Below are 57,671 nucleotides of genomic sequence, written 5' to 3'. Positions count from 1 at the left end.
TGATGCCATTCAACAGGGAGAAATAGATATACAGCCTTATCGTAGTGGCTTGAAAACGGCCTGTGAATATTGTAGTTATCGTCCAGTTTGCCAATTCGATCCACTTATTGCTGGCAATTCATATAGACGTTTGGAAAAGCAGGCAGATCAGCTATTGTGGGAAGTATGGAAGGAGGAGCTATAGCATGAACGTACGACAAATCGGTGCTCCACCAGAACATTCAAAATGGACGCAAGATCAATGGACGGCAATTGAAGCGAGCGGAACGAATATATTGGTGGCAGCAGCGGCAGGATCGGGTAAAACAGCTGTATTGGTCGAACGTATTATTCGTAAAATTACATCCGATATAGATGTAGATCGGCTATTAGTGGCGACGTTTACGAAAGCAGCTGCTGCCGAGATGAAGGAAAGAATTACTATTGCGCTTGAAGATCAACTGGCAGCTCATCCGAGCTCACAACATTTGCAAAAACAACTAGTCCTTATTAATCGGGCATCGATCACAACATTGCATTCCTTTTGTTTGGATGTTATTCGTCGTTATTACCCGCTGATAGATCTAGACCCCGGGTTTAGAATTGCTAACGAAGCGGAGAGTGAGCTGCTTCGCTTAGAAGTGTTAGAGTTGTTGTTAGAATATTATTATGACAATGATGAATCGGCTCCTTTGTTTCTCCAGTTGGTTGATTATTTTGGCGGGGAGAAAAGCGACGATTTATTATCGCAGTTAATTTTGCGACTATATAACTTTGCACATAGTCATCCTTGGCCAGTAGAGTGGTTGCGAGAAGCGGCGGCAGCATATCAGCTTCACGATGAGCAACAGCTAGAACAATCGATGTGGGCAATTGAGCTACAAGCGGCTATTCAACTGCAACTAGAAGGTGCGATAGGACTATTGCAGCAAGCGATTAGTTTAACTAACGATACGGTAGGAGCTGAAGTTTACTTAGAAACGTTAACGGCTGAATGGGCGCAGATTAATCATATACATCAGTTACTACAAGAGCAAAGTTGGCTAAAAATGTCGTCACACTTTGATCAGCTTGTGTTTGATCGTTTAAAACCAGTCCGGGATAAAAATATAGATAAGCAGCAACAGGAGCGAATTAAAGAATTACGGGAAAGTGCCAAAAAGCAAGTACTTGCTATAAAAGATGAGTGGTTTAATCGCCCGTTGGAGCAGATGTATGCGGAAATTCAAAGTTTAGCTCCATTAATGGAGCAACTATCGGCTGTAGTTATTGCTTTTACTGAAAACTATGAATTAGCGAAACGCCAACGAGGGTTAGTTGACTTTGTAGATTTGGAACATTATTGTTTGCGAATACTACGTGATCCGGCATCGACTGCATCTAAGTCGCTACCTTCGACAGCAGCACTTGAATATCAAGCCCAGTTCGTAGAAATATTATTGGATGAATACCAAGATATTAATCTCGTGCAAGAATCGATCATTGATTTGATTGCTACTGTAGCACCTGGTAATCGGTTTATGGTTGGCGATGTCAAACAAAGCATTTATCGTTTTCGATTAGCGGAGCCCAATTTATTTTTACATAAATACAAAACATATGAGCCCGTAAATGAAGTGAGTGATGGTTTGCCTGGCATAAGAATTGATTTAGCACGTAATTTTCGAAGTAGAAAGCAAGTAGTCAATGGTGTTAATCAAGTGTTTCGGGCATTAATGAAAGAGCGAGTAGCTGAAATGGATTATTCACAGGAAGCGGAACTTATTTATGGTGCTAGTTATCCAGAAATGCAAAATAATTATGGAATTGAACTTGTTATACTCCAAAAGGAAAATAATCAGCCGTCAGCGCAAGCTGGGGAAAGCGAGCAAAATGATGGTGAGCATGGAGAGACTAGTAGTGCTGCACAAGCTGAAATGCAAACCGCGCAAATAGAAGCCTGTTATATTGCCAAACAAATGAAAGAACTGATGGAGAATCGGTTTCTAGTCTACGATGCCAGAAGGCAGGAACATCGTCCTTTGGAATGGCGAGATTGTGTTATTTTGCTACGTGCCACAGCGAATTGGGCGCCGCTTATGATGGAAGAATTACAAAATGCAGGTATTCCAGCTTATGCAGAACTTAATAGCGGTTATTTTTCAGCAGTAGAAGTAGAGACGATAATGTCGCTGTTGCGAATTATCGATAACCCGTATCAAGATATTCCGCTCGCTGCTGTATTAAGATCACCAATCTTTTCATTTCATGCCGAACAATTAGCGCAAATTCGTATATCGGTTAAGCAAGTACCTTACTATGATGCCTTGTTACATGCGGCAGGAGATATGCTAGTAGAAGAATCGCTGCGACTTAAAATCACTCGTTTTTTAGATCAATTAGATCAATGGCGAATAGCTGCACGTGATGGATCGCTATCCAAATTGCTATGGTCGATCTTTGAGCAGACTGGTTATTATGATTTTGTTGGTGGACTAATAGGAGGAGTGCAGCGGCAAGCTAACTTAAAATTGTTATATGATCGTGCGAGGCAATATGAAGCGACAGCAGTTCAAGGATTATATTCGTTTTTACGGTTTATTGATAAGATGCAAGCAACGGGTTCTGATTTAGGAGTAGCCAGTGCGCAAGGAGAAAGTGAAAATGTTGTAAAAATAATGTCGATTCATAAAAGTAAAGGGTTGGAATTTCCAGTTGTTTTTGTAGCGGGTCTAAATAAAATGTTTAACCAACAAGATATTCGCAGCCCATTTTTATTGCATAAACGACAAGGTCTCGGCCCTAAAGTAGTTGATATGGAACTCGCTGTCAGTTATCCATCTTTACCGTATATGTCGATTAAAGCGATCCAACAAAAAGAAGCATTGGCAGAAGAATTGAGAATTTTGTACGTTGCACTAACTAGACCAAAAGAAAAGTTGTTTTTAGTTGCTACTGTGTCGGGTGTAGAGAAGAAATTACAACAGTGGCAGGAGAAAATAACGACCAAAAAAGAGTTGTCTAATTTTTCAATCGCTGCTGCGCAACATTATATGGATTGGCTTGGTCCGCTTACTGCTGCTTTGTTTCCGCTAGAAGATGAACGAACGGAGGCACCCGAACAAGCGGAGTGGTCAGTAGAGGGAACGGCCGGGAAAGCACTCGTCTATGGCTGGCGTTGTCAGGTCATATCAGCACTCCAATTTACCGGAGAACATGATGAAAATAGCAAAACAGGAGTCGAAACAACAGAAAAGCAAGATAGGTTATTTATGTTAACGGAGCAAATACCTATTAATATGGCGGATCATGGAGAAGGACAGTTGCTAGCTCAGCGATTGGAATGGCAGTATCCTCATGTGGAGAGGACGAAAATTGCGGCTAAAGCTTCCGTGACAGAGTTGAAACGTGCAGGTGAACCGGAACTAACCGATACATTAAGTTACGAGCAATGGATGGGGAATGGAGAACGGACAAAAGCTGCGCTGGAAAATACGCTTGTTTTGCGCCGACCAGCGTTTATGGCTGAACAGAAGCTGTCACCAGCAGAAATTGGAACTGCCTATCATACCTTTATGCAGCACGTTGATTTTACACAAGGGGATGACCCAACACGATTAGAGCAGCAGTTACAATATATGATAACGAATAGATTATTAACGGCAAAACATGCCAGTCATATCGCACTAGCGACGATTGCTCAATTTATTAATAGCGACTTGGGGCAACGATTAAAAAGAGCGAACTGGTTACAGAGAGAAGTACCTTTTAGCTATATGCTACCAGCGAACCGAGCTTATCCCAAAGTTCCTTATGCAGATGATCGCGAAGAGCGGGTATTAGTTCAAGGTATTATTGACTGTCTCTTTGAAGATGATGGTCGCATTGTACTCATAGATTTCAAGACGGATCGGATCGCAAATAATCAATTGGAAGATGTGGTAGAACGCCATCGCTTTCAGATGGAGTTGTATGCCGAAGCTATTGCAGCGATTATGGGACAACCACTTGCAGAAATGCATCTTTTCTTTTTTGACGGAGCGCATAGTATAAGGTTAAAATAAGACGAGTTGTTGTAATGCTACGCAATATTTAAAGTGAATGGGGGGATGGAAATGGAGACAAATAAACGGAAACCGATTGCTATTCCCGTCTTGATTGTATTATTAGCAGTTAGTTTTACGATGAATGTGTTATTGTATACGAAAAACATTCAACACGGACGGGATCAGTTAGAGCAGACAGGTGGAGAGATTATCCAAACTGCTGAAATGAGCAAAAATCTTGTTGAACAGTTACTACAATTTATCGATGTGATACAGGATGAATCTACGAGTGAGACAGCTGGTAAACGAGCGACAGCCCATGCGGCGGCTGTTTATATGGCATCTCATGATGCACTGCTACGTCTACAGCAATTTGCTGAAGAAACACCACTGGAAGAGATGCGGGTCACCAATGCTACTAATAATATGGCAGAGTTTCAGAAAAATAGTATGGAACTACTCACAACTATTGGTGAAGGAAAAGGGAGCCTGGCAGATGAGGAGCAAGCGAAGCTAGCACAGCTAAAGCAGACATTACAACAAATTAATGAGCAGTGGACGGATTTCCCGTTTCAATATGCTGGTTACTATACATCATTGATTCGACTAGCTAATGGACAAGAGTGGCTGCCGATAGCAGCGAATATTGATGCTGCTGTTGCGGGAGATAAATAAAAATAAAGATTAGAAAATGTAGATGAAGGGTGAGTGAAAATAGAATGGATTGTCTTTTTTGTAAAATAATTAATGGTAGTATTCCATCCGATAAAGTATATGAAACAGATACTGTACTAGCATTTCGTGATATTCAACCTGCTGCGCCAGTACATATTCTTATTATTCCTAAAAAACATATTGCAACGATGAACGATGTGACGGAGCAGGATGGAGCAATTGTTGCTGATCTATTTACTGCAGCTAGACATATTGCCGCTGAACTGGGTATTGCAGATGCAGGATATCGACTCATTAATAACGTAAATAATGATGGTGGACAAGTCGTTTACCACTTGCATGTACACCTTTTGGCAGGAAAAAAACTCGGAGGACTACTTTCGGGCTAACATTAGTTGACACTGGGAATTAATTTATCATATAATAAGGGTTGATATACCGTGTTTATAGCTCTGGACGGTCTGTTTCGGAGGGAGGGAAAACTGGTGTCTGAAACTAAAGTTCGCAAAAACGAAACCATTGATGCTGCGCTCCGCCGCTTTAAACGTACCATCGCTAAAGACGGTGTCCTCGCGGAGGTTAAGAAGCGCAAGCATTATGAAAAACCAAGTGTAAAGCGCAAGAAAAAGTCCGAGGCTGCGCGTAAGAGAAAGTTTTAGGAGGATCCTTCCATATGAGCCTGAGCGAACGATTAAACGACGATATGAAACAAGCGATGAGAGATAAGGATAAGTTGAAGTTAGCAACTATTCGCATGATTCGCTCTTCTGTTAAATACCTAGAAATTGATTTCAAACGTCCATTGGAAGAATCAGAAGTATTGGATGTAATTAGTCGTGAGATCAAACAACGTAAAGATTCCCTCCAAGAATTTGAAAAAGCCGGCCGAGACGATCTAGTTACGGATCTTGCCACAGAAATTGAAATTATTAGTGCATATCTACCCGAGCAGCTTACTGAAGAAGAGATTCAAGAGATAGTAAGGCAGACCATCCACGAACTCGGTGCTTCTTCCAAAGCCGATATGGGTAAGGTGATGGGTGCTCTTTTGCCAAAAACAAAAGGTCGCGCCGAGAGCAAACTAGTAAATCAGTTCGTACAGCAATATCTGCAATAATGATACAACGGACTTGCAGAACACCCCTTAGGGGGTGTTTTTTTGCGTATAGAAATGAAAAAATCTGCTATAATGAAAATAAGCTGTTTATTTTCACAATACCGAAACGAATAAAGGTCATTCCTCGTATTATAACTAGCAAGTTGTAGATACTATGAATGGAAGGAGGGGGATAGATGAGGAATTTATTTATGCTACATGGTAAGAAAGCTTCGAACAACATCATAATCATATTAACAGCGATATTATCTTTCATGCTCATCGTTTCGTTATTTTCTAGTGAAACGGTTCGTGCTACGGAACAGTCTACTACAGACAAAGTGAATTCAGAACAAGTGGTGGACGACTATGGAGCAGCAGTATACGTCATTCCTGTCGAGCATACGATCGAGTCAGGGCTTACCGCTTTTTTGAAACGAGCCTTTAAGGAAGCGGAAGAAGCAAGTGCAGCGCATATTATATTGAAAATAAATACTTATGGTGGAGAAGTGACTAGTGCGGAAGCAATAGGGAAGTTACTTCGAGAAAGTTCGATTCCGATCACTGCCTTTGTAGAAGAAAGAGCGGTATCTGCCGGTACATATATTGCACTGAATGCAGATAAGATCGTTATGCAGAGCAGTAGTACGATTGGTGCAGCTGCTGTAGTCAATGGAAGCGGAGAGATGATTGAATCATCTAAAGTAATATCCTATTGGGTAGAGAGGATGATAGAAGCTGCCAAACATAGTGGGCGTGATCCTGCTATAGCTGTAGGGATGGTTGATCCTGGTTTCGAGCTGGAGTTGAGTGAAATTGGAAAACAAAAGCGAGCAGGGGAAATATTATCATTATCTCATGAAGAAGCGCTGACAGTAGGTTACTCCGATCAAACGTTAGAAAGTGTCGAAGCAGTTATTCAGTGGCTACAGCTTGATAAGCGAGCCGTAGTAGAAGTGAAGCTGAGCCCGGCAGAGAAAGTAGCGCGCTGGGTTGTTGATCCATATGTAAAAACGGTATTATTAATTCTTGGTATTGCCGGCATATTAATTGAACTGTTTGTTCCAGGGTTTGGCGTGCCAGGCATTATAGGTTTATTATCGTTTATTCTATATTTCTTTGGTCATTATGTAGCAGGCTTTGCTGGTATGGAAGCGATCGTGATGTTTGTTCTTGGGCTGGTCCTCATTGTCGCCGAATTATTTATTCCAAGTTTTGGTATACTCGGTATAACAGGAGGTGTGTCTGTGATCGCGGGAGTAGTGTTTGCCGCTGGAAATCCAATGTCAGCATTTATTTCGTTGTTAATTGCCTTTGTAGTTGCCATTATTATTGTAATAATTGTTGCTCGCACGAATAAAGGAAAACTAGTATGGAATAAATTTATACTACGTGAAAAATTGACAACAGAAGAAGGTTTTTTATCAGCAGAAGTGAAAACTTCATTGATAGGCAAAGAAGGTATTACGATAACAAAACTACGACCGGCTGGTACGATAGAGATTGATGGTGAACGATTTGACGTTGTTACAGCGGGCGAATTTGTCGATCATCACAAAACAGTCATTGTTACTAAAGCAGAAGGTACGTGGATCGTTGTACGAGAATTAGTGAAATAAAAATAGAAGTAGCGGAGGTTGTATTATGCCAGGTTTAGATCCGACATTAATGGTAGTAATTGTTGCCATATTAGTGTTTATAGTTTTAGCGGTGTTTTTAAGCTTTTTCCCAATTATGTTGTGGATATCAGCAATAGCATCAGGAGTTAGAGTAGGTATAATTACGCTAGTTGCTATGCGTTTAAGACGAGTAGTTCCTAGTCGAATAGTTAATCCGTTAATTAAAGCTACAAAAGCAGGACTCGGTTTAAATATAAATCAGTTAGAAAGTCACTTTTTAGCTGGTGGTAACGTCGATCGAGTTGTTAATGCGCTAATTGCTGCACAACGTGCTAACATTCCGTTGATCTTTGAACGGGCTGCTGCTATTGACCTTGCTGGTCGTGATGTATTACAAGCAGTACAGATGAGTGTTAACCCTCGTGTAATCGAGACGCCAACAGTAGCTGCAGTTGCAAAAGACGGTATCGAAGTAAAAGTTAAAGCACGTGTAACCGTTCGTGCGAATATCGATCGTTTGGTCGGTGGTGCTGGAGAAGAAACGATTATTGCTCGTGTTGGGGAAGGGATCGTTACTACAGTTGGTTCATCGTCTTCTCATAAAGATGTATTAGAAAATCCAGATATGATTTCTAGAACAGTACTTGGCAAAGGTTTGGATGCTGGTACAGCGTTCGAAATACTATCGATTGACGTTGCTGACGTAGATGTAGGTAAAAATATTGGAGCGCACTTACAAACGGAACAAGCGGAAGCAGATAAGAAAATTGCTCAAGCCAAAGCGGAAGAGCGTCGTGCAATGGCTGTTGCTCAAGAACAAGAAAACAAAGCTAAAGTTGTTGAGATGGAAGCGCGCGTTGTAGAGTCAGAATCACAAGTTCCGTTAGCGATGGCAGAAGCACTTCGGACAGGAAAATTAGGTGTTATGGATTATATGAACTTGAAAAATATTGAAGCAGATACGAAAATGCGAACTTCCATAAGTGATACTGATCTGCTTGATGATCCGAATAATGATCGAAAATAACTTGTGCAGATAATTTCTGGAGGTGAGATCGATTGGAAGAAATTATCTCGTTTATTATGGGTAATATTCATTTTGTAGTCATTGCTGGTTTCTTCTTATTTTCTTTACTTGGGAAGTCCAATAAAGATAATTCGAAACGACGGCCTAGCATGCCTGAATTTGGCGGTGGAGCCGATCCGGTGCATAGTTATCCGCCTGTTGCTTCGGAAGCTCCTAGAGAGCAAAGAGCGATGGTTGAATCGGATGAACGTTCTGTATCATCGGAACGATCGGGATCTACTTCGTGGTTCGGGGAAGAACAAGCACCAATGATATATTCTCATCCAACCGTTGCTCCAGTTGCTGTTCCAAAACAGAATAAGCAACGTCGAACAACTAACCAAGTACAACAGAGACATGTATCTGTTCAACCGTATGCTAGGCAGCACGCTTTAAATAAGCAACAGTTACGGAAAGCAGTTATTTGGTCGGAAGTATTGGCTCGTCCACGATCATTGCAAAACCGTCGTAAATAGTGAACCGCGATCTTCCATGGAATAGATTGTAAATAGGTTATTTGTATAAAAGTAGGCTACTCAGTATATAAACTGAGTGGTCTTTTTTTGCGTTGTTTTTCATATTAGCGAGATCTGGTGCATACGCTGGTATATATAATCGGTATTGGTTTACGTGAATTACGTCTACTTACCTTAACGCAATAGAGGAGGAACACCTATTGGCAACTCAACGCTGGAGAAAAAAATTAAGTAAAGCGACTGCTGAACTACTCGATATGCCGCAGGATGTTGTGTACGATTTACCGCGTGTAACGGTTATAGGTGATCGACAATTATATATTGAAAATCATCGAGGAGTTATTCATTTCTCTGATGAAGTATTACAAATAGCATTAAATAGCGGACAGTTAGAAATTAGTGGAGAAGCTCTTGTTATTCGAACCATTTGGACAGATGAAGTATTCGTTGAAGGCGTTATTCATAATATTCGCTTTATACCACCCGCATAACAGTAATAGTTTTGAAAGAATAATGGTAGAAGGATGGAGGAAAAAATGATGAAATGGATGAATCCAAGCTGGTTCCGCGGAAAAGTAACGATTAAAGTAACCGGACAAGCACCGGAATTATTTATTAACGAAGCATTAAAAGAAGCCATTCATTTGGAGGAAATACGCTGGTCAACGGATGGCCAGCTCGTATGTGAATTGTCGATTGCTGAATTTTTTCGGATTAAACCGATATTACGACGGACAGGCTGTAGAATGACGATTCATAAAAAGGAAGGTTTTCCGTTTTTTATGGTTAGGGCTAGAAGAAGAATCGGTTTTGCGATTGGGTTAGCGCTGTTTTTTATTATTTTATTTGTACTATCTTCGTTAATATGGAGTATTGAAATTGTCGGTAATGAACGTTTAACTGAATCTGAAATTGCTGAAGCAGCAAAAGCCGAAGGAATTAAATTATTTCAATGGTCGTACAAGCTGGACGATATGAAGAATATTTCTGGGCGAATGACGAGTCGGCTTGCTGGTACTAATTTTGTTGGGGTAGAAAAAAAAGGTACAAAAATTACGATCCAAGTGGTGGAACAAACGATACCGAAAGATCGGACATTACAGTCACCGCGTCATCTTGTTGCGAAGGCTGATGCTGTCGTTACACAAATTGTAGCAGAAACGGGAAAAGCTACTGTATCGAAGCATAGTCGTGTGAAAAAAGGACAAATGTTAATTTCAGGTTTAATTGGTGCGGAAGATAATAAAAAAGCAGTTGTAGCTAGTGGTGTGGTACGTGGTAAAGTGTGGTATGAATACAATTTAACTGTTCCGCTAATACATAAAATGAAAGTCTATACAGGGGAGCAACAAACAAGTTGGTTTCTAACATTTGGTTCGAGATTGTTAAAAGTATCGGGCTTCGGGCAAACACCATATGATACTCATGAAATTATCAATGACGAAGAACGTATAGCATGGCGTAATTGGACAGTGCCAATTGGTCGAATGAAGCAAACGATGTTGAAAACAGCTACTTTGGAACGAAAACTGTCGTTAGATGAAGCGAAAAGTGTCGCTATATTGCAAGCGAAAGCAAATATTTTGGAAAAGGCAGGAATAGATGCTATTATAGAAGATGAAATTGTTTTGCATGAAAAGACAGACAATGGTAAAGTTTATATGAAAGTTCTTTTTGATGTTGATCAATCTATTGTAGACGAATTACCACTAGTTTATATGCAGGGAGATTGAGAATTGTTGCTAATAGAATCCAAGACAGTAAAGATTGCACTAGAGAGTGCTGCAGAAGGGCTAGCGGTGTTTGGTCCTCAAGATAAGTATTTGCGAATGATTCAAGAGAAGACACCAGCATCTATTTCATCAAGAGATGCAGAAATTGTTATCGTTGGTGAACAGGCAGAAGTGGATACAATCGAACAATTGTATACCGTCTTATTGCAATTAGTGCGAGGTGGATATAGTCCTTCGGAGCGGGATATACAGTATGCTTTTGATCTTGCTCGCACAATGCAAGCGGACGAGCTACTGGATTTATTCAGTCAAACGATTACAACAACGTATAGAGGGAAACCAATACGGGTACGGACGATTGGGCAGCGCCACTATATTAAGATGATTCGCAAGCATGATATCGTGTTCGGTATCGGTCCGGCTGGTACAGGAAAAACTTACTTAGCTGTCGTTTATGCTGTATCGGCACTGAAGCAAGGGCTTATTAAAAAAATCGTATTAACACGACCTGCTGTGGAGGCTGGCGAAAACCTTGGTTTTTTACCAGGAGATTTGCAAGAAAAAGTAGATCCTTACTTACGTCCGCTATATGATGCATTACATGATGTGTTAGGTGCTGAGCAAACGGCAAAGGCGATGGAACGAGGGCTAATTGAAATTGCGCCTCTTGCATACATGCGGGGACGGACGCTTGACGATTCATTTATTATATTGGACGAAGCGCAAAACACAACGCCTGAACAAATGAAAATGTTTTTGACTCGTTTAGGTTTTGGATCGAAAATGGTAATTACCGGTGATGTTACGCAAATTGATTTGCCTCGTGGCAAAAATTCTGGTTTGATTGAAGTCAGACGCATTCTCCGTAATATTGAAGAAATAGGTATGGTTATTTTTACAGAGCAAGATGTTGTCAGACATACACTCGTCCAAAAAATAATATTAGCTTATAATGAAGATGCAGAAGAAAAAGAGTAGAAAGGGATTGTTGCTACATGAACGAAGAAACCAACAACTCGTCGGTTGAAAAGCGCTTCCGTTCAATAGGATGGCGGCAGAGTCCGGCTATCCGTTGGCTACTTATGGCACTGTTCGTGGCACTATTTTATTTTGCCCTTGCTCCACACATACTTCCAGAAACGTTTGATATTACAGAAAATACAAAAAGTGAAAAAGATATTCGAGCACCTTTTCAAATTAAAGATGAACGTGCAACTAGACTAGCGGAAGAAGAAGCTGCTAATCGAATCGAGATGCAGTATTCTATCGTTGCGTTACGCAATGAGTCGTTAGTTGAACAGATTTTGTATCGGATAGAACAGCTTAATCAAGATGATCAAGTAACGGTACAAAATAAAATTGATATTTTTCGCAGTGAAATACCCGGCAAATATGCAAAGCATATTGATGGCTTTGTAAATAACAACAAAGGAAAAGGAACATACAACGATACATTGTTGGAAGAGATGTCCTTTGTTGCTAAAGAGCAGGAATATACCATTCCAGAAGAAACATTTTACAAAATGCCCAAGCTATCGAGTGAACAACTATCTGAAATGCGAGTGGTTGCTCGTGATATTGTACGAAAACTAACGATTGAACCGCTCAGAGATGCTGAAATTGCTAGAACGCAAGTGGCAGAGCTTGTAAATGGAAGCTCCATTTCTGATAGAACGGCACGTGAAATAGTGCAAGAGCTGGCACGTTTTTCGATTATGCCTAACAAGTTTCTTGATCGAGAAGCGACAGAATTAGCGAAGGAAGCTGCTAAGCAAAGTACGTCGCCTGTTATATATAAAGATGGTGATATTATCGTGAAACGTGGCGATATGATTACACCAGAATTATATCAACTATTGCAAGAATCGAATTTGTTACAAGACACGAAGCATTATTGGCCACAGATTGGTCTGTTCTTATTGTCTCTGATGATGCTGTTATCACTGTATGTTTATTTGCATACGACAGGTAGTATTGGTGGGTTAAAGCCTAAATATAATAATGCACAGCTGTTAATGCTATGGTTAATCTTTTTGATTAATATTCTATTAATGCAGGTTGTGTCTTTCATTCAATCGGAAACAGTGCCGTACGTTGGATATTTGGCACCTGTTGCACTCGGAGTCATGTTAATTACACTATTACTAGATATGGGGCTTGCGATCATTAGCACCTTGTTATTCACGTTAGTAGGTAGTGTCATGTTAAATGTTATACCGAATCAGATGTTTGATTTCCGACTAGGATTTTTCGTTATGGTCATCTCGCTTGCAGCAATCTTCTCTATCCATAAGGCGGCTCAGCGATCAGCCATTTTGAAAGCAGGTATTATGGTTAGCTTGTTTGGAGCGCTAGCGGTGTTGTCGATGATGATGATGTCGGAACAAATGAATCAAATGCCGTTTATGTATTCTATCTCTTTCGCATTTGCTGGTGGCTTAATTACTTCGATTTTGGTTATCGGATTAATGCCGTTTTTCGAAATAACTTTCGGCATTTTATCTACGCTAAAATTGGTGGAATTATCAAGCCCTAACCATCCGTTACTTCGTAAGTTGCTGACGGAAACTCCGGGTACGTACCATCACAGTGTCATGGTTGGTAATCTATCGGAAGCGGCTGCTGAAGCTATTGGAGCAGATGGTTTATTATGTCGAGTAGGTTCTTTCTATCATGATATAGGCAAGACGAAACGACCCGATTATTTTATTGAAAATCAAACGAATATTGAAAATCCACACGATTCTATAGATCCAAAACTTAGCAAGTCTATCATTGTTGCTCACGCTAGAGATGGGGTAGAGATGTTAAAGGAATATAACATTCCGAAACCAATTCGTGATATTGCAGAGCAGCATCATGGGACAACTTCACTTAAGTTTTTTTACTTTAAAGCAAAAAAACAAGCAGAAGAGCAAGGATTGGCAGTCGATTTTACAGAGGACGATTATCGTTATCCAGGACCGAAGGCACAATCGAAAGAATCAGCGGTTGTCGGTTTGGCTGACTGCGTGGAGGCGGCAGTTCGCAGTTTGCGTAATCCAACGATGGAACAAATCGAAGCGATGATTAACAAAATAATAAAAAGTCGTTTGGACGATAATCAATATAATGAGTGCGACTTAACGTTGAAAGAGCTGGATATTATTGCACATTCACTGAAAGAAAGTGTCGTTGGAATTTTCCATTCCAGAATTGAATATCCTGATGATTCGAAACAAGAGCAGACAAAGGAGTCAGAGCAAGCATGACATTAACACTCGATTGGAATAATGAACAAGACAAAATGGTTATTACAGACGAGCATATTGCTCTTCTGGAGCAATTATTGCAATGTGCTGCTCAGATGGAAGCAATTGAGAGTGGAGAAGTGACATTGACTTTCGTGGATGATGAACAAATAAAGCAGTTGAATAACGAATATCGTGGAATCGATGCTGCTACTGATGTATTATCATTTGCAATGCAAGAAAGTAGTGAGGAAGAGTTAGCAATGTTAGCTGATCTTGAAGGTGAAAGTGCAGAGTGGCTAGGTAATATGCTTGGGGATATTATTATTTCGACTGAGCATGTTATCGAGCAAAGTCAGCAGTATGGTCACTCACTAGAGCGAGAATTAGGTTTCTTGTTTGTACATGGTTTTCTGCACTTGTTAGGCTACGACCATCAAGATGAACAGCAAGAAGCGGAGATGTTCGGTAAACAAGAACAAGTTTTACAACAAGTAGAGCTTGTGCGCTAATGAAGAAATTTTTGAAAAGTGTGCAATGGGCATTTTCTGGATTATGCTGGGCGATTCGTAAGGAGCGCCACTTGCGCATTCATTTGATAATGGCTGTAGCTGTTATGGCAGCAGCAGCTTGGTTCAATTTTAGCCGGATAGAGTGGCTTATATTACTTTTAATGATTGCTCTGGTCATAGGTGCCGAATTAATAAATACAGCAATAGAGAGAGTCGTTGATTTAATCGTTTTAAGTCAGCACCCTGTTGCCAAAGTTGCGAAGGATGTTGCTGCCGGTGCAGTACTATTCTTCGCCTTTGTGTCTATTGTTATAGGTATAATATTATTTTTACCATACTTGATAAGATGATAGCAAAGCGGTGTATGGAGGGTGTATGATGGAGATTAGTTCAAGTAACAAAGATGCAGAGCAACGTACATTTTCAAATGAACAGTTATTAGAAGCTGCTAAACAAGCAATGGAGCATGCGTATGTTCCCTATTCCAACTTTCGAGTGGGAGCAGCATTGCTCGCTGATGACGGAACACTTCATTTGGGATGTAATGTGGAAAATGCAGCCTATGGTCCAACAAATTGTGCGGAAAGAACCGCTTTATTTCGTGCTATAGCAGATGGGAAACGTCCGAAAACATTTCAAGCGATTGCTGTCATAGGGGCGACGGATCATCCGATTACACCGTGTGGCGTATGTAGACAAGTATTAATCGAATTATGTGCTGCAAATATGCCTGTTATTATGGGAAATGTAGCTGGTCAAATGAAAATAATGACAGTAGAACAATTGCTGCCTGGAGCATTTTCTAGTGCAGATTTACAAAAAGAAGGGTTTGTATAACGAATGAAGGAAGAAAATATGCAAAATACAACAGAAAAACAAGCGTTCCGTTCTGGCTTTGTAGCCATTATTGGTCGACCAAATGTTGGGAAATCAACATTGATGAACCATTTGATAGGGCAAAAAATTGCCATTATGTCGGACAAGCCACAGACGACTAGAAACAAAATACATGGTGTGTATACGACAAATGAGATGCAAATTGTATTTTTGGATACACCTGGTATTCATAAACCACAGTCTAGGCTTGGAAATTATATGAATAAAGCAGCGGAAAATGCACTACGTGAAGTAGAAGCCGCTTTATTTTTAGTCGATGTTGCCGAAGGATTAGGTGGCGGAGATCGCTATATTATCGAACAATTACAAAAAACAAATACACCAGTATTCCTTGTCATGAATAAGATTGATAAGGTGGAGCCAGAAGCATTGCTGCCCATAATTGTCCAATATAAAGATTTGTATCCTTTTGCAGAAATTATACCGGTTTCTGCACTTTATGGTAACAACGTTAATACATTAATGGAGCAGCTAGGCAAATATATACCAGCGGGACCTCAATACTATCCAGCAGATCAAATTACCGATCATCCAGAGCAGTTCGTATGTGCTGAATTAATTCGGGAAAAAATATTGCACTTAACGAGAGAAGAAATTCCTCATTCTGTAGCTGTAACTATAGAACAGATGTATAAGCAGGATAATGATGTAGTGTACATTGGCGCTGTCGTATTCGTCGAACGTGATTCGCAAAAGGGAATTGTTATCGGGAAAAAAGGACAGTTGTTGAAGCAAGTGGGGCAAGAAGCTAGACGAGATATTGAAGCGCTTCTTGGTTCAAAAGTATTTTTAGAAGTTTGGGTAAAAGTGAAAAAAGATTGGCGTAATCAAGAAAGAGTATTAAAGGACTTAGGTTTACGGCAAGATTAGCTTCATAAAACATATAAAACTGGAAACTAAATACAACAACTGTTTGTTTTTACTATGGATATAGAACTGCATTCTATCGCAAACTACAATTGTCACCAATCTAATAAATCAGCTCCAGTAAGAAAGGATGAATACGAATGCGAAATTTTTCGTGGATGTATTTTACGATGACAGGAGATGTAGAATCTTTTTTGCTGTATAAAGAGATCGATCATAATGAAACACCGGTACAGTTGCAGTCTGGAACGCAGTTAGAGCAAGAAATGGAATTTTTCACCGCTCATCCCTTAATGTAAAAAAAACGTGCTGGCACAATATTTATTCCAGTAAAATTATAGTTGGTGAATGTGACGAAGGGGAAACAGTAATGCTATATCGGGTTGAAGGAATTGTTATCCGAAGTATGGATTATGGCGAGAGTCACAAAATTGTTACCGTGTTAACAAAGACACATGGAAAAGTTGGCGTTTTAATACGTGGAGCAAAAAAAATACGCAGTAAATATGGCGCTTTGGCTCAACCATTTACATGCGGAGAGTTTCATTTTTTTCGTACCACTGGATTAGGTACTTTAAATCATGGTGAGATATTGATGTCTCACCATCGTTTGCGTGAAGAATTAGATTTATCAGCAAATGCCGCTTACATAGCTGAACTGACGGATCGAATATTGCAAGACCAAGAAGAAGGTAGCGGCTATGTCTTTGAGCAATTGAAAGCTTGCTTTGCTGCGCTGCAAGAAGATAAAGATATTGATATTGTTGTGCAATTATACGAAATGTCCATGTTGCGTTTTGCTGGCTATGAGCCGCAATTAACAAAGTGTATTCATTGCAGTGCGGAATTATTAGTTGACGACGTGCCTAAAAGTTTTAAACTGTCAGCCACTTACGGCGGGATACTTTGTCAACGGTGTGTTCATATTGATCGGTACGCTATTATAATATCAGAAACGGCATTTAAATTATTACGTTTATATACTAGAATGGATTTGCGACGGTTAGGCAACATTCAAGTGAGTGACAGTATGAAACAAGAGATGAAAACATGTATGCGCAAGTTAATTGATACCCACTTGTCTGTATCTTTGAAATCGCGTTTATTTTTGGATCAATTGGATAAATTGAAATAGAAGTCACTTTGAAAGAAGTTTGACAACATTTTCATTATTAGATAGAATAATTGAATAGTATATGAACGATGATGGAGAAAGTAATCGATTTTAGGTCATAGCAAGCGAGTCAGGAAGAGTGAGAGCCTGATTATGATCGGTTGATGAAGAGGCGCTCCTGAGTTCTGGGACATAAAAGTGGGTATTACGATAGCTAAATTAGTAATAGTAAGTATGAAGATAGTACTATTACTTAGCAATATGTAGTGCCAAGTAGGGTGGAACCGCGGGAGTTAGCTCTCGTCCCTACGCCTGCAATTGGCGTAGAGGCGAGAGTTTTTTGTGCGTTATATTAAGCAGGCGAAGCAATCGCATTTCATATAAAAAAGAGGAGTTGGCGAAATGAATTTTCAAGCAATGACTTTGGCACTGCAACAATTTTGGGCAGAGCAGAACTGTATTTTGGTCCAGCCGTATGACGTGGAGAAGGGGGCGGGTACGATGAATCCGATGACATTTCTCCGATCTATCGGCCCTGAGCCATGGAATGTTGCTTACGTAGAACCTTCACGTAGACCGGCTGATGGTAGATACGGAGAAAATCCGAATCGTTTATATCAACATCACCAATTTCAAGTCATCATGAAACCTTCTCCTGATAATATTCAAGAGCTATATTTAGATAGTTTGAAGAGACTAGGTATTAATCCATTAGAGCATGATATTCGTTTTGTGGAAGATAATTGGGAAGCTCCGACACTTGGTGCATGGGGGCTAGGTTGGGAAGTATGGCTGGATGGTATGGAAGTTACACAATTTACTTATTTTCAACAAGTAGGTGGGTTAGACGCTAATCCGGTTGCTGTTGAAATTACGTATGGAATGGAACGACTTGCTTCTTATATTCAACAAAAAGAAAATGTATACGATTTGGAATGGGTGGATGGCGTTACGTACGGCGATGTGTTTTTGCAGCCAGAGTACGAACATTCGAAATATACATTCGAACTATCGGACACAACGATGTTGTTTTCTCTATTTACGATGTACGAACAAGAGGCTAATAAAGCGATAGAAAATCATCTTGTATTTCCAGCATATGATTATGTACTAAAGTGCTCACATACGTTTAATTTGTTAGATGCGCGTGGTGCAATTAGTGTAACCGAACGTACTGGGTATATTATGCGAGTAAGGAACTTGGCGCGTGCTTGTGCCGCTGCTTATTTGGCAGAACGTGAAAAACTAGGCTTCCCGTTAATTAAGAAAGGGGCTGAGCAACTTGACTAAAGATCTACTATTGGAAATTGGGCTAGAAGAAGTACCTGCTCGATTTGTACGAGGAGCTATTGAGCAATTACAAGATAAAGTGGAAAAGTGGTTGCAAGATAATCGAATTGGTTATAGTAAAGCAAAAGCATATGCTACACCACGTCGATTAGCCGTTGTTATTGAGCAGGTGGCACAGAAGCAAACAGATGTTAATGAAGAGGTAAAAGGACCTTCCAAAAAAATAGCGTTAGATGAAGCAGGGGCGTGGAGTAAAGCAGCGCTTGGTTTTGCGCGGAGTCAACAAGTAGAGCCGTCCGATCTTTATTTTAAAGAAGTTGGTGGTGTGGAGTATATCTATGCCAATAAAACAAGCATTGGTGTGGAGACAGCACAACTATTGCCGACAGGTTTACCTCAGTTAATTACATCGATGAGCTTTCCTAAAAATATGCGTTGGGGAAGTTACGACTTGAAGTTTGTTCGACCAATACGTTGGTTAGTGGCGCTATTTGGGTCAGAAGTGATTCCGTTTACTATAACCGATGTTCCAACGGGAAAGCAAAGCTTTGGTCATCGTTTTTTGGGAGAAAAGGCAGTTGTAGAACAACCTTCACAATATGTGGAAACACTTCGGCAGCAAAGTGTTATTGTCGATATGGATGAACGAAAACAAATGATTATAGATCAATTAGAATTGTTAATGAAACAAAACAATTGGTCGATAACTATAGTAGATGATTTGTTAGAAGAAGTTCTGTTTTTGGTGGAGATGCCGAGCGCATTGCACGGCAGTTTTGATCCATCATTTTTATCCATTCCACAGGATGTACTAATTACATCCATGCGTGAACATCAACGTTATTTCCCTGTGTTTGATTTGCAAGGGGCTTTATTACCAAATTTTGTTACGGTTCGTAACGGTGATCAACGATCGATTGATGTTGTAGCACGTGGTAATGAAAAAGTGTTACGAGCGCGTTTGTCAGATGCTAAATTCTTTTATGAAGAAGACCACAAGTTAACGATCGATGCAGCACTGGCTAAGCTACAGACGATAGTATATCACGAGGAATTAGGAACTATAGCAGACAAAGTAGAGCGAGTGGCGAAAATTGCCGTGGCATTGGCTGATCGTTTAGCGCTGGATTCGTCAATGAAGCTGTTAGTAAATCGTGCTGCTCATATTTGTAAGTTTGATCTCGTAACACAGATGGTTAATGAGTTTCCAGAATTACAAGGGATTATGGGGGAAGATTACGCTAATAAGCTTGGGGAGCATTCTGACGTTGCCAAAGCTGTAAATGAGCATTATATGCCACGATTTGCTGGTGACACGTTACCATCGCAATTAGTTGGGGCAATCGTTAGTATTGCTGATAAGCTAGATACAGTAGTAGGATGTTTTTCCATTGGAATTATTCCTACCGGTTCACAAGATCCGTATGCATTACGAAGACAAACAGCTGGTATAGTCCAAGTGCTAATTGGATTTGCTATGCCAATCGAATTACATCAGTTGTTTCAGATTGCGCTCGATGTGCATGAAGCGCGTGGGATGAAACTAACGCGGAAGGAAGTAACGGATCAGTTATACTCTTTCTTTGCATTAAGAATTAAAAATTGGTTGTTAGAGCATCAGATGAGATACGATGTTATCGACGCAGTATTAGAAACAGGTGTCGAAAATTTACAACAAATTTCTAACCGAGCAGCAGCGATTCAAAGCAAGTTGGTTGCAGTAGAAAAGTTACATTTTAAACTTGTAGTAGAAGCATTTAATCGTGTAAATAATCTAGCTGCCAAAGCAACAGATGGTCAAGTAGATGTACAACTATTTGCAGAAGAAGCTGAACGTACGTTGTATGCGAAGTGGGAACAGATTCATTCCGTTTTCGTTACGTTATATGAGCAAGGGAAAATGTCAGAAGCGATAGAACAACTTGCCTCGTTGCAACCAGAAATAGCTAATTATTTTGATCATGTTATGGTTATGGCTGATGAAGAACAAGTGAGACATAATAGACTCGCTACATTACGTTTGATCAGCAACGATATTAGATCAATGGCAGATTTCTCAAAACTAGTGTGGTAAATATAATTATTTCACCAAAGGGGGAAAATCGTTGAGTAATGCTCAAGCAGAAGTAATCGTATATGTGGTGTCTGATGCTGCTGGTGATACGGGAGAACTTGTCGTAAGAGCAGCTATTGCCCAGTTTCATCCGATCCAAGCTGAGATTAGACGCTCCCCTTTTATTACAAGTGAAGATGATTTGAACCGAATTGTCACAGCAGCTAGCAGTTTGGGAGCAATTATTCTCTATACACTTGTCCGCCCTACGTTGCGGAATAGATTACGAGAGCTTGCCAAGCAAGCGGCTGTGGAAGCCATTGATTTGTTAGGTTCATTCATTGAAACATTGGAACAAAAAACAGGTCGTAAATCAAGGCAAGAGCCGGGACTAAACCATGTGCTGGATGAAGATTATTTTCGCAAAGTAGAAGCGGTGGAGTTTGCTGTAAAGTATGATGATGCACGTGATACGTCAGGGGTGTTGAAAGCAGATATTGTTCTAGTGGGAGTATCTCGTACTTCCAAAACGCCTCTATCGATGTATTTGGCACATCAAAAGTACAAAGTAGCTAATGTACCGCTCGTGCCAGAAATTAAGCTGCCGCAAGAACTGTTTGACATACCGCCAAAAAACATTATTGGATTAACAATTAATCTATCTTACTTGAATGAAATTCGTAAAGAACGATTAAAAGCGCTAGGACTTCCTAATACAGCTGCTTATGCACAAGCAGATCGTATTGCACTAGAACTTAATTATGCCAAACAAGTAATGGATAAATTAAATTGTATCGTAATAGATGTATCCCATCGTGCAGTGGAAGAAACAGCTAGCTTAGTGATGGAACATGTGCGAAAAATGTCGGTTTAAAACATGAATGGTAGAAGGGATGTTTGTTTGATGCAACAAAGCCCAGAAATTGTAGTCGATGCTGATGCTTGTCCCGTAAAACAAGAAATTGTTGAAGTGGCTGCCCTATATCGAGTAAATGTCTGTTTGGTCGCTTCTATCAATCATCAATTGTTTCAATATACACAGTATGACCATGTGACATTTATTCAAGTAGATGCCGCTAACCAGTCCGCAGACCTCTATATTGTGAACAGAGTACGGGCTCGTGATATTGTTGTTACAGCAGATTTGGGATTAGCGGCAATGGTATTAGGGAAAGGCGCTGTCGTTCTATCACCGCGTGGTGAACAGTATACGGAAAATAATATTGACTATTTACTGGAACGCAGGCATGAATTGGCAAAGATGAGGCAAAGTGGGCAAAAAACAAGCGGGCCAAAACGGTTAATGTTACAAGATCGGCAAAACTTTCAACAAAAGATGACAAATATTTTGCAGAACATGCAGGAGAACGAGTAGTTTTAGCGAATTATATCTACGTGTTAATTAAAGCAGAATGTGTTTATAGATGAAGGTGATAGACGATGTCGTTCGGGAGAATTCCAGAAGAAGTCATTGCTGCTGTTAGAGCGCATTATGACATAGTTGAAACGGTCGGGAAGTACGTTCATCTTACTAAGCATGGCAAATATTTAAAAGGATTGTGCCCATTTCATTCAGAAAACACTCCCTCGTTTACCGTAACGCCGGAGTTGCAAATATTTCATTGCTATGGGTGTGGTAAAACCGGAAATGTGATCCGTTTCATGGAAGAAATAGAAGGTTACTCTTTTCCTGAAGCAGTTCAAGTGATGGCGGAACAAGCTGATTTGCCCGTAGAGTGGAACTGGCGAGCAAAACAAGCAGTGGCTCAAGTTAATCCGATGCAAGTACAAGCTGTTGAAGCTTATGAGTTGTCGGCAAAATTTTATCATTATGTGCTTAATCATACGAAGCAAGGCAACGAAGCGAAGCAGTACTTAAAAGACAGAGGGATGAACGATCATTTGATCAATCAGTTTCAAATTGGTTTTGCTCCAGATGATTGGGATATATTGGCTCGTTTTTTGGACAAGCGTGGCTACGCAGCTAACTTTTTAGAGGAGTTTGGGCTGTTGATAGCGAAACAAGATGGTACTGGTTATATTGATCGTTTTCGAAATCGAGTCATATTCCCTATTCAAAACTTTGAAGGACAAACGATAGCTTTTGCAGGGAGAATCCTTGGAGCAGGGCAACCAAAATATTTGAACTCACCGGAATCTGATTTATTTACAAAAAGTCGTACACTTTATAATTGGAATCAAGCAAAAGGTAACATTCGTAAAACGAAGCAAGTTGTATTATTCGAAGGATACATGGATGTTATTAAAGCAACGCAAGCTGGACTTGAAAATGGTGTTGCTACAATGGGAACGGCATTAACCGAAGAACATTGTGCATTACTTAAACGTCAAACAAGCGAAGTCATCATTTGTTACGATGGTGATGAAGCGGGTCAAGCGGCAACTGCCAAAGCGATTGCTCTTATAGAAGCAACCTCTATGAAAGTATTGGTTGCAATGCTTCCAAAAGGTTTGGATCCGGATGATTATATTAGCCAATATGGTGCATCTTCGTTTTTACGGTTAGTTTTGGATGAAAGTGTTTCTGCAACAAAATTCAAACTTATATATTTGCGAAGAAACCATATACTGTTAAATGAAGAAGGAAGAAAAAACTATTTGATCGAAGCGATTAATCTCATTTCTGAAGTAGATACTTCCGTCGAACGAGAATTTTATTTGAAAGAACTTTCCCATGAATTTGATATATCACTGGCGGCTTTGAAGCAAGATTGTAATGAAATTCGACAATCGAAACAAAAAAACGTAACACAAAGGGATAATAACGATAAATCGTGGAATAATGGTAGAAATGAAAACAGGAAGCGATATCCGTCTGTTCCTACGTTATTGCCCGCATATGCATATGCGGAACGCCGATTATTGCATGTGATGATTCAAGATCGTGATATTGCAGAAACGGTTCATGCGCGGGTGGGAGAAGCTTTTAATATTGAGGATCACGCAGCGATTGCTGCTTACTTATATGCACACTATGCCCAAGGTTATTCGGCAAATGCCGCGCACTTTATGGAAACTTTGCAAGATGATCGTCTAGAAAGCATAGTAGCATCAATATTGATGATGAATGAAGACATACCTGTTACAGATGAAATATTAGAAGCTTTCGTTCAGCAAATATTAAAGGTTCCGGAACAAAAGTCGATTGACGAGAAGAAGGAAGCCATGAAATCTGCGGAACGAGCTGGAGATGCACTATTAGCTGCACAAATTGCAAGTGAGATTATAACCCTGGAACAACAGCTGAAACGTTCATAATAGCTGGAGTCTCAGGGAGGAGGGAGTCGGAATGATGGCTAACGATCAACATACTGAATTAGATGTAGTACAAAGATTAGATCGTGTCAAAGATCAGCTTATTGAGCAAGGAAAAAAGCGTTCTTTATTGACTTACAAAGAGATTATGGAGAAGTTGTCTCCTTTCGATCAAGATCCAGAGCAGATTGATGAGTTTTTTGAGCAATTAGATGATTTAGGTATTGAAGTGCAAAATGAAAATGAAGAAGAAGTACACCCACTTGGTGAGCGTCCTGAAGAACCAGATCGAGATCGAGAACGTGACGAATTCAACATTGAAGACGACTTATCATTACCGCCAGGTATTAAAATTAATGATCCGGTACGTATGTATTTGAAAGAAATCGGTCGTGTGCCACTATTAGCGGCGGATGATGAAGTTCAACTGGCAATCCGAATTGAACAAGGGGATGAAGAGGCAAAACGCAGATTGGCAGAAGCTAATCTACGGTTAGTTGTCAGCATTGCCAAACGTTATGTTGGTCGTGGGATGCTGTTCCTCGATTTGATTCAAGAAGGAAACATGGGTTTACTGAAAGCAGTAGAAAAGTTTGACCACCAAAAAGGATTTAAATTTAGTACGTATGCGACATGGTGGATTAGACAGGCGATTACAAGAGCAATTGCTGACCAAGCTCGTACTATTCGAATTCCTGTGCATATGGTCGAAACGATTAATAAACTGATCCGAGTTTCACGACAATTGTTACAAGAATTAGGTCGCGAACCAACACCAGAAGAAATTGCGGAAGAAATGGAACTGAGTACAGAAAAAGTGCGTGAGATCATGAAAATTGCGCAAGAACCTGTTTCATTAGAAACACCAATTGGTGAAGAAGATGATTCACATCTTGGTGATTTTATCGAAGATCAAGAAGCGCTAGCACCAGCTGATGCTGCTGCCTATGAGCTGTTAAAAGAACAATTGGAAGATGTGCTTGATACGTTAACAGAACGAGAAGAGAATGTATTGCGCCTTCGCTTTGGACTGGACGATGGAAGAACTCGTACACTAGAAGAAGTCGGCAAAGTTTTCGGCGTTACTCGTGAACGTATTAGACAGATTGAAGCAAAAGCATTGCGCAAATTGCGTCATCCAAGCCGTAGCAAGCGCCTCAAAGATTTTTTGGAATAAAAAATGGCTAATGTATTACAACCTTGCTGCATACATATGATGCAGTGAGGTTTTTTTGTAAAGTAATTGTTTATTTGGTAAATATGTTCGTATTTTATGAAAGGAACCGATGCTTATGAATCCAGAACGGCGACAGATTATTGTCAGTGAGATTATGCATTGGCGACGTAGTAAGCTATTACCTGATCAATATTGCGACTTTTTGTTAAATTTATATGCTACAGATCAAGAACGTGAACAGCTGTCCGATCCACCGCCGAATGGTGCGATTAGTAGAGCGGTGCATACACTGCAAAAAGCTACCGGCAAACAATGGTTTTTAACATTAGGGATTTTCACACTTATTGCTGTCGTTGTGTTTTATTTTAACCATTTTCCACTCGCATTGCAAATTTCTACCGTAACTTTTGGAACATTGTTGTTATTATTGTTTGGACATCGTATACGAAAGCGGAGCGAAAGTACGGGGCTTTCTTCGATTGCACTAGGTATGCTATTATTGTTGGGCGGAGGATTATATATCCTTAATTTTCAGCAATATGACGATATGTATTGGAAAGTTAGTTTACTCGCCTTATGTGCGGTAGTATGGATATGGTGCGGCATTAAGATGAAAATTGCTTTGCTTCATTTGTGTGGTTGGTTATCGTTGTTACTCGTTTATGGTTGGCTATTATTTACTTATACGGATACACCGAAATGGTTTGAAGTGCAATTGTATTGGTTGCCTGTGGCTGGATTATTTGGCTGGTTTAGTTGGTTCATGCATCGCTGGTCAAAATTAATTGCAGCTGTTTTATTTGTTATTAGTATACTAAGTTTTTACTTGCCAGAGGTGTATACACTGTTCACGGTAGGTAGCTCGCTCTTATTGCAATTACAATTAATTATAAAAGTTGCGTTAGGTGGTTTACTATTATTCGCTTTTCGCAAATATTGGATGGTGTGGATTGTTTAATGATCAAATTGTCAAAAAGATTGCAAAAAATTGCTAATATAATACATCCGAACGTCGTAGTAGCTGATATAGGATCGGATCATGCGATGCTGCCGACTTATTTGTTACAAAGTGGAAAAAGCCAACAGGTGATTGCAGGAGAATTAAATCAGGGCCCTTACTATGCCGCAAAAAAACAAGCTGCTTCTGCAGGATTAACAGATAAACTGTTAGTACGTCATGGTGATGGCTTGAATGTCATTGAAAGTGGAGAAGTTCATACAGTTGCTATATCCGGTATGGGCGGAAATTTGATAACAGAAATTTTACAAGAAGGTTTTGACAAAGGAAAGTTAAACGGTGTTAAGCAACTTGTATTGCAGCCGAATGTGACGGAATATGCGATACGCGATTGGTTGGATCGGCATAAGTGGTTTTTGGTAGAAGAATATATACTTGAAGAAGATGGAAAAGTATATGAAATTCTTCATGCTACTGTGGAGCATCCAGAGCAGCTCACTTATGAAGAGTACCGTTTGCAACTGTATAATAGCTCCTTTTTGAATAGTTCTTTGTCGGCGACGGAACTAGAGCCTATTTTATTTAAAATGGGACCGTATTTGATACGAGAAGCAGCACCGTTACTTTTGGAGAAGTGGCAACAAGAAATCGAAAAGCTTAATTGGATCTGCTCACAAATGACTACTTCGGAACAATTGGAAGCACAGCACAAACGAAAAGTATTTGTACAAGAAAAAGAAAGATTGGAGGAAGTTTTGCGATGCTTATCAATGGACAAACGTTAATACAGCATTTGGATAGATTAGCGCCCAAAAAAATGGCAGTGGAGCATGACCGTATCGGTTTACAGGTTGGGACGTTGAATAAATCGATAACGACTGCTCTCGTTACCCTCGATGTGACGGACGCCGTTGTCGAGGAAGCTATCGCTAAAGGTGCCGAGTTGATTATTGCGCATCATGCAATTATATTTCGACCACTACCGAAAATAGATACTGCAACGGCAAGTGGGAAATTAATTGAAAAATTGATCAAACACGATATAGCTGTATACATAGCCCATACTAATCTCGATGTCGCTACAGGGGGTGTTAATGATTGGTTGGCAGATCGTCTGGGCATACAAGAAGCTAATCGTAGCTTCTTAGAAGAGGTGTATACGGATCGCTGGCTGAAGCTAGTCGTTTATGTTCCCAAACCTCATTTAGAAGCAGTACAACAGGCGATTTGGCAAGCAGGTGGTGGACAATTAGGCAATTATAGTGAATGTAGTTTTACGGTAGATGGCACGGGTACTTTTAAGGCAGGGGAAGGTGCTACTCCATTCAGTGGTAGTATAGATCAGCTACATCATGCAGAAGAAGTAAAGTTAGAAACAGTCATTGCTGCAAGTTTGCAATCCAAAATTGTACAAGCTATGATCAAAGCACATCCCTATGAAGAAGTAGCTTATGATTTATTTCCCAATGAAATTAAGGGTACTAGTTATGGGCTTGGGCGGATGGGGAGGCTAGCCGAATCGACAACACTTGGGGAGTACGCGGAAGAAGTAAAAAAGGCACTCCAATTATCAGCTGTACGTATCGTAGGTAATGTGCAAACCAAAGTTGCGAAAGTGGCTGTATTAGGTGGATCTGGCGCCAAATATGTAAATAAAGCGAAATTCGCAGGTGCAGACACTATTGTAACAGGAGATATTGATTTTCATACAGCGCAAGATGCTCTTGCAGATGGCATGACGATTATTGATGCTGGACACCATATCGAGCAAATTATGATTACTGAGCTGGCGAACTGGTTATCTCATCAGATTACTACGTATAATAATAAAGTAACAACAACAATTGTAGCGTCAACGATAAATACAGATCCATTTCAATTTATTTAACTTATATTTACAAGTACGCTAGCATTGAGATTTGTGTCTAGTGCTGGTATACTTATAACTTGAAGGAAAGTTTGACAGACAATCGCTGGCAGTGTGAGCTGCGAGAGGAAAGTCCGGGCTCCGTAGGGCAAGGATGCTGGATAACGTCCAGTCAGCGCGAGTTGAAGGATAGTGCCACAGAAATGGACCGCCGATGGGTAATGTAACAATTACCACAGGTAAGGGTGGAACCGTGGTGTAAGAGACCACGAGGGGTATTGGTGACTCTATCCCTGGTAAACCCCATCCGGAGCAAGACCGAGAGGACATATGCAGCCTTAGAGCTGCAGCCCCTGCCCGGGGCACGTCCGGGTTGGTTGCTGGAGCTGAATAGTAATATTCCGCCTAGATAGATGATTGTCGCTTTTTGTGGGAGGGTCGTTCCCGTTCGTACCACTGTAAGCACAGAACCCGGCTTATGACAAACTTTCCGAACGTTAAATATTTAATGACAGAAACCCATTTCCATGCTACGCATGAACAATATGGGTTTTTTTGCCGTTGTACTAACAATCGAATAGTAAATTCTTTAGATTGGATATTGTAAAGATTGTCCTAATTAGCTCGAGTGTTGGGGATTGGTGTCAAAAAGAGAACTAAATAAACAAAAAAAAGAACATGCAAACGGCTTCAATTTTACGGATAATTAACGAAGATAAGAATAAACTGTCCGTTAACTCTGTTCTGATAATGACATGGAAATGGGGATGAACTTACACAAGCTACAGTCAACGTCGTTAACGTTCTGGTTTATACATTGCAGACAACATCTGTAGAAAAATTGGAGGAGGCTTTTCATTGAAGATTAAAAAATTTCTAAAAAAAGCAATGGCATCTACAGTTGCTTTATCATTAGTAACTTCTATGTATGCTGGAATACCAGCACCGGTTGCTTTTGCGGCAGAAAATGTGGAAAAAATAACATTACATCCATCAACTATGAAGAAAGAGTGGGATGGTTGGGGAACAGCACTAGTTTGGTTTGGTAATGCAACAGGTGGCTGGAAAGATAAAGATAAGAAAAATGAATTGGTTGAACATTTATATGGACAAACTGGCTTAGAGTATAATATTGCGCGCTATAATATTGGTGGTGGCGATGATCCAGATCGGAACGGTATGCGCCCTGGTGCGGATATGCCTGGTTTTTCAACTGGATTTGATGACAAGGGAAATATTATTTATAATTGGGCGGAAAATCCAGAAGATGATCCTGACGTAAATCAACGTTGGTGGTTACTAGAAGCAAAGAAAAAGTTGGAAGAACGTGGAGAGAAGTTTGTTACAGAAGCATTTTCCAATTCCCCACCATATTATATGACGAAAAGCGGGACATCTGCTGGTAATTCGAACGGGTGGGATGACAACTTAGATTATAAATATTTTGATATCTTCTCTGATTATTTGGCAGAAGTAGTCAAGCGTTATAAAGAAGAGCATAAGATAACCTTTGATACATTATCTCCTATCAACGAACCGCATACAGGCTACTGGCATGCTGACAATGTTCAAGAAGGATCACAGTGGACAAAAGGTGAGACACAGTCGCGGATATTCAAAGCAGTCGACAAAGCTCTGAGAAAAGTTGAACTACGCGACAAAGTAAAGATTTCTGGAATGGAAGAGTCACAACTTAATCAGTTTGTCGATAGTTGGTATAATTTGGATGATGAAGCTAAGGGTGTAATTGATCAGTTGAACGCTCACACATATGGTGGTAGTCAGCGTACAGAAGTCAGAAAAATTGCTAAAGATTATAATAAAGATCTGTGGATGTCAGAAGTTGATCTTGGTCCACAAAAAATTGGAGAAGACCGTATTGAGCATGATCATAATGATATTAGACCAGCACTAGCATTAGCTGAGCGAATTATGGATGATATTATCGGACTTGAACCACAAGCATGGGTATTGTGGCAAGCCATTGAACATGAAGCGAATATGCGTGATGTAGAAAACCAGAACTGGGGTCTTATTCATTCAGGTCTTGAAGAAAATGAAGTGGAAGACTACTGGCTTACTAAAAAGTATTATGGTATGGGGCAGTTCAGTAAATTTATTCCGCAAGGATCTCAATTTCTAGATAACAATGATTGGAGAAAACAAACTTTAACTGCTTTTAATGAATCGTTAGGTGAAACTGTAATTGTATATCGAAATCCTGATAATGGAAGCAAGTCGTTGCAATTTGATCTATCTGAGTTCACTAGTCCAGGCCAATCTGTAGAAGTATATACAACTTCTCCGGCAAAAGAATGGGCAAAAAGTGAAGGTAGAGTAATTGGAAATCAATTGTTTACTGAAGTAGATGGACGTTCGATAACTACATTTGTTATTAAAGGTAGTGCATACGACAATGAGCAAAAACTTGATTTAAACCTATTGTTAGAAGGTTTTAAAGGTCAAATTGATGGAGAACTTGCAAGTGAGTTAGAGGCTGCTTTAGTCTCTGAAGAAGTAGCATTAAAACAAGCTACATTAGAAAAAATAGGTAAATCTATTTATTCCTTAGAAGTAGGTAAAATAGTTAAAAGTAATATCAAGGTACACAATGTATCTAGTGAAGAAAAAGGGGAAGAGAATGCTGAAAACGCAATTGACGATAATTTGAACACTATCTGGCATACAGAGTGGAATGAGCAAAAATCACGTGAAGGTTTTCCTCATTCAATTACTCTAGACTTAGGTAAAGAGATTAGTGGAATTAGTCAATTTGAATATTTACCAAGACAAGACAATGATTGGAATGGTATTATTACCAAATATTCTTTACAATCTAGTTTAGATGGTGTGGATTTCAGCGATATTGTAACAGAAGAAACGTGGTTAAACAATAAAGAAGGAAAAACAGCTACGTTTGAACCTGTTACTGCACAGTACATTAAATTTATAGCGCATGAGTCGCAAGATAGAAATTTTGTCTCGGCAGCAGAATTAAATTTGTTTAGAACTGGAACTGATTTGAAAGCAGAAAAAGAAAAACTACTAGCTAAAATTTCGGAAGCAGAAAATTTTATTGCAGAAGTAGAGGGTAAGGGAATAAACGTTTCCAAACTAAAAGAACTTGTAGAGATTGCTAACAGTAAAACTCCAACTACGCTAGAAGGGTTAACTGTCTTATTCAATCAATTAATAGAGGAAGCAGACAAAGTAGGTGTTATTACAGGCATTAAGGTAAAATACGCACCTACAGCGCACCAATCCACACCTATTTCAAATATGACTGATGGCGATAGTCAGACGATGTATGAGAGTAATTGGGATGCTAAAGATACATCGAAATACACGTTTAGACGTGGAGAATATATCGTATTAGATTTGGGTGAAGAGAGAGAAAATATAGGGCAGATTATGTATACTCCTAGACAAACTGGAAAAAATGTAGAAAAAACATTTGGCCGAATTGAAAGGTATAAAATTTATACGAGTGATAAAGAGATCACTGATAAAGAGATCTCTGATTCTGGAGGTTCACAACAGTTACTTGATGACAAGTTTAAGTATGTTGGTTATGGTCGCATAGATTCGAATAAAAACACAACACAAACGATGACATTTGAACCACAAACAGCACGTTTTATCGCACTACAAGTATTAGATGCAGGTGGTGGTGGCAGCACTTTATCTATTGCTGAAATCGGAGTACGTCAAAGTGAACGTATTGCAGGAGATTTTGGTACAGACGTTCTAAAACCATTAGTTACAAAGTTAGAAGATCTTAGAGGACGTCATGGTGTTTTCATAAATCATTTAATTGGTGAATTGGTTGACGAAATTAATGGTGATCACCATAAAGAACATGAAGCTACTTTAGCAGCTGAAGCAGTTGGTTATTATGAGAAGAAATTAAATCAAAAAATAAAAAATTATACTGCACCTAATTATAGCGTGTCTGAATTTAGAAACGGTAAGACATGGAATGATATTAACGGTGAACCTATTCAGGCTCACGGTGGGGGCATTATCTATGTTGAAGGAGAAGGAGATAAAAAAGGAAAATACTACTGGTATGGTGAAGATAAAACAGAATCTAATCTAGGTCCTGGATTCGTACCCGTGACTGGTGTTCATGCCTATTCGTCAGAAGATTTGTATAATTGGAAAGATGAAGGAATTGTTTTACCTGTTTTCAATAATCCTAACTTGGGTGATGATTATTACAAAGATTCGACAAATGTTGCAGAGATCCCTATGTACATTCATGAAGATGATGATGAGTATAAGGAAGCAGGCAAACCCTTTACCTTTGAACAACAAAATAAAAATCGTTGGGAATTAAATAACGGTACTAATCCAAGTACACCAGACAAAAAAAGATTTCACAATTATGCTGGTAATATGAAATCTCCAATTGATACATTGAAAAAGCATAATTCTAAAGAGCGTATTGCACAATTAAATAAACTATATGAAAAACATTCATTAGAAGAAAAGCAAAAACTTTATGGTTTGTTCAATTGGGATAAGGTTGTTGAACGTCCTAAAGTAGTTTATAACGAACATACTAAGAAGTATGTAATGTGGTGGCATCATGATGGTCCAATAGCAGGTGAATATTGGACTGCGTCTGGCGGAGTGGCTGTAAGTAACTCTCCAACAGGCCCATTCGAAGTGGTGAGAATTGATCGTTTGGCGAATGACGGATGGAATGCTGGCAAGAAATCTGAAGATAGTGGACAAGGTATGCTTCGAGATATGACACTTTATGTAGATGATGATAAAGATAAAACTGCATACTTGATTTATTCGTCAGAAGAAAATAATGCTACTATTTCACTAAAGCTAGATAAGACGTACACAAAAGCATATACTGACGAAAAAAACCCTAAAGGTATGTGGGGTGTAGCACATAAAAACAATCGTGAAGCCCCTACAATGTTTAAGTATAATAAAAGATTCTACTCCATTACATCTGGTTTAAGTGGTTGGGATCCAAATCAAGCGGAATATCATAGCACGGATAATTTGTTGAACTGGAATTGGAAATTTGAAGGCAATCCATTCTGGGATGATTCTGAAGGAACAACGCATCGTAGTCAAAGTACACATGTGTTACCAGTTCGAGATAACAATGGGGAAATTGTAGAGGGTAAATTTATATTTATGGCAGATCGCTGGGTACCATACGATCTGAAAACATCGAAATATATATGGTTTCCATTAGAAATGTTCCCACCAGGTGCCGGTGGGTGGCCAATAGCAATGGGATGGAAAGAAAAGTGGAATTTAAAAGATGAGTTTAAATTAACAGACGTTGAAAAAGAAGAATTTACCGTTACTTTTGAAAGTAATGGTGGTAGCAAGATAGCAGAACAGAGAGTGAAGGATGGTCAGCTTGTAACGGAGCCAGATGATAAACCTAGTAGAGAAGGTTTTGACTTTAAAGGCTGGTTTACTAAAGCTGAAGGTGGAGAACAATGGAATTTCAATGTAAATACAGTTGAAAATAATCTCACGCTGTATGCACGTTGGGAAGTAATTGATGAAAATGAGATGTACACCGTAACCTTTGAGAATGATGGAAAAGTTGTTCATACCGAAACAAAAGTTAAAGGTGGGTCTACGATTACTGCTCCAGAAGAACCAAGTAAAGAAGGGTATACATTCTTAGGTTGGGGTGAAGTACCAGGTATATTATGGAACTTTGCGATAGGAAAAGTAACGAGTCATATGACGTTGGTTGCACAATGGAAAAAGAATGATGAAGAACAAACATTTACAATTACATTCAACAGTAATGGAGGAAGTGCTGTAACTGCGATAGAAAACATTAAACCAAATACAGTAGTTTCTAAACCAGCTGATCCGACACGTGCAAATTATACGTTTAAAGGTTGGTATGAAGACGAAGTATTCAAGACAGAATGGAATTTCACAAAAGCAGTAACTTCCGACATGACGCTTTACGCGCAGTGGGAGCAAAAACCATCAACAGGTGGTGGTGGAGTTTATCCACAGTATCCTGGTAATGGAAATGGTGGTACAGGAGAGCCTAACGTAGAGGATCCAGCAACGTATAAGCCGCAATCATCAGAATTGACGACGGATGCTAATAATTATGCAACTGTTGTACTAGATTCTAAAAAGTTTGCGGAAACGGCAGCAGCATTCGCTAAATCTGGAGAAGCAGGTAACGTGCTTCAGGTTGTTTTACCAGATAAGCATACAGGCTATGATGTTCAATTACCGCTTGATGCGTTGAGCAAAGTTGCAGAAGAAAAACCTAACGCAGTACTTGCAATTACTAGTGCTAACGGACAGTACAACATACCAGTTTCCTTATTAAAAGGTGATGGAACGTTGCACGTAACAATTGCGGCAACAGCAAGTGCGACTGTAACGGAACTAGATAAAAAGTTACAAGCAAAAACGAAGCAACGAGTAAGTGATGTTGTTACATTCGCAGCTACAATCGAGACAGATGGTTCTGCTAAAGCTGTAACAGCATTTGATGTAACACGTACATTAGAGTTGAATAAAGCAGTTGAAAATTTCAATTCCTTAACTGTTATTGCTTTTGATCCAGTTACTGGTAATATTCAATTCGTGCCAGCTACATTTAAAGTAGAGAATGGTAAAACAATTGCAACATTTAAACAACAGGCAAATGGTATCTATACTGTCGTTGAAGGTAAGCAGACGTTTACTGATATGACTAATCATTGGGCACAACAAGCTGTAGAAACGTTGGCTTCGAAACTGATTGTTAATGGGAAGTCAGCTACGAAATTTTATCCAAATGGTAATGTAACTCGTGCTGAATTTGCTAGTATGCTTGTAAGAGGGCTTGGTCTAGTACCGGCTGCTAACAGCACAGCAGCATTTACAGATGTTGCAGCAGATAAGTGGTATGCACAAGAAGTGAACACAGCAGTACAGTATGGGTTGGTTAATGGCGTAGGTAATAATAAATTTGCTCCTACTGACTCCATTACTAGAGAGCAAATGGCGGTAATGATCATGAACGCTGTTGCTACAGTAGAAGAAACTTCACTTAACGAGGCTTCAAATGGTGTTCTTGCAAGTTACAAAGATGGTGAAAAAGTATCGAAATTTGCAAAAGCAGCTGTTCAAGCAGCAATTGAAGCTAAGTTAATGACAGGAAAAAGCGGTGCATTACTTGCACCACAAGAAACTGCTAATAGAGCAGAAGCAGCAACAATGTTACAACGCTTGTTAATTAAATTACAGTTTATGAACTAAGGACTAATTTAATAAAAAATTACGTATAGTCAGCTCTATAATGGGCTGGCTATACGTTTGTATTAGGACCTTTTGGTGTAAAAGTTGCGTTATACCTAGTATCTACAATGTTTAGAGTGTGACAAAAGACGTGTTTACAGCAATAAATAGAAAACAAAATAGTGCTATTGGCAGTGGTTATCTAGTAATAAGTAATGCTATCATTAGAATAGAAGTAGGAAAAAAGTTGATTAGTCAAATAATTTGATTGTAAATGTAACCCATTTCATTTCGAACGTATATGGAAATAGAAATAGCAACTTCGTTGAAAATAATTAGTGGCTTTCCTAATTTATAGAATGCGACAATTGTCAATAGCACCTGCAGGATACACAAAGGAAGTTTTGCTATGGCAAAGCTTCCTTTGTTCATACGAAGGAGAGTCAAACATTGAAGAAGTTATTAGAAATATGGATATCAAAACAAAAGATAGCTCCTTTATTATATATTTCTATCTCTTTTACGATTATTATTCCAGTTATTTTAACATCATATTTTTCGGTGAGATCGTATCATGATGAATTAATTAGTAATGTAATGGAACGTTCCTTTCAAACATTAGAACAAGTTTCACACACAATTGATAACGTTGCCAAACAATTTATTTATACAGTTGCAGCGATTGCGAATGATGAAACTATTTTAAAAAATGCAACATTGTTACATGAAACAAAAGATTCAACTTTACAACGCGAATATAGTGAAATATTACAAGAGAAAATTTCCAGCTTTTTTCATTATACTTCAGATGTAGTGTCAGCAAAGTTACTTTATCACAATGGGGATTCGTTTACTTATAAGCAACAAATGAGTATTCCAGTTAATATAAGGAATCAAGAGTGGTATCAACGATCCGTGTCAAATCCCAAAAAAGTAATGTTTTATGGGCAACAAAAAAGTAGTGAGTTTTTCGGTGGAAATCATCACTATTTATCTACTGTAGTAGCGCCTACAGAGCTCTATTCCACTTATCAAGTGGCAGCTATGGTTTTTCTGTTTCAGGATAATAAGATTCAGTCCGTTCTACAATCTAGAGTACAATCTGCTGAACAGATTATTATTTTGGATGAACACAATTCTATTGTAGCAACGAATAATACGCAGTACTATACGGTAGAGCTTATGAAATTACCACATATGCAACAAGTACAAGAGGCTAACGAAGGATATTTTAAAACAATTATTAATAATGAGGAAGTATTTCTCATATATTTAACGTCTAATTTAGGTTGGAAGTATGTGAAGTTAGTTTCTTATAAAGATGTCACCGGACAAAGTAATCAAATATTTTATCAGACGATGTTAATAATTATTGTAAGCGTATTGATTTTTATTGTTTTGTCATTAATTTGGGTTCGCAGTATTGCCCATCCGATTGAAAGTTTAGTAAAAGAGATGAGGGCAATGAAAAAAGGAAATCTACATAGTAACATAGTTGCATCCGGTCCACTCGAAGTTCATGTTTTGGGTGAAAGTTTTAATAGTATGATTGCACGAATGAAACAGTTAATTAAAGAAAAGGAGGAAAAGGAAACGCAAAAGACACAAGCAGAATTAGCTGCACTACAATCACAGATTAATCCTCATTTTTTAGTGAACACTTTAAATGCTATTAAAATCATGGCAGTTATGTCGAAAGCTGATCATATTAAAGAAATGACAGAAGCTTTAACAAAACTGTTATCCTCAACGTTTAACAGAGGTGGTTTGTATACGAGAGTAGACGAAGAAATTGAGTTGTTACATCATTACATGCATATTATGAAAGTTCGTTATGGCGACACATTTAATTTTACTGTCCACGTACATCCAGAAGCATCCGAATTATTTATTATAAAATTACTAATACAACCACTTTTAGAAAATGCAATTATTCATGGCGTTGCTGGTTATCCAGGTAGAGGAGAAGTATCGTTAACCTTTCATATAGTGAATAAAGAGCTTCATGTCGGAGTGAAAGATAATGGTACAGGTATGGATGGGTTTACTCAGGAAGCTCGTTTAAGAGAACAGCAACTGACCTTTAGCGGTTTAGGATTAACTAATATAGAGAAACGAATTCAGTTACATTATGGAGAACAGTATGGACTAGTTATTCATAGTAGAATCGGGGAAGGTACTAGAATAGTGCTGAGATTGCCTATCCTTAGCGAAAATTTAGATTGACAATATAACGTTCGAGGAGTGCTGAACATTATGCATCGAGTAATGCTTGTAGATGATGAAATTATCGTTCGAGTAGGCATGCGCCAACTCATTCCATGGAGTTCTTATAATGCGGAAATAGTAGCTGAGTCATCTAATGGTCAACAAGCGTTAAAGTTATTGGAACAAGACACTATAGATTTGATATTAGTAGATATTAAAATGCCTACCATGAATGGATTAGAGTTTATGGAAGCGATCCAACATGTAGACCTAGTGAAGCGACCGATTATTATTGTATTAAGCGCATATGCTGAATATGAGTACGTTCGTAAAGCATTTGTATTGGGAGCTGCTGATTATATAGTGAAGGAAGACATTGGAAAACCAGCATCAACTCAAATCATTGCTAATTCACTTGCAAAGCTGGAACAGCGTGACTTATCAAAAGATCAGAATGAAGCCCCTCCTCTTTATTCATTTGAAAGAGAGAAGATACAGTGGTTACGTTCCTATCTAATTGAAAATGAATCGATTGTGAAGATGGAGCATAGTAAATTGGTGAAAGATGCATGGTTTGCTCATTCTTACACTACTCAGCAAGTGGTTATGCTCTTTCATGTGGAACAACTACAGGGTAGTGATGAAGGGGAAGTAGATCAGCACATCAGTAGCTATATTCAGGCTACATTAAAAGAAATAGTACGGCGGTTTGATACAAAGAACTTAGTTATTGATTTGAATTATTCAGACTATGTCATTATTAGTCATATCGGATTTCAATATTCTGCGATGGAAACAAGACAACTTGTAGTGGAGATGGTTAACCAGATAAAAGGACAATTGAAAAATTATATGAATTTAACAGTGAGTGGAGCTGTTTCTGATGTAAGTTCAGGTCACAAAAATTGGAAACGTTTACTTTTAGAGGTGGGAAATCTCATAAAACTTCGCTTTTATGATGGTACTGGTCGGGTGTATTTTTATGAAGATTTACAACGTTTTACTTCAACTGATCCATCTATTAAGTTTAATTGGGAAATAAGAGGATTATTATATAAATTAGAGATGGGCCAATCGTGGGTTGAGGAATGGCGATTGAGTATAAAATCGTTACAGCAATATGGTCAAATAAACCCGGATATTGTGATTAGTAAGTATCGAACGTTATTGTGGGAACTGGAATCACTTTTATATTTGAGAGGATTAAACTGGAGTGACGTATTGGGTGATAGGGAGTCTCCACATGAAGTGCTAGATCAATTATATGATAATACTGCTATATTGTTATGGCTGGAGCAACTGATTAGTACAGTTGAAAAATGTATTGATGCCAAACATCTCATGCCCTCTACTCATCCGGGATTAGTAGAAATGGCATGTAAAATTATGGATAGAGATTACGCTCAACCAATATCATTAGCTCAGATTAGTGAGCAAATCGGGGTAAATGCTAGTTATTTAAGTAAAATATTTTCTAAAGAAACAGGGGAAAATCTAATTGATTATTTAACAAAGAAACGAATTGAAAAAGCAAAGGAATTACTCCAGAGTAAGCTCAAAATCTATGAAGTAGGGGAAAGAGCTGGTTATCATAATCAAACTCATTTTAGTCGTGTATTTAAAAAAAATACTGGATTAACTCCCATTCAATATCGAGATCAGATATATCGAGACCAGCCTTATGAGAAGGATAAGGGAGAATATTTTTATGAAGAAACAGCTAGTGTTATTAATTAATATGCTTGTTTTTTTAGCAATTATATTACAAGGCTGTAGTAACAATGGTGAGATGAAGTTGGTGGAAAATCAACAAGTAACGCTACATATGGCAATGTGGGATGCAAACCAAGATTTCATTGCCTTTATGCATGATAAAGTAGAGGAGTATACTGTAGTTCATCCACGTGTGAAAATTCAATTGGAAACATTTCATAATGATGGTGAATATTTAAAAGCGATGCAAGTGAAATTATCAGCGAATGAATTACCTGATATTTTAGAGTTAAAACCAAATTGGATAGCTTATTTTCAAAAAGAATTACTAGCACTTGATACTTTAGAAGCAACGACTAGAAATCGTTATGCCAAACAATTTGCATTAGATGATAAAGTACTTGCAATACCAGCGGTGTCGTATCCTGAGCTGATGTATTATCATCCGTCTATCTTTGAAGAACTACAATTAAGTGTACCAAATACATGGTCAGAATTTATCCAATTACTACAAACGCTTAAAAGAGAGAGCGGCATTATACCTTATACAATGAGTGGAAAAGATTATTGGGCAACGTACCCATTTAACGAGTTTATGGCTCACTTGTCTTCGAATGAAGAACAATATTTGAATGGAATGGCGATGCAAGATGAACCGTTTGCTCAAGGAACACCATTTTACAATAGTTATAAAAAGATCGAACAATTGTATCAAGCTCAAGTAATGGGAGCTGATCCGTTATCTACAGATTGGGAACAAGCAACAGAACAGTTTTATTCGAAGGAAGCAGCGATTATAGGAGGGGGCTTGTGGTTTTTATCTAATTATGAAAGTAATGTAGGACATACAGATGATTTGGAAGCATTTCCATTACCTTATAGGGAAAGTGAAGCAGAACCGTTACGTATTATGACTTTTGTTGATCACTTTTATGGTATTAATAAACTTACTAAATATGAAGAAGAAGCGAAGCTGTTTTTAGAGTGGTTTTATAGTCCAGAAGTATATCAAACATATTTAACGCAAGCTCAATTAGATTCCACCTTTTATGATGTACAAGCAGAAATACCTTTTTTGCAAAAATTTCATGAAAAATTTTCTGAAGTTTCTCCTTTCTATTATGTTCCGGGTGGAACAGAGTATGCAGCGCTTGTCGATGCTATTCAGTTAGATTATAAAAAAATTGGCCAAGAGATGTTGGCCAATCGTGATTTGGATGAAATTGTTAATGGATTGAATATGAAGTGGGCGAAAGCACGTAAGCAACTACAAATATCCAAAGAACGCGGACGATATATTATATCCCCATGAACAGAGTTTAAAATAGTTTTTCTGCTTTAATTTATTGCGTTGCTAGTCGTTTTAATTTTCGCTTCACTTGTGAGGGATACATTTGCAATGTGCCTTTGAATTCCATCGCATTTGTTAATGCTTCGCTCACGTTTATTTCACCATATCCAAAGTAGTCGTCTTTGCCTGGGTTGCCCAAGTCAATGGAGGTATTCCGAATAATGTTCATTACTTCTTCATTACTTAGGTCAGGATTTACAGAGCGGATAAGTCCTGCTAATGCGGAGACATGCGGTGTAGCCATAGATGTCCCCGAGAGCGCTGCATATTGATGTCCTGGATAAGTACTGGCAATACTTTCTCCCGGCGCTGCAACGTCGATATAGTCTCCGTAATTGGAAAATGGAGCGCGCTCTTTTTGACTGTTGGTAGCAGCGACGGCAAACACTTCAGGATAAGCTGCAGGATACCCGGGACGAACGGTATTGTCATTGCCACTAGCGGCAATTAAAACGACATCCTGCGCATAAGCGTACTTAATGGCATCGTGTAAAAATTGTGAGTTAGCGTAATTACCTAAACTCATATTGATTACTTTTGCACCTTGATCTACAGCCCAGATGACTCCTTGTGCTACAGAATAGGAGGAGCCTGCTCCACTATCATCTAACACTTTGATTGGCATAATTTTGTTATACCACGAAACACCAGCCACTCCTTCCTTGTTATTGACGGTAGCGCCAATGATGCCAGCGACATGTGTGCCATGCCCAACATTGTCTGTTGGATTTTTACTGTTATCGATCATATTCGCTCCACTTACCAGTCTTCCGATTAAATCAGGGTGAGTTGCTTCAACTCCTGTGTCTAGTACAGCAACAATGACCCCTTCATTACCTTTCGTAATGTTCCAGCCTTTTTCTGTGGCAATAGATGGCAGATTCCATTGATAGGTGGAGTAAAGCACATCATTTGGGATGATTGTTTCTGTATTTACTTCGTCTTGTTGTTGATTCGTCATATAGAGAAAGTTTGGTTCAGTGTAAATGGGTTGCCATTTCGATTGAAAGTATTCCATTAACTGTTTTGCTTCTAAATGATTGGAGCGAAATATATATGTTTGGTCTAATTGTTGAAGGATAGTACCGTCAATTTCATCTTGAATGAGTTGTAACTGTTCACTCGATAACTTTTGTTCGAAACGGACGACTACATCGCGAATATGATAGTGACTAGCGGCTCCGTTATCTTCTCCATCTGATACTGTAATATCAACGGTGGAATTAGGAGCAACAGATTTAATTCGATAATTGCCTTCCGCAGGATAGGGGATTAATCGTAAATTTTTCTGCTGTTGTAATTCTACCGTCTTCATAACATCTTGTTTCACTACAGCAATAGCTCCGCCATCTTTACCGGAATGATCGGGTGTAGCAACTACACTGAAAATACTTCCTTTGTCACAAGTGAATTTTGGGGAGCGATAGGACTCGGAAAGTTGTAACTTTTCTTTTGCTAAAGTGATATAATGTTGCACACTTCCATCATTTGTCGGAGGGAAGTGGCCTTGAACGATATTTTTTGATGCAGATGTAAGGGAAATATAGACAAGATAGGGATGTTGTTTCATCAGTTTGTTTATGGCTGTTAACGTATTTTTTTCGGAGTGATCTGTAACGTTTTGAAGTAAAATACCTAAATCTTTGTCTGTTTCTGCCTGCATAAATTGCATCGTTGCCGTTACATCTTGTTCGATTAACGATTGTTTGATATGTTTTTCTTTTTCTGCGTCAACGGATAACCGTGCTTGTTCTAAGTTGTTTTGTAGCTGTTTGTTTTCTTGTTCCGCAACATTATATCTTCCAAGTCCGGGAATAATAAGCGCGATAAGGATTAATACGGTTATACTTGCAATCCAACTTTTGTGCAAACTAATCCACCTCCAATGAATAGACTGATTTGATGTCTTCGTTATGATTTGCTTCATGATATTCATTTTATACCTGCCATACTATTGAAGAAATGATCGAAAAAAGATTGGATTTTTGTTATTCTATAAATAAGGTGGTTTATTGAAACGTTGTTAACGTGATGTGATGCCAAGGAAGAGCTATCAGCTGGAGGGAATTATAATGTTATCGGCAAATATTAGAGCGATTACAGAATTGACACAAAAACATTTGCAATCGGTAGTTACCATAGTAGAACCATTTTTAAATGAAACTAATTTATCCATGTTAACTGCACACGATTCATCGGAACAAGCAGTTGTTTATTATAAAGGTATTTTATCGGATTTGCGTCATTTACTCGTATTTACGGAAGTTAATTTGGAAAAAATATGGCTTATTCTACATCGCCAACAAGTAAAAGATGAACAAGCGAATAAAGTGCTTTATGAAGTGTATCATCAAGTCGTTAATTTGTTCTTTTATCCTACTCACGAGAGTTATACGGAAGATGGACGTTATGCATACTCTGGTCAAGATGCGATTAGATTTCGTTATAAACCGGATAAGCAAGTCCGTCAACGTATACTGCATTTAGCAAAGCTTTTTGAAGAATTACGAGACGAGTTAGCTTATTATGAAAGCGATTATTTATCTGAACGACGAATGCAGCTACAAAAATAGGAAGCATGAATTACCTCCAATCGGGAAAACATGATACTGGAGGTGAGCGATATGCCACACGGCGTTACTTGTAGAGTATCTAATTGTAATTTTTGGGAAAACGGGAATAAGTGTAATGCGAAAGAAATTATGATTGAATTAGACAATAATGTGTCTCATAACGTCCATGAAGAGTTTGCTGAAGATGAGTTTGGAAAACTAAATTCGATGGACGATCACGCTTCACAATCTTCGGCTACATGCTGTTTAACATTCCAACCAAAGGAGTAGTTGCACATGGAGCAAGGAAATGAAGATAGGAAAAAAGATATACAGTTAGAAGATGTAAAGGAAGAATTTGCTGCCGACTTTGCCTATAGCGATCCTAACGTATATGCTCGAAGCGAAGCAGGGCGTCATATAAGTGAAGTGGATATGCTCACTTCAACTCATGATGATGTAGAGTTAGAAGCGAGATCAAGCAGTAATTTAATATCTTTTACAGGAATCGTATTTGCAGTAGCTTCATGGTTTATATGGCCTATATTAATGGCAATAGCTGCAATCGTACTTGGATTTTTAGCTTATTCTAATGAAAATAAAAAGTGGAGTAGTACGGCTATAGGGTTGGGTACAGTAACTATTATTTATCAGTTTATTATCGTACCTATTTACTACTCCATACTTTAAAACAAATGTGATGCGAAAAGAGGTTGCCATTGGATGATGGCAGCCTCTTTTTGCTGCTCCTGCGAATAATATATATGGTATACTAAACAAGTAATATTTGTATAATGAATGATGGTTGAATTAACGGGGTGGAGAAATGAATATAGTTGAGATGAAAGATATTATTTGGGATAGAGAAGAAAAAACAGTGTTAAAAAATGTGAATTGGACGATTAAAAAAGGAGAACATTGGTGTTTACTTGGTCTTAATGGTTCAGGAAAAACAACGATGTTGAATATGATTAATGGCTATATATGGCCAACCAGTGGCAGTGTCTCCGTACTTGGTCATCGCTTTGGAGAGTATGATCTGCGCGAGCTACGCAAACGAATAGGCTGGGTTAGTACTTCTTTACACGAACGTTTATACTATAACGACAATGCACTTAGTATCGTATTAAGTGGGAAATTCGCTTCAATTGGAGTGTATGATGAAATCCAGGAAGCAGATGAAAATAAAGCAATTACTATTTTAAAACAATTAGGGTGCGAGCAATTGATTGCTAGAAAGTACGGGACATTTTCTCAGGGTGAAAAACAAAGAGTGCTTATCGCGAGAGCGTTGATGAATGATCCGGAGCTGCTTATTTTGGATGAGCCTTGTACGGGACTTGATTTGTTTGCAAGAGAACAGGTGTTGGCAATGATTGAACAATTAGCAACAATTGAAGAAGCTCCTACGTTAATATATGTAACACATCATGTGGAAGAAATATTACCTTGCTTTAATAAAACATTACTAGTAAAAGATGGTATGGTTTTCGCTGAAGGGAATACGAGCCAAATTTTAAATAGTCACACATTAAGCCAGTTTTTTGAAGTACCTGTTCATATTGAGCAGCGTAGCCGTAGAAATTGGTTGGAGGTTGTAAATTAACAATGTCTTTCGAATTACATTCATCGTTAAAATCTCGGCGAACTTGGAAAGAATACGTTCGCGATGCTTATCGTATGAAGTATGATCGAGATAGGTCTACTAGTCGTTTCTTATTAGGAAGTTTATTTATTTTTAATTTTATAGCTTGGATAGTAGCCAGTAGAGGTGTGCCTACGGGTTTAGGAATCTGGTTGGATTCCATTATCGCTGCTACATTAAATGTCATCTTACTAGTTATTGCAATACCTATCCTTAGCTTTTTTATGTCACTTATACAATTACCAGTAGCACGAAAATTATTTTCTTTAGTTATTATTACGTTTATTCAAATGATCTTTATACTACAGTTTGCTGAATTAGATCGCAGGGTTTCTTATCTGGTTGCTGGAGCTTATATCGCTATAGCATTGTTGTTAGGTAGTTGGCTACTACATGTATGGCGTAAGTGGCGAATATCTAACGTGGTAAAACTGCTGGCAACGTTAATCCCGGCTGTGATCATTGGCGTTGTAATAATGATAAGTACATCTTGGCCGGTGTCTAATAACAACTATTGGCTGAAACAAAAAGAGTTGTTTTCTACGGTGAGTGATGCGGATGTAGCAGATATTGCGGTTAAAGATGGATCACTATTGGAGCAAGGTTGGCATGAGCTGATTAATCCTAGCTTAATACAACAATATAATGTTACCACTTTTAGTTATGGAAATGGTACAGACAAACATCGTTCCTCGTTTGGAAAACAAGTGGACTATCTTTCTCCATCGGTAAACGCCGAACAGTATATTTCCAAGTGGCCAAAGCTTAAACAACTATTTTGGGGTTTTTCCCCACAAGAGCTTCCGTTAAATGGTACAGTATGGATGCCAGAAGGTGCTGACGATGCATCTTTTCCAATAGCGCTCATCGTACATGGTAACCATTTGATGGAGGATTTTTCAGATGGTGGTTATCACTATTTAGGTGAAATGTTGGCGAAGCAAGGAATAATCGCTATTTCAGTGGATCAAAATTTTCTAAACTATTCTTCTTGGTCAGGTATCGTTGACAATGATATGTTAATGCGTGCGTGGCTCTTATTACAGCATATTCAGCAATTGGGGATTTGGAATAGCGATGATAGCCATCCTTTATATGACAAGTTTGATTTGTCATCTATCGCATTAATCGGTCATTCTCGTGGCGGTCAAGCAGCTGCGATGGCAGCTGATCCAGAGCGGTTTTTTGACGATGATGCGATGTTGCCTGACAAAGAAGATTATCAAATTAAAGCAGTTGTAGCTATGGCACCTACCGATAAAAAGGTGGAGGATCAATTTGCTGACTTGGATAATGTTTTTTATTTGACATTGCAAGGAGCGAGAGATGCTGACGTTAATAATTTCTATGGGGAACGGCAATACGCTCGAACGATGTTGGAGACGAGTGAGCGGTTTAAAGCTGCGTTATATATTGCTGATGCTAACCATAGTCAATTCAATACTGATTGGGGAAAATTTGACGAACGATTACCGGGCGGATTGTTTTTGAATCGGTCCAATATGTTGACTGCAGAGGAGCAACAGCAAATTGCAAAAGTTTATATTGCTGCTTTTTTACAGGCAGCTTTATTTGAAAACTTTACATACACTCCTTTATTTCAAAATTATGAAAATGGGTTACAGTGGTTACCGGACACCGGTTATATTAGTCGATATGAAAATGGCAGTACGATACCGATTGCAAGAGAAAATGGATTGATTGAAAAAAGTTATGCTATCGGAATGTCTGAATGGGATGAAAGTACGTATGCTATTAATCGGGATGGGAACAGTAAACAGCAAGAAGCGATTGAATTAAGTTGGGAAAAAGCTGGTGCGGAATATAATATGATATTAACGGATCAAGCGGCGGAACAGTTGGAAGATAGCGCAGCAGACAGTATTATATTTTCTTTGGCGGTAGATCCGCTCATTATGGATGAACAAACGACAGATGAAGTGAATATGGACCGTAGTAAAACCCAAGTAAATGTTACTGACGAGCATCTTGATAAAGAAAGTATAGATGGGCTTCAAGATGATGTGCAACAGGGAGAACTGGAAGTGCCTCAATTAGAAATAGAAGTGGAGACAGACGAAGGTGAAATTTTGCAATTACTAGTTAATGATGTTACTTCTATAGAAGCACCCGTTCATACCCAGTTCACTAAATTTACATGGTTAGAAAATCGTATTAAAAAAAATAAATATAAACAATCGGCAGAGGCTATCTTTCAAACGGTGATTGTGCCGTTAAATTATTTTTCTTCGTTAAATAAACAACACGATAGTAAGTGGGAGAAACAACTCAATCCAGCACAAATTAGTAAAATTTCATTCCGCTTTGCAAGTGAAGCTGGAAAAGTGTTTTTAGCAGACATTGGATATACGAACAGGGAGGAAGCCAATGAAAAGCAATTCTGATGAAATAATATTGGATGAACAACAAAATGCGTCCAATACAGATTGGATAAAAGAGCAAGACAGAGTCGAAATGGTAACGAAATTACTGCAAAGATTGATTGCTGAACGTGTGGATGAAGCTGGTTTTATTAAAGAAGATATTGTAGCTATCCGTCGTCATTTTTGGGACGATGTAACGGTTAATTTTGAAGATGCAGCGGAAACAGCAGAAACATTAGCCAGCATGAAACAACAAGCGGAAGTACTATCGGAACGGGAACGTAGCCACCGGCATATGGAGAAACAACTTAAAACGTATCAAAGACTTGTTGACTCGCCTTACTTCGGTAGAGTGGATTTTGTAGAAGATGGCGATCCTGCTGGTGCAGAAGCGATTTATTTAGGTGTTGGATCTCTGTACGATGAACAATCAGGGGAATATCTCGTTTATGACTGGCGCGCACCCATTTCCAGTTTATATTATGATTATGGCCCAGGGGCAGTTCTATACAAAACACCTGAAACTACTATTCAAGGAGAAATGACTTTAAAGCGGCAATATATCATCCAACAATCGCAAATTAAAAGTATGTTTGACGCTGGTGTAACGATCGGTGATGAGATGCTACAGCAAGTGTTGGGTAAAAATGCTAGTGCAAAGATGAAATCCATCGTCGCTACCATTCAACAAGAGCAAAACAAAATAATTCGTAATGAACAAGCACGGTTGCTCGTAGTGGAAGGTGCTGCTGGCAGCGGAAAAACTTCAGCGGCACTACAGCGTGCAGCATATTTGTTATATAGACATCGGGGTCATTTGGCAGCTGATCAAATTGTGTTTTTCTCACCGAATCCGATATTTAATAGCTATATTGCAACGGTGTTGCCGGAGCTTGGTGAAGAAAATGTGGAGCAAACGACGTATCAGCAATATTTGGAGCATCGTTTTGCAAGACAATATACGGTTATTGATTTGTTTAGCCAAATGGAGTATGCCTTAACAGCGCATCAAGAAGTGGGCTATGATGACATTATGGAAATGGTAGCGTACAAATCAAGTTATGCGTTTATGCAACGAATTAACGACTATGTAGACGACCGTAGTAAGCAAGGAATGCTATTTCGAGCAATTAAATTTCGGGGTGAAGTAATTATTTCGAAAGAGTATATTGCGGAGCAGTTTTATGCTTTAGATCCCACGATATCGATTGCTAATCGTTTGAAGCTTCTCGTTACACAGTTATTGAAACAAATAACACAAATAGCGAAAGAAGAAAGAAAAAAGAGTTGGGTAGATGAAGAGCTGGAGCTGCTAGATCCCGATGAATATTCCGAAGCTTATGAAAAATTGCAAAACAAAGGAAGTTATCAAAGTCAGTCCTTTGACGACTTTAATAGCGAACGTGATTATTTGGCGACGCGTATCGTTTCACGTTATTTCAAAAAAACACGACGTTTAATAAAAATGTTGCGATTTGTTCATATTGATGCGATGTATCGACAGTTATTACAACAGTGTAATTTCTCAGATTATGCTTTACAACATACGTTAACTAATATGAACCAGCGAATGATACCGTATGAAGATGCGACCGCATATTTGTATTTTAAAGAAAAATTGACAGGTTTTCATACAAATACGTTAATTAAACATGTTTTTATAGATGAAGCGCAAGATTATTCTGTTTTTCAGTTTCATTATTTAAAACGAATATTTCCTAACAGTAAATGGACGGTACTCGGCGATCCGAATCAAACAATTTATATGCACAGTCACCACCATAGTGAGTTAGACGCACTAGCATCTTTGTTTGATGAGCAACATTCAGAGAGGATACGTTTATCGAAAAGTTACCGTTCAACGCATGAAATTGTGACGTTTACTAGCAAAATTATTGGCGCAGAGCAGCTCGTAGAACCGTTTGATCGACATGGTCCTGAGCCACAAATAATGCAAGTAGAGCAAGGGCAATTGCTAGATGATATCGTGCGAACTGTCCAGCAGATGCAACAAGCAGCTCATACTTCTATTGCGATAATCGGTAAAACAGCTGAAGAATCGAAGCAACTATACGAACAGTTATTACCGCAGTTGCCTTCGTTAACATTAATAGATAAAGAAACAGCATCATTCGATAAAGGAATAGCTGTCATTCCTGTATATTTGGCAAAAGGTGTAGAGTTTGATACAGTTATCGTTCATAATGCATCGGCTGAATATTACTCAAAGGAAGCAGATAAGTGGCTGTTCTATACAGCTTGTACGAGAGCTATGCATGAATTGAGTATTTTTTATACTGGTACAAAAACACCATTTATGCCAATGTAAATCAAATTGGTATGCAAAATATTTATTATAAAAAATTATGACAATACCCGAAAATGTTTTACTCTAGCATCGGCATGATAGCGGCTACTGTTTCCGGCAAGTACAGTAGCCGCTGTGCTTGCAGCCAAAATGCGAACAAATCCAACCTGTATTTTATCCTGTTGTAAAGTACGATGAAATTGGTTGTTTTCCGGTGGTACGTAAGTGTCAATAGATGGCATCGTTGATTGGAAGAAGGGGAATTGAGAAAAATCTACCTCCATCTGAGCTGCGCTATCTAATTTTTGTTGAACAGCAAGTGCGCGAGTCGTTGCATTACTCGTATGACGATCACCTACTTGGAAAGTAGCAGCTGAAGCAATGCTAGTAATATCGATTCCACCGATGAGAGCAGAACGTGTAGTTAACGGGTCATGTCTACTATTCAACGTGAAACTCCTCACTTTCTGTTGTGAAATGACTATCTCTAATGGGTGGAAGGGGAGCAAGCGGTTTTACGATGACTGATTCGGGTGGTGTGTCAAACATAGCATACAAATTGATTTGTTCCGTATCACCTATTTGAAACAATGACGAACTAGAAATACCAAATAAATCAACGCGACCTACGGATAGTTGGTCGTTTGTTACATAGAAATGTTGCATAGCAATCACCTTCGGTTCTCTATATTTAATTGTTACCAGCTATTTGTTCAAAATAACGCATTAAAGCTTGCTTACTATCATCAATCGTTTTTTGTAATACTTGCTCATGGAGATGTTGCTCGGAACTATCGTTAGGTTGTTTTGCACTAATCGTTTCCATGTAATAGCGTGTTCGACCTTCAAGTTGCTGCGCTATATCTTTGGTAAGTAGTTGGCGATGATGCGGATCAAGTGCTATTTTATAATGTTGTTCAAGCCCCTGAATAATTCGGGGGCTTTCTTGTTGCCAATAATGTTGGACTCGTTCATCGATTGCTCCAATCGTTCTACTCTCTTGTTTTTTACTGTTAGCATGCGGTGGAGCTGTGTTCAGTTTTTTCGGTAGTACGATTTGATCAATCATTGGTGCTTGTTCTGTCGGAGTGAAAGGAGAAGTCATCCCAATATTTAATGTACCATCTAGTTGCTCTACTTTCAGTTGGTCAAAGCGGTATTCGATATTCTCGATTGTATATTGTGGTTTGTTTTCTGCTTGATTTAATCGTTCTTCCATCGTTATTAATTGCTGCTGTAGTGTATTGATCGTTTGTTCCATTTCTCCTATTTTTAGTTGTACTTGATTAGCCCACGACTGCCAAGGTGACGGTTGTTCTCCTTTATACATAGAAAAAAATCTCCTTTCACAGCATGTCTATTGGGGATTAGGTAAAGGGACGAAGGAAAATGGGCTGCTATCACCAACTTCAGGTGCAGGGCCAGTAAATCCGCCAGTATTGTATAACTGTGATACGCCGCGGATCGAACCGGCACTGCCTATTTGTACGACGGAACTATTAGAGACATTATTAATTTTAAACGTATGAATACTTATTTGTTGATAGACGGTTAGACTCATGCGACGTTTACTCCTTCAGCGCTAGTATTATCTTGCACATCGGGATCTATAGAATTCGTAGCATTCACACCAGTATTGGAATTGGCTAAAGTACCTGTCAAAAATGATCCGGAACCAGCGTAACTTTTTGAGTTACTTTGTGGGGATACTTCCAGCGCATCTCCAAATTGGACGATAGAACTAGATCCAACACTTATTATTTTAACAAAGCCGACAATTGCAGGCATTGTCTTTCACCACCTTTTTTAATTGAAAAATGATGCAGTGTTCTGTTTTATTGTATGCGCAAAAAGCCTATACGTTACAGGTTGAAGCTACGATTACTAGACGAATTATATACGTTGTAGCGAGTCGAATCTGTTGCGCATAAACTAGGCAGTAGTAGGTAAGTAGCGATAAAATGAAGGAAGTGAATGGTATGAGTTTCAAATGGACAGATTTGGAAAAATGGTTAGAACTCCAAAAGTTACCGGATGATTTTGCCAAATTACGTGAGCCTGGCTGGATTGAACAATTTGTACGAAATATAATGGAACAAACGATGCCTGAAACGACTAGAGCGTTTATGAATGAAGTGGATGTAGCTATTTTGAACGAAGATAACTATATATATTTATCCTTTAAACTACCAGACGAAACGGATGTGCGAAAATTAAAGTTTTATGTGCGAGAAGATCGAGTGAAAATTAGTGGATTTCCCAATGGAAAGTCAAAAGAAGTGAAATTACCGGAGCTTGTACGTACAAAGAACGTATTGTCTTCTCGAAAAGATGATATTATTAAATTAAGATTACAAAAACGTACACCAGCGAAAGCGTGGACGGAGCATAATTTTCGTTCTTAGTGTGCGAAATACAAAATACTGTGCGATATTTGTCACTTAGTATATATTGACTAGCTGGATTAACCCTGATTTTTGTCTTATAATGGCTAGTAAAGCGTTTAATTTGCTGTAGAGGAGTGTCTGGGTTGTCCCTAGTTAATATTAGCGATGTGTCGCTGCCATTCTTTGTTACCGCTGCGATATTTATTTTACTTACATTCGGTTCGTTCAGCTTGGGTGTATTGCGTATGTTTCAGCAACGATTCAAAACGGGCTGGATTTTTATTGCGGTTGGAATTATTAGTTTGATTGCTTTTGCTATTGTCATTAATGTCTTTTTTACGAAGTGAAGCTGATACTTAGAGTAGACGGTACGAGTGAAATACAACAAAAATATTTGTTGGGGGACTTACATTGTTTTGGACAGCGGTATGGTTTATTGTCAATATTATATTCGTAATTTCGTTTATATTATTTTTGTTTCGTCAGCGTGCCTTCAGTTTAGCTAAAATGGAAGGCGCTGAAGAAGAGAAGCTGCGGAAGCTACATCGTTGGAGTAAATTATCCGGTGCAGCTAGCATTTTATTGTTTTTGGCGACAACTGTTATTTTTTTAGTGAATATGAAAGTGAATGGATAAGGCTCTCATTGACGAGAGTCTTTTTTTTAGGCATGATGGTAGTAGAAACTGAATGTTGGAGGAATAAATATGCATACCGTAGACGAAATTGTAGAAATAATGGCTAGTCAAGGTTTAAGAATTACGGATCAACGTAAAACTTTGGCTCGTCTGTTTGCAGATACTGCTGGTTATTTGACTCCAAAAGCCATTTATGAATATATGGGAAAAAGTTATTCTGGACTAAGTTTTGATACGGTATATCGAAATTTACGTGTAATGGAAGAACTAGGTGTACTAGAGCAAGTGATGTTTGAAGATGGCGTGAAATTTAAATTGCATTGCAAAGGTCATGATCATCATCACCATATGATTTGTTTGCAGTGCGGTCATACACTTCCCGTTACATTTTGTCCAATGAATGAATTGGATGTACCAGAGAAGTTTCAAGTTGTGAAACATAAATTCGAGGTTTTTGGATATTGTGAACAATGTGGTGCGCAAACTGGGGATGAAGCTTCTAAAGGTAAACTGTAATGATGAAGCGAATCGTATTAGCCCCGATCCATTTTTATCGTAAATTCATTTCACCATTGAAACCTCCCACTTGCCGGTTTTATCCGACTTGTTCGACGTATGCGCTGGAAGCGATTGAAAAACATGGGGCAGCGAAAGGGAGTTATATGGCAGCGGCACGTATTGCGAAATGCCATCCCTTTCATCCCGGTGGTTATGATCCTGTGCCTGATCCGGTGAAAAAACACGATAAGATGGAGAGGACTTGACAAAGGTAAACAATATTCGTTATAGTATAGCCATTCATATCATTATGCCGATGAACGGAAGAGTACGATTGTAGCGCCGTTATAGAGAGCCGGGAAAGGTGAAAGCCGGTACGGGAATACAAACGGAAGATGGCCCGGGAGGTACTTTTATCGAGTTGCTTGTCAGACAAGTTATAAGATTAAAGCGTGAAGCTAGCGATAATAGCTTATTCATCTAACACAGAGATGAAACACGAAGCGACTGCTTGTACAGTAATTGTAGACGAGCAATCGGAATTTGGGTGGTACCACGTAAGCGACAAGCTTTCGTCCCATACAGGACGGAGGCTTTTTTTGTGTTTTTTTGTAGATAATAATGAAAATGGAGTGGTCAACATGTCTGAAAAAAAGTCGTTTTATTTAACAACACCTATTTATTACCCCAGTGATAAGCTACATATTGGTCATGCTTATACAACGGTAGCTGGAGATGCGATTACGAGATATAAAAGATTGCGCGGATACGATGTTTGGTATTTGACAGGAACAGATGAACACGGTCAAAAAATTGAACGAAAAGCACAAGAAGTGGGGAAAACACCACAGCAGTTTGTCGATGATATTGTAGTAGGAATTAAAAGTTTATGGGAAAAGTTAGACATTTCATATGATGACTTTATAAGAACGACAGAAGATCGCCATAAAGTTGTAGTAGAGCAAATCTTTGATCGATTGTTAGCGCAAGACGATATCTATAAAGGGACATATGAAGGATGGTACTGTACACCTTGTGAATCTTTCTTCTTGGAACGACAGCTTCAAAATGGTAATTGCCCTGACTGTAATCGTCCGGTAGAACATGTGAAAGAAGAAAGTTATTTTTTCAGAATGAGTAAATATGCAGATCGCCTGTTAGCGTATTATGAACAACATCCGCAATTTATTCAGCCTGAATCGCGTAAAAACGAAATGATTAACAATTTTATTAAACCAGGATTAGAAGATTTGGCTGTATCGCGAACAACTTTTGAATGGGGAATTAAAGTAAAAGGTGATTCGAAGCATGTTGTATATGTATGGATCGATGCTTTAACCAATTATATTACAGCACTCGGTTACAACCTGGATCAGCCAGGGGAACAATTTAAAAAATACTGGCCAGCTAATGTCCATCTGGTGGGCAAAGAAATTGTACGTTTCCATACGATTTATTGGCCAATTATGTTAATGGCACTCGATATACCATTACCTGAAAAAGTATTTGCACATGGTTGGTTATTAACGCGAGATGGGAAAATGTCCAAATCAAAAGGAAATGTAATTGATCCGGTTGTTTTGATTGATCGGTACGGCTTAGATAGTTTGCGTTACTACTTATTGCGCGAAGTTCCATTCGGTGCTGATGGCGCATTTACTCCAGAAGGTTTCGTGGAACGGATTAATTTTGACCTAGCTAATGATCTTGGTAACTTGTTAAACCGAACAGTGGCTATGGTAGATAAATATTTTGATGGTGAAATTCCAGCGTACGAAGGAACGGTTACTCCGTTCGATGCTGCTTTGCAACAAAGTGCGAAACAATCGATTGAGCAATTAGAGCAAGCGTTAGAAAATATGGAATTTTCGGTTGCATTGTCGAGTCTATGGCAATTAGTAAGTCGTTCTAACAAATATATCGATGAAACTCAGCCATGGGTACTAGCAAAAGACGAGCAACAAAAAGGGCAGCTAGCTTCTGTTATGTATCATTTGGCAGAAACGCTGCGCATTATATCGATTGCGCTTCAACCATTTATGACGCAAGCACCACGAAAAATATGGGAGCAACTTGGTATTGCAGAAGGGCAAGCTACTTCTTGGGATAGTATCGCAACCTTTGGAGGGCTACCAGCTGGTTCAAAAGTGAGCAAACAACAACCACTATTCCCAAGACTGGATATGGAAGAAGAGACAGCCTTTATTGTATCTTCTATGCGAGGTGGTGTTGCACCGACAGCTGAGCCAGTAGAAACAGATACAGCAGCAACTACTATTTCTGATGAGCCAGTAGAACAAAAAGAGGAAATTACAATTGATGAGTTTGCTAAAGTGGAGTTGCGAGTAGCAGAAGTTATTGCAGCAGAACCAGTTGCTAAAGCGAATAAATTATTGAAGTTACAGCTTGATCTTGGTTTTGAAAAGCGACAAGTAGTTTCTGGTATTGCTCAATACTACACACCAGAACAACTAGTTGGGCAAAAAGTGATTTGTGTAACGAACTTAAAACCAGTAAAATTACGTGGTGAGCTATCACAAGGAATGATTTTGGCTGCTTCCACTGATGATCAATTAACGATAGCGACTGTTCCGGTAAGTATGCCAAATGGTGCTATTGTAAAATAAGAAATAATATGTTGAGGGTGAAAACATGCGATGCTGCAAAGTGTTGCATGTTTTTAGTTTTCGTATAAAAAGGTTATTGACAACATGAAAAAGCAGGCGTATACTTCTAAACGTAATAGTTACGATTACTAATAAGCGTGATGGGGGAAGTCAACAATGGGAAACAAACATCGTTTTACTCGAATATCAAAGCAGAAGATAGCAGCCTTATTGCTAGCGCTAATGATGGTTAGTGCCGCATGTTCTAATAATGATTTATCAACAGTGCAACCAGAGGCTACAACAACATCGACAGCGACAACAGCAGAGCCAGTAGAAAGTGAAGAGCAACAAGCGATTGATACATTGTCGGTAGTAACTAGTTTTTATCCATTATATTTTTTGGCAACTGAAATTGGTGGCGAGCATGTCCAAGTGACTAATTTAATACCAACTGGAGTAGAACCGCATGATTGGGCTCCCAAAAGTAAAGAGGTCAAAAAATTGACTGATGCAGCCTTGTTTCTGTACCATGGGGTCGGACTAGAGGGCTGGGTGGATAGTTTTATTCGGGGATTGCCGCAGCAGAGTACCGTTCAAATTAAACAGATGAGCGAAGGTATTACTTTAATAGACGGTGATGTAAGTGAAGGTGAAGCAGATCATGGACATGATCATGGTGAGGATACGGGTAATTCGCATACCCACGCGATTGATCCACATACATGGGTTAGTCCAAAATCGGTCATTCAGTTAGCGGAAAATGTTAAAAATAGTTTAGTAGAAGTTGATCCAGCACACCAAGCAGATTATGAAAAAAACTATAAAGTACTGCAAGAAAAACTACAAGCAATGGATCAACGTTACGAAGAAGAGCTAGGAAAAGTATCAAAACGTCATATTGTTGTATCACATCAAGCGTTTGCCTACTTAGCTCGGGATTATAATTTAGTTCAAAAGTCTATTATGGGGTTAAATCCAGAAGCAGAGCCACTCGCTCAAGATATACTTCGAATTGCAAAGTTTGTAAAGGAAGAAAACGTGCAATATATATTTTTTGAAGAATTGATTTCTGATGATTTGGCACAGATGTTAGCCGCAGAAGCGGGAGCAAAAACAATGGTACTTCATCCGCTTGAAGGACTAACTAAAAAACAAGAAAAAGAAGGTGAAAACTTTTTGACGTTAATGGAACGTAACTTGCATAATTTGACACAAGCATTACAATAGTAAATGGTACAAGAAGTCTTTATGGAGCTGGAAATGTTTCATTGTTAAGTCGCGGAGGTGAATGTTGTGAATATGCATATACAAAATAATACAGTAAAAAAAGATTGCCATCAACCTATCATCGCTGTAAATAACATTTCTTTTTCATATGAGCAAAAACCAGTCATGCAAAATGTTAGTTTTACAGTAAAAGAGCGTGATTTTATTGGGTTGATTGGAAGTAATGGCGCAGGAAAAACAACATTGCTTCGAATTTTAGTTGGGTTGCTCAAGCCGCAAAGCGGTCAAGTAGAATTGTTTGGAGAACCGATACAAAAATTTAAACAGTGGGAAAAAATTGGATACGTTCCACAAAAAAATAATTTGAATCCATTGTTCCCTGCGACAGTAAAGGAAGTTGTTCTATCAGGACTTGGTAAAGCGACAAAGCGGACAGCCTATAATCAAGAGAAATGTCACGATGCTTTGCTTGCAATGGATATCGTTGATTTAGCAAACAAAAAAATCGGTGAATTGTCCGGTGGTCAACAGCAACGAGTGTTTTTGGCAAGAGCGCTGATCAATAATCCGGCATTACTTATTTTGGATGAACCTACGGTTGGAATAGATGCTGAAACGCAACAAAGCTTTTTTCATATGATCAAACATATGCATCAACATCATCAGATGACCTTTTTGATGGTATCGCATGATATGGATATGATTCGCAGCTATTTGGGCGATGAACCGGTTAGTCAAGCTGGTAAAATTAAATTTTATATTCGACATTCGCATGATACACAAAATTGTGTAGCTGAAGATTTGGCACATAGTTTACAAAATTTAAGATTGCGAATGGATAGAGAGAAAGAGGTCTAACATGCTAGAAATTTTAACGACAGACTTTTTTCAACGAGCACTGCTTGGCGGACTTCTTATTGGAATTACTGCCCCGTTAATGGGAATGTTTTTAGTGTTAAGACGTTTATCTATGATTGGTGATACACTGTCCCATGTAGCAA

Annotated in this window: 53 protein-coding genes and 1 other RNA gene (2 of these 54 running past the window's edge); 48 read left to right on the top strand and 6 right to left on the bottom strand. The window is 38.8% G+C overall.

Going from position 1 to position 57,671, the window contains the following annotated elements; all coding sequences use genetic code 11:
- The 33 genes from addB to ACFSTH_RS05035 all read left to right on the top strand — a co-directional run.
- Nucleotides 1–184, top strand: the end of a protein-coding gene (gene addB / locus ACFSTH_RS05195) for a helicase-exonuclease AddAB subunit AddB (protein ID WP_377771979.1). Its footprint begins 3,335 nt before the window's first position; the window shows 184 of its 3,519 coding nt (coding positions 3,336–3,519); its start codon lies off the left edge, out of view; the stop codon is at nucleotides 182–184.
- Between the two features lies 1 nt (nucleotide 185).
- Nucleotides 186–4,022, top strand: coding sequence for a helicase-exonuclease AddAB subunit AddA (gene addA / locus ACFSTH_RS05190; RefSeq protein WP_377771977.1), 3,837 nt, complete (start codon nucleotides 186–188; stop codon nucleotides 4,020–4,022).
- Between the two features lie 51 nt (nucleotides 4,023–4,073).
- The gene (locus tag ACFSTH_RS05185) at nucleotides 4,074–4,679 is read left to right on the top strand and encodes a hypothetical protein (RefSeq protein ID WP_377771975.1); all 606 of its coding nucleotides are present in this window, start codon (nucleotides 4,074–4,076) and stop codon (nucleotides 4,677–4,679) included.
- A gap of 44 nt (nucleotides 4,680–4,723) precedes the next feature.
- Entirely contained in the window at nucleotides 4,724–5,068 is a 345-nt protein-coding gene (locus tag ACFSTH_RS05180; protein ID WP_377772075.1) for a histidine triad nucleotide-binding protein, read from the top strand.
- A 96-nt stretch (nucleotides 5,069–5,164) separates the two neighbouring features.
- Complete coding sequence (gene rpsU / locus ACFSTH_RS05175) at nucleotides 5,165–5,338, top strand: 30S ribosomal protein S21 (RefSeq protein WP_028597065.1); 174 nt, start codon at nucleotides 5,165–5,167, stop codon at nucleotides 5,336–5,338.
- A gap of 14 nt (nucleotides 5,339–5,352) precedes the next feature.
- Complete coding sequence (locus tag ACFSTH_RS05170; protein WP_377771972.1) at nucleotides 5,353–5,796, top strand: GatB/YqeY domain-containing protein; 444 nt, start codon at nucleotides 5,353–5,355, stop codon at nucleotides 5,794–5,796.
- 176 nt (nucleotides 5,797–5,972) lie between these two features.
- Complete coding sequence (locus ACFSTH_RS05165) at nucleotides 5,973–7,394, top strand: NfeD family protein (protein ID WP_377771970.1); 1,422 nt, start codon at nucleotides 5,973–5,975, stop codon at nucleotides 7,392–7,394.
- A 25-nt stretch (nucleotides 7,395–7,419) separates the two neighbouring features.
- Nucleotides 7,420–8,421: a flotillin-like protein FloA gene (gene floA / locus ACFSTH_RS05160; protein WP_377771968.1), complete on the top strand. Its 1,002-nt coding sequence runs from the start codon at nucleotides 7,420–7,422 to the stop codon at nucleotides 8,419–8,421.
- Between the two features lie 32 nt (nucleotides 8,422–8,453).
- Nucleotides 8,454–8,936: a hypothetical protein gene (locus ACFSTH_RS05155; RefSeq protein ID WP_377771966.1), complete on the top strand. Its 483-nt coding sequence runs from the start codon at nucleotides 8,454–8,456 to the stop codon at nucleotides 8,934–8,936.
- A 200-nt stretch (nucleotides 8,937–9,136) separates the two neighbouring features.
- A complete protein-coding gene (yqfC, locus tag ACFSTH_RS05150) occupies nucleotides 9,137–9,427 on the top strand; it encodes a sporulation protein YqfC (RefSeq protein WP_377771964.1) in 291 nt (96 codons plus the stop codon).
- A gap of 45 nt (nucleotides 9,428–9,472) precedes the next feature.
- Nucleotides 9,473–10,669, top strand: a complete 1,197-nt coding sequence (gene yqfD / locus ACFSTH_RS05145) for a sporulation protein YqfD (RefSeq protein WP_377771962.1) — start codon at nucleotides 9,473–9,475, stop codon at nucleotides 10,667–10,669.
- A gap of 6 nt (nucleotides 10,670–10,675) precedes the next feature.
- Nucleotides 10,676–11,647, top strand: a complete 972-nt coding sequence (locus ACFSTH_RS05140; RefSeq protein WP_377772073.1) for a PhoH family protein — start codon at nucleotides 10,676–10,678, stop codon at nucleotides 11,645–11,647.
- Nucleotides 11,648–11,664: 17 nt separating this feature from the next.
- A complete protein-coding gene (locus tag ACFSTH_RS05135; protein WP_377771960.1) occupies nucleotides 11,665–13,920 on the top strand; it encodes an HD family phosphohydrolase in 2,256 nt (751 codons plus the stop codon).
- Nucleotides 13,917–14,411, top strand: coding sequence for an rRNA maturation RNase YbeY (gene ybeY, locus ACFSTH_RS05130; protein WP_377771958.1), 495 nt, complete (start codon nucleotides 13,917–13,919; stop codon nucleotides 14,409–14,411). The genes ACFSTH_RS05135 and ybeY overlap by 4 nt, the downstream gene beginning before the upstream one ends.
- Nucleotides 14,411–14,761, top strand: coding sequence for a diacylglycerol kinase family protein (locus ACFSTH_RS05125; protein WP_377771956.1), 351 nt, complete (start codon nucleotides 14,411–14,413; stop codon nucleotides 14,759–14,761). The genes ybeY and ACFSTH_RS05125 overlap by 1 nt, the downstream gene beginning before the upstream one ends.
- Nucleotides 14,762–14,786: 25 nt before the next feature.
- Nucleotides 14,787–15,248: a cytidine deaminase gene (locus ACFSTH_RS05120; protein ID WP_377771954.1), complete on the top strand. Its 462-nt coding sequence runs from the start codon at nucleotides 14,787–14,789 to the stop codon at nucleotides 15,246–15,248.
- A 3-nt stretch (nucleotides 15,249–15,251) separates the two neighbouring features.
- Nucleotides 15,252–16,178 carry a GTPase Era gene (gene era / locus ACFSTH_RS05115; protein WP_377771952.1) on the top strand — a complete coding sequence of 309 codons (927 nt, stop codon included), beginning with the start codon at nucleotides 15,252–15,254 and terminating at the stop codon, nucleotides 16,176–16,178.
- Nucleotides 16,179–16,315: 137 nt separating this feature from the next.
- Complete coding sequence (locus ACFSTH_RS05110) at nucleotides 16,316–16,474, top strand: YqzL family protein (RefSeq protein WP_377771950.1); 159 nt, start codon at nucleotides 16,316–16,318, stop codon at nucleotides 16,472–16,474.
- A gap of 71 nt (nucleotides 16,475–16,545) precedes the next feature.
- On the top strand, nucleotides 16,546–17,310 hold the full coding sequence (gene recO, locus ACFSTH_RS05105) for a DNA repair protein RecO (protein ID WP_377771948.1): 765 nt from the start codon (nucleotides 16,546–16,548) through the stop codon (nucleotides 17,308–17,310).
- 381 nt (nucleotides 17,311–17,691) lie between these two features.
- Complete coding sequence (gene glyQ / locus ACFSTH_RS05100; RefSeq protein ID WP_377771946.1) at nucleotides 17,692–18,579, top strand: glycine--tRNA ligase subunit alpha; 888 nt, start codon at nucleotides 17,692–17,694, stop codon at nucleotides 18,577–18,579.
- Nucleotides 18,572–20,653, top strand: coding sequence for a glycine--tRNA ligase subunit beta (glyS, locus tag ACFSTH_RS05095; RefSeq protein WP_377771944.1), 2,082 nt, complete (start codon nucleotides 18,572–18,574; stop codon nucleotides 20,651–20,653). The genes glyQ and glyS overlap by 8 nt, the downstream gene beginning before the upstream one ends.
- Nucleotides 20,654–20,684: 31 nt before the next feature.
- Nucleotides 20,685–21,506 carry a pyruvate, water dikinase regulatory protein gene (locus tag ACFSTH_RS05090; RefSeq protein WP_377771942.1) on the top strand — a complete coding sequence of 274 codons (822 nt, stop codon included), beginning with the start codon at nucleotides 20,685–20,687 and terminating at the stop codon, nucleotides 21,504–21,506.
- Nucleotides 21,507–21,536: 30 nt separating this feature from the next.
- Nucleotides 21,537–22,007, top strand: a complete 471-nt coding sequence (locus tag ACFSTH_RS05085; protein WP_377772071.1) for a YaiI/YqxD family protein — start codon at nucleotides 21,537–21,539, stop codon at nucleotides 22,005–22,007.
- Nucleotides 22,008–22,072: 65 nt separating this feature from the next.
- Nucleotides 22,073–23,911, top strand: a complete 1,839-nt coding sequence (gene dnaG / locus ACFSTH_RS05080) for a DNA primase (RefSeq protein WP_377771940.1) — start codon at nucleotides 22,073–22,075, stop codon at nucleotides 23,909–23,911.
- 34 nt (nucleotides 23,912–23,945) lie between these two features.
- Nucleotides 23,946–25,085: an RNA polymerase sigma factor RpoD gene (gene rpoD / locus ACFSTH_RS05075; protein WP_377772069.1), complete on the top strand. Its 1,140-nt coding sequence runs from the start codon at nucleotides 23,946–23,948 to the stop codon at nucleotides 25,083–25,085.
- Between the two features lie 115 nt (nucleotides 25,086–25,200).
- The gene (locus tag ACFSTH_RS05070; RefSeq protein ID WP_377771938.1) at nucleotides 25,201–26,043 is read left to right on the top strand and encodes a hypothetical protein; all 843 of its coding nucleotides are present in this window, start codon (nucleotides 25,201–25,203) and stop codon (nucleotides 26,041–26,043) included.
- Nucleotides 26,043–26,828: a tRNA (adenine(22)-N(1))-methyltransferase gene (locus tag ACFSTH_RS05065; RefSeq protein ID WP_377771936.1), complete on the top strand. Its 786-nt coding sequence runs from the start codon at nucleotides 26,043–26,045 to the stop codon at nucleotides 26,826–26,828. The genes ACFSTH_RS05070 and ACFSTH_RS05065 overlap by 1 nt, the downstream gene beginning before the upstream one ends.
- Complete coding sequence (locus ACFSTH_RS05060) at nucleotides 26,804–27,931, top strand: Nif3-like dinuclear metal center hexameric protein (protein WP_377771934.1); 1,128 nt, start codon at nucleotides 26,804–26,806, stop codon at nucleotides 27,929–27,931. Before ACFSTH_RS05065 ends, ACFSTH_RS05060 begins: the two co-directional genes overlap by 25 nt.
- A gap of 66 nt (nucleotides 27,932–27,997) precedes the next feature.
- Nucleotides 27,998–28,404: RNase P RNA component class A (rnpB, locus tag ACFSTH_RS05055), an RNA gene on the top strand.
- Between the two features lie 364 nt (nucleotides 28,405–28,768).
- Nucleotides 28,769–35,173 (top strand): InlB B-repeat-containing protein, encoded by a 6,405-nt coding sequence (locus ACFSTH_RS05050; protein WP_377771932.1) that lies wholly within the window; start codon nucleotides 28,769–28,771, stop codon nucleotides 35,171–35,173.
- 429 nt (nucleotides 35,174–35,602) lie between these two features.
- A complete protein-coding gene (locus ACFSTH_RS05045; RefSeq protein WP_377771930.1) occupies nucleotides 35,603–37,378 on the top strand; it encodes a cache domain-containing sensor histidine kinase in 1,776 nt (591 codons plus the stop codon).
- Nucleotides 37,379–37,408: 30 nt separating this feature from the next.
- Nucleotides 37,409–39,097 (top strand): response regulator transcription factor, encoded by a 1,689-nt coding sequence (locus ACFSTH_RS05040; RefSeq protein WP_377771928.1) that lies wholly within the window; start codon nucleotides 37,409–37,411, stop codon nucleotides 39,095–39,097.
- A complete protein-coding gene (locus ACFSTH_RS05035; RefSeq protein ID WP_377771926.1) occupies nucleotides 39,069–40,385 on the top strand; it encodes an ABC transporter substrate-binding protein in 1,317 nt (438 codons plus the stop codon). Before ACFSTH_RS05040 ends, ACFSTH_RS05035 begins: the two co-directional genes overlap by 29 nt.
- Before the next feature lie 31 nt (nucleotides 40,386–40,416).
- On the opposite strand, the gene ACFSTH_RS05030 is transcribed toward ACFSTH_RS05035, so the two are convergent.
- Nucleotides 40,417–42,294: a S8 family peptidase gene (locus ACFSTH_RS05030; protein ID WP_377771924.1), complete on the bottom strand. Its 1,878-nt coding sequence runs from the start codon at nucleotides 42,292–42,294 to the stop codon at nucleotides 40,417–40,419.
- Nucleotides 42,295–42,496: 202 nt separating this feature from the next.
- Here ACFSTH_RS05030 and ACFSTH_RS05025 point away from each other — a divergent pair, with 202 nt between their 5' ends.
- The 6 genes from ACFSTH_RS05025 to helD all read left to right on the top strand — a co-directional run bounded on the left by ACFSTH_RS05025 (nucleotide 42,497) and on the right by helD (nucleotide 49,334).
- Entirely contained in the window at nucleotides 42,497–42,997 is a 501-nt protein-coding gene (locus ACFSTH_RS05025; protein ID WP_377771922.1) for a DUF3907 family protein, read from the top strand.
- A gap of 51 nt (nucleotides 42,998–43,048) precedes the next feature.
- Complete coding sequence (locus tag ACFSTH_RS05020; RefSeq protein ID WP_377771920.1) at nucleotides 43,049–43,267, top strand: DUF1540 domain-containing protein; 219 nt, start codon at nucleotides 43,049–43,051, stop codon at nucleotides 43,265–43,267.
- Nucleotides 43,268–43,273: 6 nt separating this feature from the next.
- Complete coding sequence (locus tag ACFSTH_RS05015) at nucleotides 43,274–43,666, top strand: hypothetical protein (protein ID WP_377771918.1); 393 nt, start codon at nucleotides 43,274–43,276, stop codon at nucleotides 43,664–43,666.
- A 136-nt stretch (nucleotides 43,667–43,802) separates the two neighbouring features.
- Nucleotides 43,803–44,582, top strand: coding sequence for an ABC transporter ATP-binding protein (locus ACFSTH_RS05010; RefSeq protein WP_377771916.1), 780 nt, complete (start codon nucleotides 43,803–43,805; stop codon nucleotides 44,580–44,582).
- 2 nt (nucleotides 44,583–44,584) lie between these two features.
- Nucleotides 44,585–47,026, top strand: coding sequence for a hypothetical protein (locus tag ACFSTH_RS05005; protein WP_377771914.1), 2,442 nt, complete (start codon nucleotides 44,585–44,587; stop codon nucleotides 47,024–47,026).
- Complete coding sequence (helD, locus tag ACFSTH_RS05000) at nucleotides 47,010–49,334, top strand: RNA polymerase recycling motor HelD (RefSeq protein WP_377771912.1); 2,325 nt, start codon at nucleotides 47,010–47,012, stop codon at nucleotides 49,332–49,334. The genes ACFSTH_RS05005 and helD overlap by 17 nt, the downstream gene beginning before the upstream one ends.
- Nucleotides 49,335–49,369: 35 nt before the next feature.
- Here the strand turns inward: helD and ACFSTH_RS04995 are convergent, their stop codons facing one another.
- From ACFSTH_RS04995 to ACFSTH_RS04975, 5 genes are read right to left on the bottom strand one after another with little or no spacing between them, the layout of a single operon-like run.
- Nucleotides 49,370–49,762 carry a spore germination protein GerPE gene (locus ACFSTH_RS04995; protein ID WP_377771910.1) on the bottom strand — a complete coding sequence of 131 codons (393 nt, stop codon included), beginning with the start codon at nucleotides 49,760–49,762 and terminating at the stop codon, nucleotides 49,370–49,372.
- Nucleotides 49,755–49,979: a spore gernimation protein GerPD gene (locus ACFSTH_RS04990; RefSeq protein WP_377771908.1), complete on the bottom strand. Its 225-nt coding sequence runs from the start codon at nucleotides 49,977–49,979 to the stop codon at nucleotides 49,755–49,757. Before ACFSTH_RS04990 ends, ACFSTH_RS04995 begins: the two co-directional genes overlap by 8 nt.
- Nucleotides 49,980–50,004: 25 nt before the next feature.
- A complete protein-coding gene (gene gerPC, locus ACFSTH_RS04985; RefSeq protein WP_377771906.1) occupies nucleotides 50,005–50,643 on the bottom strand; it encodes a spore germination protein GerPC in 639 nt (212 codons plus the stop codon).
- 27 nt (nucleotides 50,644–50,670) lie between these two features.
- Nucleotides 50,671–50,874: a spore germination protein GerPB gene (locus tag ACFSTH_RS04980; RefSeq protein WP_377771904.1), complete on the bottom strand. Its 204-nt coding sequence runs from the start codon at nucleotides 50,872–50,874 to the stop codon at nucleotides 50,671–50,673.
- Nucleotides 50,871–51,101, bottom strand: a complete 231-nt coding sequence (locus ACFSTH_RS04975) for a spore germination protein (RefSeq protein ID WP_377771903.1) — start codon at nucleotides 51,099–51,101, stop codon at nucleotides 50,871–50,873. Before ACFSTH_RS04975 ends, ACFSTH_RS04980 begins: the two co-directional genes overlap by 4 nt.
- A 191-nt stretch (nucleotides 51,102–51,292) precedes the next feature.
- On the opposite strand from ACFSTH_RS04975, the gene ACFSTH_RS04970 reads away from it, so the two are divergent.
- The 9 genes from ACFSTH_RS04970 to ACFSTH_RS04930 all read left to right on the top strand — a co-directional run.
- Nucleotides 51,293–51,718 (top strand): hypothetical protein, encoded by a 426-nt coding sequence (locus ACFSTH_RS04970; protein WP_377771901.1) that lies wholly within the window; start codon nucleotides 51,293–51,295, stop codon nucleotides 51,716–51,718.
- A 125-nt stretch (nucleotides 51,719–51,843) separates the two neighbouring features.
- Nucleotides 51,844–52,047: a hypothetical protein gene (locus tag ACFSTH_RS04965; RefSeq protein ID WP_377771899.1), complete on the top strand. Its 204-nt coding sequence runs from the start codon at nucleotides 51,844–51,846 to the stop codon at nucleotides 52,045–52,047.
- Between the two features lie 64 nt (nucleotides 52,048–52,111).
- Nucleotides 52,112–52,336: a hypothetical protein gene (locus tag ACFSTH_RS04960; RefSeq protein WP_377771897.1), complete on the top strand. Its 225-nt coding sequence runs from the start codon at nucleotides 52,112–52,114 to the stop codon at nucleotides 52,334–52,336.
- A 69-nt stretch (nucleotides 52,337–52,405) separates the two neighbouring features.
- Nucleotides 52,406–52,852: a Fur family transcriptional regulator gene (locus tag ACFSTH_RS04955; protein WP_377771895.1), complete on the top strand. Its 447-nt coding sequence runs from the start codon at nucleotides 52,406–52,408 to the stop codon at nucleotides 52,850–52,852.
- A 2-nt stretch (nucleotides 52,853–52,854) separates the two neighbouring features.
- Nucleotides 52,855–53,100, top strand: coding sequence for a membrane protein insertion efficiency factor YidD (gene yidD / locus ACFSTH_RS04950; RefSeq protein WP_377772067.1), 246 nt, complete (start codon nucleotides 52,855–52,857; stop codon nucleotides 53,098–53,100).
- 375 nt (nucleotides 53,101–53,475) lie between these two features.
- Nucleotides 53,476–55,461, top strand: a complete 1,986-nt coding sequence (gene metG, locus ACFSTH_RS04945; protein WP_377771893.1) for a methionine--tRNA ligase — start codon at nucleotides 53,476–53,478, stop codon at nucleotides 55,459–55,461.
- 156 nt (nucleotides 55,462–55,617) lie between these two features.
- Nucleotides 55,618–56,670, top strand: coding sequence for a metal ABC transporter solute-binding protein, Zn/Mn family (locus ACFSTH_RS04940; RefSeq protein ID WP_377771891.1), 1,053 nt, complete (start codon nucleotides 55,618–55,620; stop codon nucleotides 56,668–56,670).
- Nucleotides 56,671–56,742: 72 nt separating this feature from the next.
- Complete coding sequence (locus ACFSTH_RS04935; protein WP_377772065.1) at nucleotides 56,743–57,528, top strand: metal ABC transporter ATP-binding protein; 786 nt, start codon at nucleotides 56,743–56,745, stop codon at nucleotides 57,526–57,528.
- Nucleotide 57,529: 1 nt separating this feature from the next.
- A protein-coding gene (locus ACFSTH_RS04930; protein ID WP_377771889.1) for a metal ABC transporter permease crosses the window boundary here: on the top strand, nucleotides 57,530–57,671 show its 5' end (the start). The gene runs 671 nt beyond the window's last position; 142 of the gene's 813 nt are visible here — the first part of the coding sequence; its start codon is at nucleotides 57,530–57,532; the stop codon falls past the right edge of the window.

It is taken from the genome of Paenibacillus yanchengensis (genome assembly GCF_042684845.1).
In the GTDB taxonomy this organism is placed as follows: Bacteria; Bacillota; Bacilli; order Paenibacillales; family Paenibacillaceae; genus Pristimantibacillus; species Pristimantibacillus yanchengensis.
The sequence above is the reverse complement of the archived record's forward strand: the minus strand, read 5'-3'. Positions and strand labels throughout refer to the sequence as shown.

Coding starts and splice junctions, on each gene's coding strand:
- addA (WP_377771977.1), top strand. CDS start 186: ATGAACGTACGACAAATCGGTGCTCCACCAGAACATTCAAAATGGACG.
- ACFSTH_RS05185 (WP_377771975.1), top strand. CDS start 4,074: ATGGAGACAAATAAACGGAAACCGATTGCTATTCCCGTCTTGATTGTA.
- ACFSTH_RS05180 (WP_377772075.1), top strand. CDS start 4,724: ATGGATTGTCTTTTTTGTAAAATAATTAATGGTAGTATTCCATCCGAT.
- ACFSTH_RS05170 (WP_377771972.1), top strand. CDS start 5,353: ATGAGCCTGAGCGAACGATTAAACGACGATATGAAACAAGCGATGAGA.
- ACFSTH_RS05165 (WP_377771970.1), top strand. CDS start 5,973: ATGAGGAATTTATTTATGCTACATGGTAAGAAAGCTTCGAACAACATC.
- floA (WP_377771968.1), top strand. CDS start 7,420: ATGCCAGGTTTAGATCCGACATTAATGGTAGTAATTGTTGCCATATTA.
- yqfD (WP_377771962.1), top strand. CDS start 9,473: ATGATGAAATGGATGAATCCAAGCTGGTTCCGCGGAAAAGTAACGATT.
- ACFSTH_RS05135 (WP_377771960.1), top strand. CDS start 11,665: ATGAACGAAGAAACCAACAACTCGTCGGTTGAAAAGCGCTTCCGTTCA.
- ybeY (WP_377771958.1), top strand. CDS start 13,917: ATGACATTAACACTCGATTGGAATAATGAACAAGACAAAATGGTTATT.
- ACFSTH_RS05125 (WP_377771956.1), top strand. CDS start 14,411: ATGAAGAAATTTTTGAAAAGTGTGCAATGGGCATTTTCTGGATTATGC.
- ACFSTH_RS05120 (WP_377771954.1), top strand. CDS start 14,787: ATGATGGAGATTAGTTCAAGTAACAAAGATGCAGAGCAACGTACATTT.
- era (WP_377771952.1), top strand. CDS start 15,252: ATGAAGGAAGAAAATATGCAAAATACAACAGAAAAACAAGCGTTCCGT.
- ACFSTH_RS05110 (WP_377771950.1), top strand. CDS start 16,316: ATGCGAAATTTTTCGTGGATGTATTTTACGATGACAGGAGATGTAGAA.
- recO (WP_377771948.1), top strand. CDS start 16,546: ATGCTATATCGGGTTGAAGGAATTGTTATCCGAAGTATGGATTATGGC.
- glyQ (WP_377771946.1), top strand. CDS start 17,692: ATGAATTTTCAAGCAATGACTTTGGCACTGCAACAATTTTGGGCAGAG.
- ACFSTH_RS05085 (WP_377772071.1), top strand. CDS start 21,537: ATGCAACAAAGCCCAGAAATTGTAGTCGATGCTGATGCTTGTCCCGTA.
- dnaG (WP_377771940.1), top strand. CDS start 22,073: ATGTCGTTCGGGAGAATTCCAGAAGAAGTCATTGCTGCTGTTAGAGCG.
- rpoD (WP_377772069.1), top strand. CDS start 23,946: ATGGCTAACGATCAACATACTGAATTAGATGTAGTACAAAGATTAGAT.
- ACFSTH_RS05070 (WP_377771938.1), top strand. CDS start 25,201: ATGAATCCAGAACGGCGACAGATTATTGTCAGTGAGATTATGCATTGG.
- ACFSTH_RS05065 (WP_377771936.1), top strand. CDS start 26,043: ATGATCAAATTGTCAAAAAGATTGCAAAAAATTGCTAATATAATACAT.
- ACFSTH_RS05060 (WP_377771934.1), top strand. CDS start 26,804: ATGCTTATCAATGGACAAACGTTAATACAGCATTTGGATAGATTAGCG.
- ACFSTH_RS05040 (WP_377771928.1), top strand. CDS start 37,409: ATGCATCGAGTAATGCTTGTAGATGATGAAATTATCGTTCGAGTAGGC.
- ACFSTH_RS05035 (WP_377771926.1), top strand. CDS start 39,069: ATGAAGAAACAGCTAGTGTTATTAATTAATATGCTTGTTTTTTTAGCA.
- ACFSTH_RS05025 (WP_377771922.1), top strand. CDS start 42,497: ATGTTATCGGCAAATATTAGAGCGATTACAGAATTGACACAAAAACAT.
- ACFSTH_RS05020 (WP_377771920.1), top strand. CDS start 43,049: ATGCCACACGGCGTTACTTGTAGAGTATCTAATTGTAATTTTTGGGAA.
- ACFSTH_RS05015 (WP_377771918.1), top strand. CDS start 43,274: ATGGAGCAAGGAAATGAAGATAGGAAAAAAGATATACAGTTAGAAGAT.
- ACFSTH_RS05010 (WP_377771916.1), top strand. CDS start 43,803: ATGAATATAGTTGAGATGAAAGATATTATTTGGGATAGAGAAGAAAAA.
- ACFSTH_RS05005 (WP_377771914.1), top strand. CDS start 44,585: ATGTCTTTCGAATTACATTCATCGTTAAAATCTCGGCGAACTTGGAAA.
- helD (WP_377771912.1), top strand. CDS start 47,010: ATGAAAAGCAATTCTGATGAAATAATATTGGATGAACAACAAAATGCG.
- ACFSTH_RS04990 (WP_377771908.1), bottom strand. CDS start 49,979: ATGCAACATTTCTATGTAACAAACGACCAACTATCCGTAGGTCGCGTT.
- gerPC (WP_377771906.1), bottom strand. CDS start 50,643: ATGTATAAAGGAGAACAACCGTCACCTTGGCAGTCGTGGGCTAATCAA.
- ACFSTH_RS04980 (WP_377771904.1), bottom strand. CDS start 50,874: ATGAGTCTAACCGTCTATCAACAAATAAGTATTCATACGTTTAAAATT.
- ACFSTH_RS04975 (WP_377771903.1), bottom strand. CDS start 51,101: ATGCCTGCAATTGTCGGCTTTGTTAAAATAATAAGTGTTGGATCTAGT.
- ACFSTH_RS04970 (WP_377771901.1), top strand. CDS start 51,293: ATGAGTTTCAAATGGACAGATTTGGAAAAATGGTTAGAACTCCAAAAG.
- ACFSTH_RS04955 (WP_377771895.1), top strand. CDS start 52,406: ATGCATACCGTAGACGAAATTGTAGAAATAATGGCTAGTCAAGGTTTA.
- yidD (WP_377772067.1), top strand. CDS start 52,855: ATGAAGCGAATCGTATTAGCCCCGATCCATTTTTATCGTAAATTCATT.
- metG (WP_377771893.1), top strand. CDS start 53,476: ATGTCTGAAAAAAAGTCGTTTTATTTAACAACACCTATTTATTACCCC.
- ACFSTH_RS04940 (WP_377771891.1), top strand. CDS start 55,618: ATGGGAAACAAACATCGTTTTACTCGAATATCAAAGCAGAAGATAGCA.
- ACFSTH_RS04935 (WP_377772065.1), top strand. CDS start 56,743: ATGCATATACAAAATAATACAGTAAAAAAAGATTGCCATCAACCTATC.